A 57296-nucleotide genomic window follows, 5' to 3' on the forward strand; every position below is an offset into this window, starting at 1 on the left:
CTGAAGAACACCGTGAACACGATGGTGGACCAGCTGTCGTCGTTCTCGTCCGAGGTGACCCGGGTCGCCCGCGAGGTCGGCGTCGAGGGCCGGCTCGGCGGGCAGGCGCAGGTGCAGGGCGCGGCCGGCACGTGGAAGGACCTCACCGACTCGGTGAACACCGCCTTCCACAACCTCACCGGGCAGGTGCGGGACATCGCGCAGGTGACGACGGCGGTGGCCAACGGCGACCTGTCGCAGAAGGTCACGGTGGACGTGGCCGGCGAGATGCTGGAGCTGAAGAACACCGTCAACACGATGGTGTCGCAGCTGTCGTCCTTCGCCGACCAGGTGACCCGGATGGCCCGCGACGTGGGCACCGAGGGCCGGCTGGGCGGTCAGGCGCGGGTGGACGGGGTCTCCGGCCGCTGGCGCGAGCTGACCGACTCGGTGAACTTCATGGCCGGGAACCTCACCTCCCAGGTGCGGCAGATCGCGCAGGTGACGACGGCCGTGGCGCGCGGCGACCTGTCGCAGAAGATCGACGTGGACGCGCGCGGCGAGATCCTGGAGCTGAAGAACACCATCAACACGATGGTCGACCAGCTCTCCGCCTTCGCCGACCAGGTGACGCGGGTGGCCCGCGAGGTGGGCACCGACGGACGGCTCGGCGGGCAGGCGCAGGTGCCGGGCGTCGCCGGCGTGTGGCGGGACCTCACCGACTCGGTGAACGGCATGGCCGGGAACCTGACGGCCCAGGTGCGGAACATCGCGCAGGTCGCCACGGCGGTCGCGCGCGGCGACCTGTCGCAGAAGATCGACGTGGACGCCCGGGGCGAGATCCTGGAGCTGAAGAACACCCTCAACACCATGGTGGACCAGCTGTCGTCCTTCGCGGACCAGGTGACGCGGGTGGCCCGCGAGGTGGGCACCGAGGGCATCCTCGGCGGCCAGGCCGAGGTGCAGGGGGTCTCGGGCACCTGGAAGGACCTGACCCAGTCGGTGAACTTCATGGCGAACAACCTGACCTTCCAGGTCCGGAACATCGCCGAGGTCACCACCGCCGTCGCCCGCGGCGACCTGTCGAAAAAGATCACCGTCGACGCCAAGGGCGAGATCCTGGAGCTCGTCACCACCGTCAACACGATGGTGGACCAGCTGTCGAACTTCGCCGACGAGGTGACCCGGGTGGCCCGTGAGGTGGGCACCGAGGGCATCCTCGGCGGCCAGGCCCGGGTGCGCGGGGTCACCGGCATCTGGAAGGACCTGAGCGACAACGTCAACCTGATGGCCAACAACCTGACCAGTCAGGTGCGGAACATCGCCCGGGTCTCCTCGGCGGTCGCCAACGGCGACCTCACGAAGAAGGTGACGGTCGAGGCGCGCGGCGAGGTCGCCGAACTCGCCGAGACCGTGAACACGATGGTGACGACGCTGTCCTCGTTCGCCGACGAGGTGACCCGGGTGGCCCGCGAGGTGGGCACCGACGGCATCCTCGGCGGCCAGGCCCGGGTGCCCGGCGGCTCCGGCACCTGGAAGGACCTCACCGACTCGGTGAACAGCATGGCCGACAACCTCACCGGCCAGGTGCGGCAGATCGCCGCGGTCACCACCGCCATCGCCAAGGGCGACCTCACCAAGAAGATCGACATCGAGGCGCGGGGGGAGATCCAGGAGCTGAAGAACACCATCAACACGATGGTCGACCAGCTGTCGAACTTCGCCGAGGAGGTCACCCGGGTGGCCCGTGAGGTGGGCACCGACGGGCAGCTCGGCGGCCAGGCGCGGGTCCGGGACGTCGAGGGCACCTGGAGCGACCTCACCCTCTCCGTGAACGAGATGGCCGGGAACCTCACCCGGCAGGTGCGCGCCATCGCGGCCGTCGCCACCGCGGTCACCCGCGGCGACCTCAACGTCAAGATCGACGGTGTGGACGCGGCCGGCGAGATCCAGGCGCTCCAGGAGAACATCAACACGATGATCGCCAACCTGCGCGACACCACCCTCGCCAACGACGAGCAGGACTGGCTGAAGTCCAACCTGGCCCGCATCTCCGGCCTCATGCAGGGCCGCCGGGACCTCGACGACGTGGCCTCGCTCATCATGAGCGAGCTGACGCCGGTGGTCTCCGCCCAGCACGGTGCCTTCTTCGTGGCGACGCCGACCGGTTCCACCAACCACGACACCGAACTCGTCGGCGAGGGAAGCGGCTCGTACGAGCTGCGCATGCGCGGGAGTTACGGCTACTCGGCCGGGTCCATGCCGACCTCGTTCCGCCCCGGCGAGACGCTCATCGGGACGGCGGCGGAGGAGAAGCGGACCATCCAGGTCAACGTGCCGCCCGGCTACCTGAAGATCTCGTCCGGGCTCGGCGAGGCCTCGCCCGCGCACGTGATCGTGCTGCCGGTGCTCTTCGAGGGCAAGGTCCTCGGCGTGATCGAGCTGGCGTCCTTCCAGCCCTTCACCCAGATCCAGCGCGACTTCCTCAACCAGATCGCCGAACTCATCGCGACCACGGTCAACACCATCAGCGTCAACACCAAGACCGAGGTGCTGCTCAAGCAGTCGCAGGAGCTCACCGAGCAGCTCAGGGAGCGGTCGGCGGAGCTGGAGCACCGGCAGAAGGAGCTCCAGAACTCCAACGCCGAGCTGGAGGACAAGGCCGAGCTGCTTGCCCGCCAGAACCGCGACATCGAGGTCAAGAACACCGAGATCGAGGAGGCCCGGCAGGTCCTGGAGGAGCGCGCCGAACAGCTCGCCGTCTCCATGCGCTACAAGTCCGAGTTCCTCGCCAACATGTCGCACGAGCTGCGCACGCCGCTCAACTCGCTGCTCATCCTGGCCAAGTTGCTCGCGGACAACGCGGACACCAACCTCACCCCGAAGCAGGTCGAGTTCGCCGAGACCATCCACGGCGCCGGCTCCGACCTGCTCCAGCTCATCAACGACATCCTCGACCTGTCGAAGGTCGAGGCGGGCAAGATGGACGTCTCCCCGACCCGGATCGCCCTGGTGCAGCTCGTCGACTACGTGGAGGCGACCTTCCGGCCGCTCACCGCGGAGAAGGGCCTGGACTTCTCGGTCCGGGTCTCGCCCGAGCTGCCCGCCACGCTCCACACCGACGAGCAGCGGCTCCTCCAGGTGCTGCGCAACCTGCTGTCGAACGCGGTGAAGTTCACCGACTCCGGCGCGGTCGAGCTGGTGATCCGGCCGGCCGGCGCGGACGTGCCGCAGTCCATCAGGGAGCAGCTCCTGGAGGCCGGTTCGCTGCGCGACGCCGACGGCGACCTCATCGCCTTCTCGGTGACCGACACCGGCATCGGCATCGCGGCCAGCAAGATGCGGGTCATCTTCGAGGCGTTCAAGCAGGCCGACGGCACCACCAGCCGCAAGTACGGCGGTACGGGCCTCGGGCTCTCGATCAGCCGGGAGATCGCCCGGCTGCTCGGCGGCGAGATCTTCGCGGCGAGCGAGCCGGGCCGCGGCTCCACCTTCACCCTCTACCTGCCGCTGAACCCGACCGAGGTGCCGCCGCACGGGTACGGTCAGGGCGAGGCGGACGAGCCGGGACCGGAGGCCGAGGACGGCCCGTCCGGCCCCACCTTCCCGCACTTCCCGCCCGCGCCCGCGCGGAGCGAGGCCCGGTCGGGCGCCGGGGCGCTCTTCCGGCACCGGAGGAAGGCCGAGGCCGCGGCGGAGACGCCGGAGGGGGCGGGCACGGTCGAGGTCCGGGGCGCGGTCCCCGGGCAGCAGGGCCCCGAGGACGTCCTCGGGGAGGCCGCGGGCGCGCAGCCGGAGCGCGGTGCGCAGCCGCCGCGCACCTACTCCTTCGCCGGCGAGAAGGTCCTCATCGTCGACGACGACATCCGCAACGTCTTCGCCCTCACCAGCGTGCTGGAGCAGCACGGGCTCGCGGTGCTGTACGCGGAGAACGGGCGGGAGGGCATCGAGGTCCTGGAGCAGAACGACGACGTGACGGTCGTCCTGATGGACATCATGATGCCGGAGATGGACGGGTACGCGACGACGACCGCGATCCGGCGGATGCCGCAGTTCGCGGGGCTGCCGATCATCGCGCTCACCGCGAAGGCGATGAAGGGCGACCGGGAGAAGGCGATCGAGTCGGGGGCCTCCGACTACGTCACCAAGCCGGTCGACCCCGACTACCTGCTGACCGTCATGGAGCAGTGGATGCGGGGCGAGTGAGGCCCGGCCGCCGGGCGCCGGGCCCTCTCGGGACCGGCGCCCGGCGGCGTGCCTCCGGAAAGCGCGGCGTACTGTCGCCGTCGGCGTGTGAGGGCGCCGGATTCGGGGAACCTTCTCGACCCGCGCCCCGTTTCCGCACTGTGCACAGTGACATCACGGTGACAGGGTGTGGCGACAGGCGGGGTGCGGCTACGATGACCGGCACAAGGACGGACGGCGCCAGGAAGCCGTCCTCCGGGGCGGCGCCCGGTGCTTCTCCCGGTTCCGGCAGGAGTTCCGGAAGCCGGGTCGAGCCGTTGCCGGGACGAGGAGGACGGGGCATGGTGCAGAAGGCCAAGATCCTCCTGGTCGATGACCGGCCGGAGAATCTGCTGGCGCTGGAGGCCATTCTCTCCGCGCTCGATCAGACGCTGGTGCGGGCATCGTCCGGGGAGGAAGCGCTCAAGGCGCTGCTGACGGACGACTTCGCGGTCATCCTGCTCGACGTCCAGATGCCCGGAATGGACGGCTTCGAGACCGCCGCGCACATCAAGCGCCGCGAGCGGACCCGGGACATCCCGATCATCTTCCTCACCGCGATCAACCACGGCCCGCACCACACCTTCCGGGGGTACGCGGCCGGCGCGGTCGACTACATCTCGAAGCCGTTCGACCCGTGGGTGCTGCGCGCCAAGGTCTCGGTCTTCGTCGAGCTGTACATGAAGAACTGCAAGCTGCGCGAGCAGGCGGCGCTGCTGCGGCTCCAGTTGGAGGGCGGCGGCGAGGGCGGCCAGGGCAAGGAGGCCGCCGGGCTGCTCGCCGAGCTCTCCGCCCGGCTCGCGGCCGTCGAGGAGCAGGCCGAGGCGCTCTCCAAGCAGCTCGACGACGAGTCCGCCGACGCGGCGGCCGTCGCCACCGCCGCCCATCTGGAGCGCAAGCTCACCGGACTGCGGCGGGCCCTTGACGCGCTGGAGCCCGGCACCGGAGGCGTACCCCCGCTGCCCGCGCAGAGCTGAGCCGGCGTCACCCGGAGGCCGTTCCGGGGTGAGCGGTCGTCAGCTTCGGGGCGGGGCAAGGACGACACGTTCGGGTGAGGCGGACAGCCCGGCCGCTCACCGGTAACCTCGACACCATGGCTTCACGTACGTCCGGCAAGGGCTCCCAGGGCACCGCACCATCGCGCGCCGGACGGACCACGGGCGCGGCGAAGAAGACCACCGCCAAGTCCGCAGCCAAGTCCACCGCGAAGTCCCCGGGCAAGGCGCCCGCGAAGAAGGCGGCGGCCAAGAAGGCCGCGCCCGCCAGGCGCGCGCCCGCGAAGAAGACCGCGGCGAAGCGGCCGGCGCCCCGGCCCGCGCCGTCCCCGACCGGCGGCGTGTACAAGGTGGCGAAGGGTGCCGCGCACGGCGTCGGCGCGGTGTTCCGGGGGATAGGACGCGGCGCGAAGGGGCTCGACCCCGTCCACCGCAAGGACGGGCTCGCGCTGCTGCTGCTCGGCGGTGCGCTGGTCGTCGCCGCCGGGACCTGGTCCCACCTGGACAACCCGGTGGGCGACCTCGTCGAGATGCTGGTCACCGGCGCCTTCGGCCGGCTCGACCTGCTGGTCCCGCTGCTCCTCGGCGCCATCTCCTTCCGGCTCTTCTGCTACCCGGAGCGGCCCGAGGCCAACGGCCGGATCGTCATCGGGCTCTCCGCCCTCGTCATCGGCGTCCTCGGGCAGGTCCACATCGCCTGCGGTTCGCCCGGCCGGGACTCCGGCGCGGAGGCCATGCAGGACGCGGGCGGGCTGATCGGCTGGGCGTCCTCCCAGCCGCTGGTGTTCATGACGGGGGAGGCGCTCGCCGTCCCCCTGCTCGTGCTGCTCACCCTCTTCGGCCTGCTCGTCGTCACCGCCACCCCCGTCAACGCGATCCCGCAGCGGCTGCGCGCCCTCGGCGTCCGGCTCGGGCTGGTCGAGCCCGCGTACGAGGAGGCCGCCGAGGAGTACGCCGGGCACGACTACGACGCCTACGAGCCGTACGACGACGACCCGAGGCAGGCGCCGCCGCGCGCCGCCCGCCCGGCCAGGCGCCGCGGCGGGCCCGCCGACCCGTACGACGTGGACCGGGTCGAGGCGGAGGCCCTGGAGCGGCGCGGCCGCACCGTCCGGCCCCGCACGAGCGCCCCCGACCCCGATCTCGGCCTCGACCCGGTCGACGTGGCCGCCGCCGCGGCCGCCGCGCTCGACGGCGCGGTGCTCAACGGGATGCCGCCGTCGCCGCTGGTCGCCGACCTCACCCGGGACGTGACCGCCGAGCGGGACGCCGCCCTGGCCGAGGGGGCCGGGGCGGCGACGGACGAGGCCACCGGGCCCGTACCGCCGAAGCCGAAGACGCCGCCGAACGTGCCGACCGCGCGGGGCGGGCAGAAGCGCCCCGCGGGTGGACCCGTACCGGATCTGACCAAGCCGGCGCCGGAGCCGACGGACCTGCCGCCGCGGGCCGAGCAGCTCCAGCTCGCCGGCGACATCACGTACGCGCTGCCCTCGCTCGACCTCCTGGAGCGGGGCGGGCCGGGCAAGACCCGCAGCGCCGCGAACGACGCCGTCGTCGACGCGCTGTCGAACGTCTTCACCGAGTTCAAGGTGGACGCCGCCGTCACCGGCTTCACCCGGGGGCCGACGGTCACCCGGTACGAGGTCGAGCTCGGGCCCGCCGTGAAGGTCGAGAAGATCACCGCCCTGACGAAGAACATCGCCTACGCGGTGGCCTCGCCGGACGTGCGGATCATCTCGCCGATCCCCGGCAAGTCCGCGGTCGGCATCGAGATCCCCAACAGCGACCGCGAGATGGTGAACCTCGGGGACGTGCTGCGGCTCGCGGACGCGGCCGGGGACGAGCACCCGATGCTGGTCGCGCTCGGCAAGGACGTCGAGGGCGGCTACGTGATGGCCAACCTGGCGAAGATGCCGCACGTGCTGGTCGCAGGCGCCACCGGCTCCGGCAAGTCCTCCTGCATCAACTGCCTCATCACCTCGGTGATGATAAGGGCGACCCCGGAGGACGTCCGGATGGTGCTCGTCGACCCCAAGCGGGTCGAACTCACCGCCTACGAGGGCATCCCGCACCTGATCACCCCGATCATCACCAACCCCAAGCGGGCCGCCGAGGCCCTCCAGTGGGTGGTGCGCGAGATGGACCTGCGCTACGACGACCTGGCCGCCTTCGGCTTCCGGCACATCGACGACTTCAACCAGGCGATCCGCGACGGCAAGGTGCAGCTGCCGCCCGGCAGCGAGCGCGAGCTCAAGACGTACCCGTACCTGCTCGTCATCGTCGACGAGCTCGCCGACCTGATGATGGTCGCGCCCCGCGACGTCGAGGACGCCATCGTCCGCATCACCCAGTTGGCCCGCGCCGCCGGCATCCACCTGGTGCTCGCCACCCAGCGGCCCTCGGTGGACGTCGTCACCGGCCTGATCAAGGCGAACGTGCCGTCCCGGCTCGCCTTCGCCACCTCCTCGCTCGCCGACAGCCGGGTCATCCTCGACCAGCCCGGCGCCGAGAAGCTCATCGGCAAGGGCGACGGCCTCTTCCTGCCGATGGGCGCGAACAAGCCGACCCGCATGCAGGGGGCCTTCGTCACCGAGGCCGAGGTCGCGGCCGTCGTGCAGCACTGCAAGGACCAGATGACGCCGGTCTTCCGGGACGACGTCACCGTCGGCACCAAGCAGAAGAAGGAGATCGACGAGGAGATCGGCGACGACCTCGACCTGCTGTGCCAGGCGGCCGAGCTCGTCGTCTCGACCCAGTTCGGCTCGACGTCGATGCTCCAGCGGAAGCTGCGGGTGGGCTTCGCCAAGGCCGGCCGGCTGATGGACCTGATGGAGTCGCGGAACATCGTGGGCCCCAGCGAGGGCTCCAAGGCGCGGGACGTGCTCGTCAAGCCGGACGAGCTGGACGGGGTGCTCGCGGTGATCCGCGGCGAGTCGGAGGAGTGACGGGAGGGGACGCGCGGGCCGGCCGGAGCGGGGTGCGCGTTCGAGACCTGGCCGAGACTCACTCGTAAGGGAACAGAGGGCAACCGTTTCCCCTCGTCGTACGTCAAGTTGGACGGAGGGGAAGAGGATGTCCCCTCAGAGGCCGTCTTCCCGGAGGACTTCCCCCCGGAGGACGTCCGCCGTCGGGATGTACAACCTCATGGCGTACAAACCGCACCCGCCCGGTTGCCCCACCCTTTCGTACCACCCATAGACTGAACGTCCAGCAGGTGGCTACACGCTCGAAAGGCGCTCTCGTGTCCATCGGCAACTCCCCCGAAGACGACCGGACGTTCCCGTCAGACGACCGGGAACCGATCGGTCGCACCCTCCAGCAGGCCCGCATCGCCGCCGGCCTCAGCGTCGAAGAGGTCAGCGCCTCCACCCGTGTCCGGATCCCGATCGTGCACGGCATCGAGGAGGACGACTTCTCGCGCTGCGGCGGCGACGTCTACGCACGAGGTCACATCCGCACGCTCGCGCGCGCCGTCGGGCTCGATCCGGCGCCGCTGATCGAGCGGTACGACGCCGAGCACGGTGGCCGTCCCTCGCCCACCCCCGCCGCCCCGCTGTTCGAGGCGGAACGCATCCGCCCCGAGCCCCGGCGGCCCAACTGGACCGCGGCGATGGTCGCGGCGATCGTCGCCGTGGTCGGCTTCGTCGGCTTCACGATGTTCAACGGCACCGACGAGCCGAAGGGGACCACGGCCGCCGAGGGCGGCCCGGCCCCGGCCCCGGAGAAGGCGTCCTCCCCGGCCAAGCCGAAGCCCGTCAAGCCCGCCCCCAAACCGACCGAGAGCGCCATCGCGGCCGTCCCGGCCGACAAGGTCACCGTCAAGCTCACCGCCGACGGCAAGAGCTGGATCTCGGCCAAGGCCTCCGACGGCAAGATGCTCTTCGACGGCTTCCTCCAGGAAGGCGACACCAAGACCTTCCAGGACGACGAGAAGGTCGACCTCGTCCTCGGCAACGCCGGCGCGATCGAGCTCTACGTCAACGGCAAGAAGGTCTCCGGAAAGTTCGAGGACGGCCAGGTGGAGCGCCTCAGCTACACCAAGGGCGACCCCGAGGCCGGCTGACCGAGCGGGTGTGGTGTGACCTCCGTCGCGCAGGTGAACCCTGAGCGACGGGGTCACGTCCGGGACGAAGTAGTCTTGAGTCCATGCCCGAACGCCGTACCGTCGCCCTTGTCACTCTCGGCTGCGCCCGTAACGAGGTGGACTCGGAGGAGCTCGCAGGCCGCTTGGCAGCGGACGGCTGGGAGCTCGTCGAGAACGCCGAGGACGCAGACGTCGCCGTCGTCAACACCTGCGGCTTCGTCGAAGCCGCCAAGAAGGACTCCGTCGACGCCCTCCTCGAAGCCAATGATCTGAAGGATCACGGCAGGACCCAGGCCGTCGTCGCCGTCGGCTGCATGGCCGAGCGCTACGGCAAGGAGCTGGCCGACGCCCTCCCCGAGGCCGACGGAGTGCTCGGCTTCGACGACTACGCCGACATCTCCAACCGCCTCCAGACCATCCTCAGCGGTGGCAGCGTCGAGGCCCACACCCCGCGCGACCGGCGCAAGCTCCTCCCGCTCTCCCCGGTCGACCGCCAGCAGGCCGCCGCCGAGGTCGCCCTCCCGGGCCACGGAGCCGCCGAGGAGCCGCAGAACGTCCCGGGCGACCTGCCCGAGGGCCTCGCGCCCGCCTCGGGGCCCCGCGCCCCGCTCCGCCGCCGTCTCGACCGCAGCCCCGTCGCCTCCGTGAAGCTCGCCTCCGGCTGCGACCGCCGCTGCTCCTTCTGCGCCATCCCGTCCTTCCGCGGCAGCTTCGTCTCCCGCCGTCCCTCGGACGTGCTGAACGAGACGCGGTGGCTCGCCGAGCAGGGCGTCAAGGAGATCATGCTGGTCTCCGAGAACAACACCTCGTACGGCAAGGACCTCGGCGACATCCGCCTCCTGGAGGGCCTGCTGCCCGAGCTCGCGGCCGTCGACGGCATCGAGCGCGTCCGGGTCAGCTACCTCCAGCCGGCCGAGATGCGCCCCGGCCTCATCGACGTGCTGACCTCCACCGACAAGGTCGCGCCCTACTTCGACCTGTCGTTCCAGCACAGCGCCCCCGACGTGCTGCGCGCCATGCGCCGCTTCGGCGACACCGACCGCTTCCTCGACCTCCTCGCGACGATCCGCGAGAAGGCCCCGACGGCCGGTGCCCGGTCCAACTTCATCGTCGGCTTCCCCGGCGAGACCGAGGCCGACTTCGTCGAGCTGGAGCGTTTCATCACCCACGCCCGGCTCGACGCCATCGGAGTCTTCGGCTACTCCGACGAGGACGGCACCGAGGCCGCCACGTACGAGCACAAGCTCGACCAGGAGGTCGTCGACGCCCGTCTCGCCCACCTCTCCCGCCTCGCCGAGGAGCTCACCGCGCAGCGCGCGGAGGAGCGGATCGGGGAGATGCTGGAGGTACTGGTGGAGACCGAGGACGAGGAGGACGGCTGGATCGGCCGCGCCGCCCACCAGGCCCCGGAGACGGACGGGCAGGTGATCCTCACCGACGGTGGTGGCGCGGGCCTCGACCTGGCCCCGGGCCGTATGGTCAGGGCGAAGGTCGTGGCCGGCGAAGGCGTCGACCTCGTGGCGGAGTATGTCGAGGAGGTGGGCAGATGACCGGAGTCCCGGCATCCGCGACGGGCGGGACCGGCAGGCCGGCGCCCCGCGGCAAGCTGGGCTCGGCGGCCGTGAACCCCGTCAGCGTCTGGAACATCGCCAACATCCTCACCATGATCCGGCTGGTCCTCGTGCCGGGCTTCGTGGTGCTGCTCCTCCAGGACGGCGGGCACGACCCCGCCTGGCGGGCCTGGGCCTGGGCGGCGTTCGCCGTCGCCATGATCACGGACGTCTTCGACGGACATCTCGCCCGCACGTACAACCTGGTCACCGACTTCGGGAAGATCGCCGACCCGATCGCCGACAAGGCGATCATGGCCGCCGGACTCATTTGCCTGTCGGCCCTCGGCGATCTGCCGTGGTGGGTGACGGCGGTGATCCTGGCGCGCGAGCTGGGGATCACTCTGATGCGTTTCTGGGTGATCCGGCACGGGGTCATCCCGGCCAGCCGGGGCGGCAAGATGAAGACGCTCGCCCAGGGCACGGCCGTGGGCATGTACGTGCTCATGCTGACCGGCCCGCTGGCCACGCTGCGCTTCTGGGTGATGACGGTGGCGGTCGTGCTGACCGTCGTCACCGGTCTGGATTATGTGCGACAGGCGGTCGTGCTGAGGCGCAGGGGGCTGGCGGCCGAGCGGGCCGCGGCCCGCTCGGGGGCGACGGAGGCCTCGGCGCGATGAGCGCGGTGGCCGCCCGCGTCCTCGGTCTGCTCACGGAGCGCGGCCAGACGCTGGCCGCCGCCGAATCGCTCACCGGCGGCCTCGTGGCCGCCGAGCTCACCGGGACGCCCGGCGCGTCCCGCGCCTTCCGCGGCTCCGTCACCGCGTACGCGACCCCCCTCAAGAACGAGCTCCTGGGGGTGGACGCCGGCCTGCTGCGGGAGCGCGGGGCGGTGGATCCCGAGGTCGCGCTGCAGATGGCACGGGGTGTGCGCGAGCGGCTCGGGGCCGACTGGGGGATGGCGACGACCGGTGTCGCGGGGCCCGATCCGCAGGACGGGCAGCCCGTGGGGACCGTCTACGTGGCGGTCGCCGGACCCGCCACGACAGGCGCGGCGGCCGGGAAAGTGGTCTCGTTGAGATTGAACGGCGATCGCGCGGACATTCGTAGAGAGAGCGTGCGGAGCGTGCTGGAACTGCTCCACGCGGAACTCTCGGGAAATGCGCGGGCACAGGATACGGAACAGAACGGGGGGAATTGATGTTTGCAGCCCTGAGTGAACACGACATCGCTCCCCGCACGGCCGCGGCGCAAGGCGGTACGGTGGGGCGTGAAGGATGCGGCTACGCGGTCCGAGGAGGGAGCCACCGATGATTCTGCTCCGTCGCCTGTTGGGTGACGTGCTGCGTCGGCAGCGCCAGCGCCAGGGCCGTACTCTGCGCGAAGTCTCCTCGTCCGCCCGAGTCTCGCTCGGCTATCTCTCCGAGGTGGAGCGGGGGCAGAAGGAGGCTTCCTCCGAGCTGCTCTCCGCTATCTGCGACGCGCTGGACGTACGGATGTCCGAGCTCATGAGGGAAGTGAGCGACGAGCTGTCACTGGCCGAACTGGCCGCGTCGGCGGCTTCGAGCGAACCGGTGCCTGCGCCGGTCCGTCCGATGCTCAATTCGGTGTCGGTGACGTCGGTGGCCGGTGTGTCCACCGAGCGGGTGACCATCAAGGCGCCCGCGGAGGCCGTGGACGTCGTCGCCGCCTGATTCCCCGAACGGGTCGAAGCCCCGGTCGGTGCCCCTTGACGGAGCATCGGCCGGGGCTTCGACGTGATGTTCTTTCGCTTCGGAGCTTTTGTCGGCGCTTCAGGTCTTTTGTTTGAGATGCCGGATTCCGGACAGGCGTGCCATGGTGGGGGAGACGTTCGACTGGTTGGAGATTCCGCATGTCTGTCGTGAAGAGCCCGCTGTCCGAGACCGACCTCAAGACGGTCGGCGACGCCCTCCAGGGCGCCCTCGTCGATCTCGTCGACCTGGCCCTGGTCGCCAAGCAGGTGCACTGGAACGTCGTGGGGCCGCGGTTCCGCTCCGTCCACCTGCAGCTGGACGAAGTGGTGGACACCGCACGGCTGCACTCCGACACCGTGGCCGAGCGGGCCTCGGCGCTGGGGGTCAATCCCGACGGGCGGGCGGCGACGGTGGCCGCCGGCAGCGCCATCGGTGCCGTCCCGGAGGGCTGGATCAAGGACGCCGACGCCGTACGGATCCTGGTGACCTCGCTCGGCGCCGTCATCACCCGGATGCGGGAGCGGGTGGAGGCCACCGGCGAGCCCGACCCCGTCAGCCAGGACATCCTCATCGGCCTCACGGCCGACCTCGAGAAGCATTCGTGGATGTTCCAGGCCGAGAGCGCCTAGGCGGCCGACGTGGCGATACGTGACGCGGGGGCTGCTGTCCGGAGCGCTCCCGGGGCCGAGCGCGGGGGCGACCGCCGGATCGCGCGCGGGGTGTGCGCCGGGTCTGACACCGGTGCGCCCTCCCGCCGGGTGATCCTGCCGGTCTAGCGTCGAGCGCAGGAGGCGGCCATGGTACGGCGACGGGTTCCGCTGGTGACGCTCACGCTGATCGCGGTCGGACTGGTGGTCGGGGGGCTCTGGTGGTGGGCGGTGCTGCGCCTGCTGCTGGTTCCGGGGGACTCCGGACCGGTCGAGGGGGCGGTGGCCGCGGGCGGCTGGGGGCTGAGCCTGCTGCCGGTGCACGTGGCCGCCTCTTCACGGCCCGCGCGCCTCACCAGGGCATGGCGGCGTCGCCGTTCGGACGCGGGATCCGTCCCGTCGTGAACGAGGCGCGGCCGGTGAGGTCGTACGCCGAGAGGCCCATGCCGGGGCTGTACGACTGGAGATGACGGGCCGTCAATTGTGTGGGGTGTGCTGGTCCGAGGGAGTTCCCCGGGGGCCGTGCTGGCAGCCCGGGCACCAGTAGGTGACGCGGTCGCCGAGCTCCGCCTTGCGGACGGGGGCGCCGCAGCGCAGACAGGGGCGGCCCTCGCGGCCGTAGACGTGGAGCGGGGTGCGGGGCCGCCGGGTGGTCGTGGTGCGGCGGTCGGGACGGTCCTTGTTCGCCTCCAGGAGGCGGTGGGCGGTCGCCATCAGGCGGGGCGGGATCCCGGGGTCCAGCTCGCCGACCGGGAGCCACGGGGTGACGGCCGCGAGGAAGGCCAGCTCCGACTTGTAGACGTTCCCGATGCCGGCGAGATTGCGCTGGTCGAGCAGGGCCTCGCCGAGGGAGCGGGACGGATCGGCGAGAAGACGGCGCGCCGCCTCCTCCGGGTCCCAGTCCGGGCCGAGCAGGTCGGGGCCCAGATGGCCGACCGCCCGGGCCTCCTCGGCGGTACGGAGCAGTTCCAGGACCGGGAGGCGGTAGCCGTACGCGGTGTGCTCCTCGTTCCCCAGCACGGCGCGGATCTGGTGCTCGGGGCCGCCGCGCGGGCGCTCCCCGGTCGGGTACACCTTCCACGCGCCGTCCATCCGCAGGTGCGAGTGGAGGGTGAGCCCTCCCTCGATCCGGGTCAGGAGGTGCTTGCCGCGCGGGGTGACGTCCAGGACCGCGCGACCGGTGAGGTCGGCGGTCGCGAAGCGGGGCACCCGCAGGTCGGCGCGGGTCAGCACCCGGCCGGCGAGCGCGGTGTGCAGTCGGCGGGCGGCCTGCCAGACGGTGTCTCCTTCGGGCATGGGGCCATGATGCCGGTCGGGGCGACTTCGTGGGCGGGGGCGGTGGTGGGCGGCCTTCGGGCGGGTCAGGATCTGAGGCGGAGTCCTCGGGGGGTGGCCAGGAAGCCGGCCGCCTCCAGGGGGCGGGCCAGGGGGGAGGTCAGGGCCGTCGCGCCGTTGATCCGCTCGACCGTGACCGTGCCCAGGGCGCCCGCCCGGGCCGCCTCGGCCAGGGCGCCGGCCGCCGCCGCGAGGGCCGGAGCGTCCGGCTCCGTCGGCCAGGACAGCACCGTCTTGCCGCCGCGCTCCACGTACAGGATCAGCTCGCCGTCGACCAGGACCACCAGGGCGCCCGCCTTGCGGCCGGGCTTGTGGCCCGCGCCGGTCGGCGGCTCCGGCCACGGCAGGGCCGCCCCGTACGCGTTCGCCGGGTCGGCGGCGGCCAGCACCACCGCCCGCGGGCCCGCGGCCGCCTCGGCGCCCCGGTCCCGGGCGGTCGCCGCCGCCCGCAGCCGGTCCACGGCCCCGTCCATCGCGAACTGGGCCGCGCCCAGCCCCTCCACGACATAGCCGCGCCGGGCCTGGCCGCTGTCCTCGAAGGCGGACAGGATCCGGTAGACGGCGGAGAAGCCGCCCGCGACGCCCTCGGCGGCCACGGCGCCGCGGGTCACCACCCCGTGCCGGTCCAGCAGGGTGCGGGCCAGCGCGTGCGCCCGGTGGGTCGGCTCGGGCTCGGCGGGCGGCAGCAGCGCCCAGCGGCCCGAGGCCGTCGGCGGGCCGGAGCGGGAGGCGGGACGGGTGGCGCCCAGCGTGCCGTACCGCCCGCGCGGCACCGTGCGCCGGGCCCGGTGGGCGGTGGAGCCGGCGGTGCGGCCCGAGCCGAGGAAGGAGCGCAGCGGTGCCAGGGTGTCGTTGGTGAGCCGGCCCGACCAGGCCAGGTCCCAGAGGGCGTCGGCGAGCTGGGGGTCGGTGGCGTCCGGATGGGTGGTGATCCGGACCTGGTCGGCGATCTGCCGGAAGAAGAGGCCGTATCCGCCGGTCAGGGCCGTCAGGACCGACTCGTGGAGCGCGGTGAGCTCCAGCGGATGGGGCGGGGGCAGCAGCAGCGGGGCCGCGTCCGCGAGGTAGAGCGAGACCCAGCCGTCCTTGCCGGGCAGCGAGCCCGCCCCGGCCCAGACCACCTCGCCGGTGGTGGTCAGCTCGTCGAGCATCGCCGGGGAGTAGTCCCGGACCCGGGACGGCAGGACCAGCTTCTCCAGGGCCGACGCCGGCACGGGTGCGCCCTGGAGCTGCTCGATCGCGCGGGCCAGGCCGTCGATCCCGCGCAGGCCGCCGCCCAGGTGCTGCCACTGGGGGAGGAAGGTCGCCAGGGCCGCCGGGGGCACCGGTTCCAGCTCGTGCCGCAGCGCCGCCAGGGAGCGGCGTCGCAGCCGGCGCAGGACGGCGGCGTCGCACCACTCCTGGCCGATGCCCGAGGGGTGGAACTCGCCCTGGACGACCCTTCCGGACGCGGCGAGGCGCTGGAGGGCGCCGTCGGTGACGGCGGCGCCCAGGCCGAATCGGGCGGCGGCCTGGGAGGAGGTGAAGGGGCCGTGGGTGCGCGCGTACCGGGCGAGGAGGTCGCCGAGCGGGTCCTTGACCGGTTCGGTGAACGCCTCGGGGATGCCGACCGGCAGCGCCGTGCCGAGGGCGTCGCGGAGCCGGCCCGCGTCCTCGATCGCCGCCCAGTGCTCGGCGCCCGCGATCCGCACCGTGATCACGCGCCGGGAGCGGGCCAGCTCCCGCGCCCAGCCCCCCTCGGCGCCGCGCGCGGTGAGCTCGGCGTCGGTCAGCGGGCCGAGGATCCGCAGCAGGTCCGCCACGCCCTCGGCGTCCTTGATCCGCCGCTCCTCGGTCAGCCACTGGAGCTCCCGCTCCAGCTCGGCCAGCACCTCGGGGTCGAGCAGCTCGCGCAGCTCCGCCTGGCCGAGGAGCTCCGCGAGGAGCCGGGAGTCCAGGGAGAGGGCGGCCGCCCGGCGCTCGGCGAGCGGGGAGTCGCCCTCGTACAGGAACTGTGCCACGTAGCCGAAGAGCAGGGAGCGGGCGAAGGGGGACGGCTCGGGGGTGGTGACCTCGACGAGGCGGACGCGGCGGGCCTCGATGTCGCCCATCAGCTCGGTGAGACCGGGGACGTCGAAGACGTCCTGGAGGCATTCGCGGACGGCCTCCAGGACGATCGGGAAGGAGCCGAACTCGCTCGCCACCTGGAGCAGTTGGGCGGCCCGCTGGCGCTGCTGCCAGAGCGGGGTGCGCTTCCCCGGATTCCGCTTCGGCAGCAGCAGGGCGCGGGCGGCGCACTCGCGGAAGCGGGAGGCGAACAGGGCGGAGCCGCCCACCTGGTCGGTGACGATCTGCGCCACCTCGCCCTTGTCGAAGACGGTGTCCGCCGCGCCCACCGGCGCCCGGTCCGCGTCGTACACCGTGTCCTGGTGGCGGCCGGGGTCGACCGGTTCGTGGTCCAGCAGGTCGAGCCCCAGGTCGAGGCCCATCAGATCGGCGTCGGGCAGGCGCAGCACGATGCCGTCGTCGGCGTGCATCACCTGCGCGTCCATGCCGTACCGCTCGGCGAGGCGGGCGCCGAGCGCCAGTGCCCACGGCGCGTGCACCTGCGCCCCGAAGGGGGAGTGGACGACGACCCGCCAGTCGCCCAGCTCGTCGCGGAAGCGCTCCACCAGGATCGTGCGGTCGTCCGGCACGTGGCCGCAGGCCTCGCGCTGCTCCTTCAGATACGCCAGGACGTTCTCCGCCGCCCAGGAGTCCAGGCCCGCGGTGATCAGCCGCAGCCGGGCGTCCTCCTCGCCGAGCGCGCCCAGCTCGCGCAGGAACGAGCCGACCGCGCGGCCCAGTTCGAGCGGCCGGCCCAGCTGGTCGCCCTTCCAGAACGGCAGCCGCCCCGGCACGCCCGGCGCCGGCGACACCAGGACCCGGTCGCGGGTGATGTCCTCGATCCGCCAGGAGGTGGTGCCCAGCGTGAAGACGTCGCCGACCCGCGACTCGTACACCATCTCCTCGTCCAGCTCGCCGACCCGGCCGCCGCCCTTCTTCGGGTCCGACCCGGCGAGGAACACCCCGAACAGGCCCCGGTCCGGGATGGTGCCGCCGGAGGTGACCGCGAGCCGCTGGGCCCCCGGGCGGCCGGTGACCGTGCCCGCCACCCGGTCCCACACCACGCGCGGGCGCAGCTCGGCGAAGGCGTCCGAGGGATAGCGGCCGGCGAGCATGTCGAGCACGGCCGTGAAGGCCGATTCGGGGAGCGAGGCGAAGGGGGCGGCCCGGCGGACCACCGTCAGCAGGTCGTCCACCTGCCAGGTGTCGAGGGCGACCATCGCGACCAGTTGCTGGGCGAGCACGTCCAGCGGGTTGGCCGGGATCCGCAGCGCCTCGATGGAGCCCGAGCGCATCCGCTCGGTGACGACGGCCGCCTGCACCAGGTCGCCGCGGTACTTGGGGAACACCACGCCCGTGGAGACCGCGCCGACCTGGTGGCCCGCGCGGCCGACGCGCTGGAGCCCGGAGGCCACCGAGGGCGGCGACTCGACCTGGACGACGAGGTCGACCGCGCCCATGTCGATGCCGAGCTCCAGGCTGGAGGTGGCGACCACGGCGGGCAGCCGGCCCGCCTTCAGGTCCTCCTCGACCTGGGCGCGCTGCTCCTTGGAGACCGAGCCGTGATGGGCGCGGGCGAGCAGTGGAGGCGCGCCCTTCGCGGCGCCCGACTGGGCCATGACCTCGGCGGGCGGGGCACCTTCGGGGGCGGGCTCGCCGGTGGCCCGCTCGTAGGCGATCTCGTTGAGGCGGTTGCAGAGGCGCTCGGCGAGGCGCCGGGAGTTGGCGAAGACGATCGTGGAGCGGTGGGACTGGACGAGGTCGGCGATCCGCTCCTCGACGTGCGGCCAGATCGACGGCCTGTCGCCGCCGTCCTTGCCCTCGGAGGCGGGGGATCCGCCCAGCTCGCCCATGTCTTCCACGGGCACGACGACGGAGAGGTCGAACTCCTTGCCCGACGGGGGCTGGACGATCTCCACCTGGCGGTTGGGGGAGAGGAAGCGGGCGACCTCGTCGACCGGACGGACCGTGGCCGACAGGCCGATCCGGCGTGCGGGGCGGGGCAGCAGCTCGTCGAGCCGCTCCAGGGTGAGGGCCAGATGCGCGCCGCGCTTGGTGCCGGCGACCGCGTGGACCTCGTCCAGGATGACCGTCTCCACCCCCGACAGCGCCTCCCGGGTGGCCGAGGTCAGCATGAGGAAGAGGGACTCGGGGGTGGTGATCAGGATGTCCGGCGGCCTGGTGGCGAGCGCGCGGCGCTCGGCCGCCGGGGTGTCGCCGGACCGGATGCCGACCCGCACGTCCGGCTCGGACAGCCCGAGGCGTACGGCCTCCTGGCGGATGCCGGTGAGGGGCGAGCGGAGATTGCGCTCCACGTCGACGGCGAGCGCCTTCAGCGGGGAGACGTACAGCACCCGGCAGCGCTTCTTCGGTTCGGCCGGGACCGGCACGGACGCCAGCCGGTCCAGGGAGGCGAGGAAGGCGGCCAGCGTCTTGCCCGAGCCGGTCGGGGCCACGACGAGCACGTCCGAGCCCGCTCCGATGGCCCGCCAGGCGCCCTCCTGGGCGGCCGTGGGCGCGGTGAACGCCCCGGTGAACCACCCTCGGGTGGCCGGGGAGAAGTCTTCGAGCGCGGACGTGACCATGCCCCCCATCGTGCACCCGGCCACCGACAACCGCCGTGACCTGTGGAAAACCCGGCCCGGTCCGCGCCCGCCCTCACCCTGACGGGCGGCTTCCCCCCGGTCGTCGCCCCGGCCGGCGCGAGCGCAGAATGGACGCATGGCGAGGGGCGAGCGGGCACGGTACTGGCAGTACGCCGAGCTGCCGGGGGTCGATCTGCTGCACGCCCACTACATCCAGAAGACCTTCTCCCGCCACACCCACGAGACCTTTGTCTACGCCGCGATCACCGAGGGCGTCGAGTCGTTCCACTCGGGGAGCGAGCTCGTCCACGCCGGTCCCGGGCAGATAGCCCTGGTGAACCCCGACACCCCGCACACCGGGTACGCGGGCGTCCCCGAGGGCTGGACCTACCGCACGATCTACCCGGACGCGGAGCTCATCGGCTCCATCGCCGCCGACGCCCTCGGCGTCCGCGCCCCGGTCGGCTTCACCCGGCCCGTCGTCGACGACCCCTACGCCGCCCAGCTCGTGATCGGCGTCCACCGGGCCGCCGAGGAGGGCAACGCCCTCGCCGCCGACAGCCTGCTCCGCCTGGTCACCGCCCGGATGCTGCGCAGCCACGGCGGCCGACTGCGCCCCTCGGCGCCCCCCGGCGCGGGGGCCAGGGACGCGGCGCGGGCGCGCGAGGTCCTGGAGGAGCGGATGGCCGAGCCGCCCACCCTGGAGCGGCTCGCCGCCGACCTCGGCACCAGCCCCTTCGCGCTGCTGCGGGCCTTCCGCGCCGAGTACGGCATGCCGCCGCACACCTGGCTCACGGACGCGCGCGTCCGGCGCGCCCGGCGGCTCCTCGACGCCGGAACGCCGCCGGCCGAGGCGGCCGTCGCCGTCGGCTTCACGGACCAGCCCCACCTCAACCGCCACTTCACCCGCAGCGTCGGCGTCCCGCCCGGCGCCTACCAGCGCTCCCGGGGCGTGGACCTCCGCCGTGGCGGGCGCAAGAACGTACAAGACGGGTCGGGAACGGGCTCGTAACGTCTCCGACGTGGCAGAACAGACAGCACACCCCGCCACGGGGAACATACGTGACCGATCATCCGCCGGGACGGCCGGTGGCGCGGGCAAGCCGGACTCCGCCGTCGTCAGGGACGCGCTCGGCGTCGGCGTCGCCGTCGGCCTCTCCGGCTTCGCCTTCGGAGTGACCTCGGCGGGCGCCGGGCTCACCCTGCTCCAGACCTGCGCGCTCAGCCTGCTCGTCTTCACGGGCGCCTCCCAGTTCGCCCTCGTCGGCGCCCTCGCCGGCGGTGGGAACCCCTTCACGGCCGCCGCCGGGGCCTTCTTCCTCGGCACCCGCAACGCCTTCTACGGGCTGCGCCTCTCCCAGCTCCTCGCCCTGCCGAGGTCCGCGAAGCCGTTCGTCGCGCAGTGGGTCATCGACGAGACCACCGCCGTCGCCCTCGCCCAGCCGGACCGCAGGTCCGCCCGGATCGGCTTCACCGTCACCGGGCTCACCCTCTACGTCCTGTGGAACCTCACCACCCTGCTCGGCGCGCTCGGCGCCGAGGCCATCGGCGACACCGCCGCCTGGGGGCTGGACGCCGCCGGGCCCGCGGTCTTCCTCGCGCTGCTCGCCCCGATGCTGAGGACCGCGACCGAGCGGGCCACCGCCGGCGTCGCCGCCGTCCTCGGCCTGGGCCTGCTGCCCGTGCTCCCGGCCGGCGTCCCCGTCCTGGTCTCGGCGCTCGCCGCCCCCGCCGTCCTCTGGCTCCAGGGCCGGCGGACGCGGAACGAGGAGGCCGCCCGATGAACGGCACCCACGTCTGGATCGCGATCGGCCTGACCGTCGCCGGCTGCTACCTGGTCAAGCTGATCGGCCTGCTCGTCCCGGCGCAGACCCTGGAGCGGCCGCTCGTCCAGCGGCTCGCCGCCCTGCTGCCCGTCGCCCTGCTCGCGGCGCTCACCGCCCAGCAGACCTTCGCCACGGGCACGGACCTGGTCCTGGACGCCCGGGTCGCCGGCGTCGCCGCCGCGGCGCTCGCGCTCGTCCTGCGCGCCCCCTTCCTGGTCGTCGTGGGCGCCGCCGTCCTCGTGACGGCTGGGGTCCGGGCCCTGGGCGGCTGAGGCCGGAAGCCGTACGGAACCCGGCCGGGCGGTCCCACGCGCGCGTGGGACCCGGGATCAGTCCTCCAGCGGACGCCCGTAGGCGCGCAGGGTGCGCAGGGCGTCGATCGTGACGATCGGCCGCCACTCCAGGGCCGAGCCAGGTGCCCAGGCCCGCCACCGGATCGGCCAGCCGCCGTCCTCGTCCTGCTCCGCCGCGAGGAAGTCCAGCGAGCGGGACAGCTCCTCGTCGGTGAACCAGCCGCGGGCGAGCGAGTCCGGCACGCGCGCGTAGTCGTGCGGATAGTGGTGCTCGCCGGGCGCGTACCCGTCGGCCACGGGGAAGTCCTCCGGACGCTCCGGGTCGAGGACGGCGAGCCGCTGCTCGCGCACGAGGCGTCCGAGCCGGTCGGCCGCCGCTTCGGCCCGCGGCCGGTCCGGTGCCGAGTCGAGGAAGGCCACCGCCGCCTGCACCTCGTACGGATGCGACTTCTCCAGCGCTTCCACCGCCGCCCAGCAGAACTCGGTGGCCCGGAACAGCCAGGCGTGCCAGACCTGGTTGCGGTGGAGCGTGCCCACCACCGGGCCCGTCGACAGCAGCTCGCCCGGGGGGTCGTCGACGACCGGGACGAACGGCGCCGAGGGGTAGCCGCGCTGGGAGGGATGGATCGCCGGCAGCGCCCCCTCGTGCGTGGAGACCGCCGTCAGGTAACGGCAGATCCGCTCCACCCGCAGTCCGCCGCAGCGCCCGATGGAGTCCAGGACCCGCAGGGCGTGCGCGGTGTGCAGCGGCTGGCTGACCGGGCCGCGCAGGTCCGGTTCGAGCCCGTGGCCGTAACCGCCGTCCTCGTCGAGGTACGCGGTCAGGGCCGCCTCCACCTGGTCCGCGCCGCCGCGCAGGAAGTGGTAGGCGAATCGGCGCTGTTCGAGCACCCGGGCCGTCAGCCAGACGAACCGCTCGGCGCGTGCCAGCGGCGACCCGGGGGACGCCGTGGAAGAGGGCGGGGAGGAGAGGGGTTTTTCGGCCATGCTCAGACCGTAGGGCGGAACCGTGCGGTGGCAAGCCCCGTCGGGCGGGCTGCACTCTTGGGAGCGGGATACTGGAGTCATGCGGTTGACGATTTTCTGGGAACGGATGGCCGACCACTTCGGCGCCGGGTACGCCGACTCCTTCGCGCGCGACCACGTCCTGTCCGAACTGGGCGGCCGGACCGTCCACGAGGCGCTGGACGCCGGCTGGGAGGCCAAGGACGTGTGGCGGGTGGTCTGCGGCGCCATGGACGTCCCCGCCGAGAAGCGCTGAGGGCGTCCCGCGGCGATCCGGTCCGACCCCGGGCGGATTGTCCGCCGGGTGCGCGAGACTTGCGGAGTGGCCCCGACTGACGAGACCGAGATGACCGCCCGGAAGACACCCGCGACGCCCGCCGCACCCGTGAGCCCCGAGACCTCGGTGCCCCCGGCCGCCGCCCCGGACGGGCCGCCCGACGCGAGCGCGTCGCCCGGCGGACCCGCGGCCGGCTCGGGAGGGCAGCCGCCCGCCGACGCCACCGCCGTGGCAGCCGGCGCGCGCATGCCCCGCTGGCTGCCCCGGGCGATGGTCCTGGCGCTCGCCCTCTACGCCTGCTTCCAGCTGGGCGACTGGGCCTTCCACCAACTCGTCGGCCTGCTCGTCAACATCCTGCTCGCCTTCTTCCTCGCGCTCGCCATCGAGCCGGCCGTCGGCCGCATGGCGGCCCGCGGGATGCGCAGGGGACTCGCCACCTTCCTCGTCTTCTTCGGCGTCCTCGCCGTCGGCATCGGCTTCGTCGTCCTCCTCGGCTCGATGCTCGCCGGCCAGATCGTCGACATGGTCGAGAACTTCCCCAAGTACCTCGACTCGCTCATCAACTGGATCAACGAGACCTTCCACACCGAGCTCTCCCGGGTCGAGGTCCAGGACAGCGTGCTCAAGTCGGACTGGCTGCAGAAGTACGTGCAGAACAGCGCCACCGGCGTCCTCGACGTCTCGGCCACCGTCCTCGGCGGGCTCTTCCGGCTGCTGACGATCTTCCTCTTCGCCTTCTACTTCGCCGCCGACGGGCCCCGGTTCCGCCGCGCGCTCTGCTCCGTCCTGCCGCCCGCCCGACAGGCCGAGGTGCTGCGCGCCTGGGAGATCGCGGTCGACAAGACCGGCGGCTACCTTTACTCGCGCGGCCTGATGGCCCTCATCTCGGGCGTCGCGCACTTCGTGCTCTTCGAGATCCTCGACGTGCCCTACGCCCCCGCCCTCGCGGTCTGGGTCGGCCTGGTCTCCCAGTTCATCCCCACCATCGGCACCTATCTGGCCGGTGCCCTGCCGATGCTCATCGCCTTCACCGTGAACCCCTGGTACGCACTGTGGGTGCTCGGCTTCGTCGTGGTCTACCAGCAGTTCGAGAACTACGTCCTCCAGCCCAAGCTCACCTCCAAGACGGTCGACATCCACCCGGCGGTGGCCTTCGGTTCGGTGGTCGCGGGCACCGCGCTGCTCGGCGCCGTCGGCGCGCTGATCGCCATCCCGGCCGTGGCCACCCTCCAGGCCTTCCTCGGGGCGTACGTGAAGCGGTACGACGTCACGGACGACCCGCGGGTGCACGGCCACCGGCGGTACGGCGAGGCCGTCGTGGCCCGGCTCCAGAAGGCCCTCCAGCACAAGAAGGAGAAGCAGGGCACCGAGGACGTCTGACGGGCCGCGGCGGCGGGTTCACAGGTACGAGGGGCCGGTGACGCGGCCCCGGAAGGCGTACCAGACCCATGCCTGGACCGCGGCGAGCAGCGGTGTCACCACGGCCAGCGCCGGCACGAGCAGGGCCAGCGTCCCCGGCGCCGCGGCCCGCTCGGCCAGCGGCAGCGCCGCACCCGCCCAGAGCGTCAGCCCGCCCAGTGGGACGGCGGTGAGGGCGACCGGGTGCCAGGGTCTCCCGGCCCGCCCGACCAGCCGCCGGGCCCGCTGGTACGGGGCGCCGGTGAGCCGCAGCGAGGCGAAGCCGAGGCCGTGCGCGGCGAACAGGGCGGCGACCGCCGGGGCGGCCACGAGGGCGACGGGTCCACCGGCGGGCTCGTACGGTCTGCCGGTGAGGAGGGCCACGAGCAGCAGGCCCCAGGACAGGGCGACCGTCCAGCTGCCGGCCGTCACGGCGGCGTCGCAGGCCGCGCGCCAGCGGGGGCCCGGGCCACGACCGCGCGACCACAGGGCGGCGTCCCGCACGATCCACCCGGCCAGAAGGGCCACGAGAACCGGCGCCTGGCCGCTCAGCAGCTCGCCCTCCAGCGCGGGGAAGCAGCCGACGAGGACGCCGACGGTGGCGACCAGCCACACCTCGTTCCCCAGGAAGAAGGGGGCGAAGGAGGCGAGGACGAGTCTGCGCTCGGCGTCGCCGCGGCCGAGCCAGGGCAGCAGCATGCCGCTGCCGATGTCCGTGCCGGCGAGCACGGCCCAGCCGACGGCGCAGCAGGCGAGCAGGGTGACGGCGAGGGTTTCCACAGTGCTCCTCGGGCCGGGGACAGGGGTGGACGGACGGTCTAGTACGGGGGCAGGGGCGGGGCCTGCAGGGCCTCCTCCCGCGTTCGTTCGTCCCGGCCGAGGCCCGTGTCGACCGGGCCCCGGCGGGCGTGCCGGGCGAGCAGCCAGGCGTTGAGGACGGCCAGCAGCAGGAAGAGCGCGGCGAACACGGTCAGCGAGAGCCGCATCGTGCCGGGGGAGAGCGCCGAGACGGCGTCCTCCGTCCTCAGCAGCCCGTACACCACCCAGGGCTGGCGGCCCGACTCGCGGAAGACCCAGCCGCCGGTCATGGCGAGGTACGGCAGCGGCACGGAGGCCATCAGGACCAGGTGCCAGAGCCGGAACCGCAGGACGGCCTTCCTGAACGCGGCCAGGATCACGCCGGCGAAGCAGAGGTACATCATCAGGCCGAAGGCGATCAGCATCACGAGGCCGCCGCCCCGGGTCCAGCCCTCGGAAGGTATGTAGTCGCCCGGGCCGAAGCGGGTGGCCAACTCGGCCTGTACCCGGGCGATCTCGGCCGCCTGCCCCCGGAAGACCGCCGCCTTCATCGGCTGGAAGGAGGCGAGGGCGGCGAACTGGAGGCCGCCGCTGACCGCCGCCGCCATCAGGGCCGGCGCCGCGACGAACACCCCGGTCCGCAGGCTCCGGCGGAAGAAGTCCGCCTCCGCGGTCCGCCGGAACAGGTGGTACGCGCTGACGCCCGCCATGAAGAAGCCCGCGGTGAGCAGCGCTCCCGCCAGGACGTGGACGAGCGGGAGCAGCGCGGCCGGGTTGGTGAGGACCGCGGCCGGGTCGGTCAGGACCAGCTCGCCGCCCTCGGAGCCGTACCCCACCGGGTGGTTGAGGAAGCCGTTGGAGACGAGGATCCAGTACGCGGAGAGGTAGGCGGTCAGGACGACGACCCAGATCGTCGCCAGGTGGGCCCAGCGGCCGAGCCGGTGCCAGCCGAAGATCCACAGGCCGAGGAAGGTGGACTCGACGAAGAACGCGACGAGCGTCTCCACGGCCAGGGAGGCGCCGAGTATGTTGCCGGCCTCGTGGGTGAGGCCGCTCCACGCCATGCCGAACTGGAACTCCATGACGAGACCGGTGACGATCCCGACCGCGTAGTTGATCACGTAGGGCTGGCCCCAGAAGCGGACCTGGCGGGCGTCCTCCGGGCGCCGGGTGAGCGTGGCGCGGGTCTGGAGGACGGCCACGATCGTTCCGAGGCCCAGGGTGAGGGCGACGAAGAGGAAGTGGCCCGCGGCGGTGAGGCCGAACTGCAGCCGCGCGAGATCGAGTACGTCCTGATGCACTCCCCAAGGGTGCTCCGCGGGCCTCCCGCGGCACATCTGACCTGGGGTGACAGTCGTGGGCCCGTGGCGTACACCTTCGGATGCGCGGTACCGGCCCGCGCGTACCACGAAAGTTGATCCGGGTGGCACCGGACCCTTAGGGGGCGACCCCGGGAACGTCCGGCCTCACGGGGCGTCAGGCCAGCCAGCCGGGGGTGATCATCCCTGATTCGTAGGCCAGGACGACGAGTTGCGCCCGGTCCCTGACGCCCAGCTTGGTCATGATCCGGCTGACGTGGGTCTTGGCGGTGGCGGGGGAGAGGACGAGCCGGCCCGCGATCTCGTCGTTGGAGAGACCGGCCCCGACCAGGCCGAGGACCTCCCGTTCGCGGTCGGTGAGGGCGTCCAGACGGGGTGCCGGATCGGGGCGGCGGCCCGACGGGTCGGCGCGGCCGGCGAACTCGGAGATCAGCCGGCGGGTCACCGTGGGGGCGATGAGGGCGTCGCCGCGGGCCACGACCCGTACCGCGTGCAGCAGTTCCATCGGCTCGGTGTCCTTGACGAGGAAACCGGAGGCGCCGCCGCGCAGCGCCCCGTACACGTGCTCGTCCTCGTCGAAGGTGGTCAGGATGACGACCTTCACGCCGTCGAGACGGGGGTCGGCGGTGATCCGGCGGGTGGCCTCCAGACCGTCGAGCACGGGCATCCGGATGTCCATGAGGACCACGTCCGGACGGAGCTCGGCGGCGAGGGCCACGGCCGCCGCGCCGTCCCCCGCCTCTCCGGCGACCTCGATGTCGTCCTCGTCGGAGAGGATCGACCGGAATCCTGCGCGGACGAGGGTCTGGTCGTCGGCGAGCACGACGCGGATCATGCGGGCGTCCCTTCCTGCGGGGTGAGGGTCGTGGGGAGGCGGGCCTCGACGACGAAGCCGCCGCCGTCGGCCGGTCCGGCGGTGAGCGTGCCGCCGAGGGCGCGGGCCCGCTCGGCCATGCCGCGGATACCGGTCCCGCCGTTCACGGTCCCGGCGCTTCCGGTCTCACGGCTCCCGGTTCCGGCGCTCCTGGTATCTCCGTTCCAGGAGCCACCGCCTCCGGAGCCACCACTCCCGGAACCACCGCCTCCGGAGCCGCCCCTCCCGGAGTCGCCGCTCCCGGTCACGGTGCCCGCGGCCGTCGGACCGGATGTCCCGCCGCCGTCGGCGATCCGGAGCCGCACCGTGCCCGTCGCCGCCTCCCAGGCCAGGGAGACGGTGACGCCCGTGGTGGCGGAGTGACGGGTCACGTTCGTCAGCGACTCCTGCACGATGCGGTACGCGGCGAGGTCCACCGGCGGCGGCAGCGGTACGGGCGTGCCGGTGACCCGGGTGCGTACGTCGAGCCCGGCGGCGCGGGCCCGGGCGAGGAGGTCGCCCAGGAGGGCCAGGCCGGAGGCGGGCGGGGCGGTCGGCGCGGCCTCGTCGGCGCCGCGCAGCACCCCGAGGGTGGCGCGGAGCTCCCGCAGGGCGTCCTTGCTGGTGGTGCGGACCGCGGTCAGGGCCTCGGTGGCGGTGACGAGCGCGGCCTCGGGGTCGGGGCGCTTGGCGAGCCGGTGGAGGGCGGCACCGGACTGCACGTTGATGAGGGAGACGGTGTGGCCGAGGACGTCGTGGAGCTCGCGGGCGATCCGCAGCCGCTCCTCGGTGGCGCTCTGCCGGGCGCGGGCCTCCTGCTCGCGCTCGGCGGCGAGGGCCCGCTGCTCCACCTCGTGGAGATAGGCGGTACGGGTGCGCTGGGCCCGGCCGACCGCGACCAGGCTGATCAGCCAGCCGGCGAGCATCGCGAGCGCGGTCCCGTCGATCTGTCGATGGCCGGGCGCCTGGCGGGCCTCGCCGAGGCCGACCGCGAGGAGCGTGACGGCGGCGAGCGCCACGGCGGCGGCGAAGCGGCCCTCGGCGGCCGTGGTGTACAGCGCGAGGGCGAAGGCGATCAGGAGCGGCCCGTCCTGCGCGGAGTGCGGATAGTAGGCCACGCACGCGAGGAGGGTGGCGACGGCGACGGCCACGGGCCACCGGCGCCGGAGGGCGAGGGCGCCGCAGCCGACGAGCACGAGCGCCCAGCCGAACGCGGCGCGCGGGGCGGACTCGTGCGCGTGCCACCCCGAGATCAGCGTCCAGACCGTCACCAGGAGGAGCACGAGGCCGGCGAGGAGGGCGTCGGCGGTCCGGGGCGGGAGGCGCATGGGTCGAAGGATAGGCGGGACGGGGGAGGCGGGCCGCCCGGCCGTCCTATACTAAAAAAATTGAATAGGTCATGAGTCGGGTACGGCGGGGAAGAGGGTGGCGGACGGATGGGTGCGCACGGATATCTGCGGTACGTGGCCCTCGGTGACAGTCAGACCGAGGGCGTGGGCGACGGGGACGACCTCACCGGGCTGCGCGGCTGGGCCGACCGCCTCGCCGAACACCTCGCCCGGACCGGCCCCGGAGTCCGGTACGCCAACCTCGCCGTACGGGGACGCCTGGCCGGCGAGGTGTGGACCGGACAGCTTCCGGCCGCCCTCGCGCTCCGGCCCGATCTCGCCACCGTCGTCGCCGGGGTGAACGATCTGCTGCGGCCCGGCTTCGACGCGGACGAGACCGCCGGCCACCTGGAGGCCGTCTTCGCCGCCCTGACCGCCCAGGGCGCCCGCGTGGCCACCCTCACCTTCCCCGACGTCGGCCGCGTCGCCCCGCTGGCCCGGCCGCTCGCGCCGCGCGTCCACGCCCTCAACGACCGGATCAGGCGGGCCGCCCGGCGGCACGGCGTGACCGTCGCCGAGACCGCCCACCACGAGGTGGTCACCGACCCCCGGCTGTGGAGCGCCGACCGGCTGCACGCCTCTCCCCTCGGGCACGCCCGCATCGCGGCCGCCGTCGCCGACGCGCTCGCCCTGCCGGGCAGCGACGACACCTGGACCCGGCCGCTGCCGCCGCTCCCGGTCCCCACGCGCCTGGCCACCGCCGCCGGCGAGCTCGCCTGGGCCGGATCCTTCCTCGGGCCCTGGATCGCGCGCAGGGTGCGCGGCCGGTCCTCCGGGGACGGCCGGATCGCCAAGCGCCCCGGACTCCTGCCCGTCGAGCGGCGCGGGGAGTAGCCCGACGGCCCTGCCCAGGCGTGCGCGGCCGGTCGGCACGTGAAGCCCGGTCGGCACGTGAGGCCCGGTCCCGTCCTCTGCCGGCCAGTCGGCGCGTGAGGTCCGGCCCCGTCCTCTGCCGGGCGGTCAACGCGTGAGGTCCGGTTCAGCCGTCTGAAGGTCGTTTCCGGCGAACCGCCGGAAGTCGTCCGATGAGCCTCCTACCGTACGGACTGACCGTGCCGACGCGGTCCCACGAGGAGGAAGCCCGTGTCTTCGCCCTGCGACCCCCGCTACGCCCCCGCCGGTGACGTGAACGGGGCGCTCATGGTGATCGACTCCCGGCTCAAGGCCGTCCACGACGGCAGGACCGGGAACGACCCCGAGCAGCAGAAGCTGCTCGACCAGCTCACGGCGTCCCTGGACCTGGAGGGCGTCAACGACCTCCTGGACGGCGCGTGCACGCTCGTCTTCATCTTCATGAAGTGGCTGCGGGAGGTGCACGAGGAGCACGACCGGGACGTCGTCGAGTACGTGGTCCCCAGCCTCGTCGCCACGCTGCGCATGATGCCCCGGAGCGTGCGTCCCGAGGCGATCCCCACCATGGCCGGCCTGGCGATCGCGGCCGGCACCGGCCTGAGCCCAGCCTCTGGCGGCGGCAGTACGGGGAGTGGACCAAGGAGGAGATGACCGCCCTGGAGGCCACCGCCCTCCTGCTGGCCGAGCACATCAACCGGATCGCCGGCGACCGCGACTACGCCACCCGGATGATCGGCGAGACCCTCTCGCGCGCCGACCGCGAGGCGCGGTCGGGCTTCGGCGGGGAGTGGGACGAGGCGGGCGAGTAGGTGCGGGAGAGGGCCGCGGCGGGCGCGCCGGGAGTTGTCCACAGGGAGGGCGTGGCGCGCTTGACATGAAAATCGAACATCTATTCTCATGAAGGTTCCGGCCCTTGGAATCGCGGGCATCTCGGCGAGTTGTCCACAGGTCGGAGAGACGTGAGGGCCCGTTGTCAGTGGCAGGGGTTAGCGTCTTTCACATGAAGCGATCGACTCAGACACCCCGGGTGGAACCCATGGCAGGAACCGACCGCGAGAAGGCGCTCGACGCCGCGCTCGCACAGATTGAACGCCAATTCGGCAAGGGCGCCGTGATGCGCATGGGCGACCGTACCCAGGAGCCGATCGAGGTGATCTCCACCGGTTCGACCGCCCTCGACGTCGCCCTCGGCGTCGGCGGTCTGCCGCGTGGCCGTGTCGTGGAGATCTACGGCCCGGAGTCCTCCGGTAAGACGACCCTGACCCTGCACGCCGTGGCCAACGCGCAGAAGGCCGGCGGACAGGTCGCCTTCGTCGACGCCGAGCACGCCCTCGACCCCGAGTACGCCCGCAAGCTGGGCGTCGACATCGACAACCTCATCCTGTCCCAGCCGGACAACGGCGAGCAGGCCCTCGAGATCGTCGACATGCTGGTCCGCTCCGGCGCCCTCGACCTCATCGTCATCGACTCAGTCGCGGCGCTCGTCCCGCGCGCGGAGATCGAGGGCGAGATGGGCGACTCCCACGTCGGTCTCCAGGCCCGACTGATGAGCCAGGCCCTCCGGAAGATCACCAGCGCCCTCAACCAGTCCAAGACCACCGCGATCTTCATCAACCAGCTCCGCGAGAAGATCGGTGTGATGTTCGGCTCGCCCGAGACCACGACCGGTGGCCGCGCGCTCAAGTTCTACGCCTCGGTGCGCATCGACATCCGCCGCATCGAGACCCTCAAGGACGGTACGGAGGCGGTCGGCAACCGCACCCGCTGCAAGGTCGTGAAGAACAAGGTCGCGCCCCCGTTCAAGCAGGCCGAGTTCGACATCCTCTACGGCCAGGGCATCAGCCGCGAGGGCGGTCTGATCGACATGGGCGTGGAGCACGGCTTCGTCCGCAAGGCCGGCGCCTGGTACACGTACGAGGGCGACCAGCTCGGCCAGGGCAAGGAGAACGCCCGCAACTTCCTGAAGGACAACCCCGACCTCGCCAACGAGATCGAGAAGAAGATCAAGGAGAAGCTGGGCGTCGGCGTCCGCCCCGACGCCGCGAAGACCGACCCGGCCGCCGTCGACGCGGCGGACGCGGCGGACCCGACCGCCGCGGACGACGCCAAGGCGGCCCCGGCCACCGCGGCCAAGACGGCCAAGACGGCCAAGGCCACCGCGGCCAAGAGCTGAACCGGTGACCGGCCGCACCGAATGGCCGGGTGACAGCCCCGACTCGTCGAGGGCCGAGAAGGAGCTGTCACCCCAGGATCCGGCTGAGCGGGCGCGGGCTATCTGTCTGCGCCTGCTCACCGGAACCCCCCGCACGCGCAGACAGCTGGCCGATGCCCTGCGCAAGCGGGAGATCCCCGACGACGTCGCCGAGGAGGTCCTCGCCCGCTTCGAGGACGTCGGCCTCATCGACGACGCCGCCTTCGCGGATGCCTGGGTGGAGTCCCGCCACCACGGGCGGGGCCTCGCCCGCCGCGCCCTCGCCCGCGAGCTGCGCACCAAGGGCATCGACCCCGGCCTCGTGCAGGAGGCCGTGGGGCAGCTGGACTCCGAGCAGGAGGAAGCCACCGCGCGCGAGCTGGTGGCGCGCAAGCTCCGCGCCACCCGCGGTCTCGACCGCGACCGCCGGCTCAGACGCCTCGCCGGCATGCTCGCCCGCAAGGGCTATCCGGAGGGCATGGCCCTGCGGGTGGTCCGCCAGGCCCTGGAGGCGGAGGGCGAGGCCACCGACGGCCTGGAGGAGGGCTACTAGAGCCCTCCGGGGGACCAGGCCGCCCGTGGCGCGGTGCTCACGACCGGCCGGATCCGGGCGAGTCCGGCGTGTGCGGCGCGGAGCCCGGTGCGGAGGGGGCGGACCCGGTGCCGGGTCCGATTCCGAGCCCGTTGCCGAGGGGCGCCGGTTCCGGTGCCGAGCCCGGCTCCGGAACCGCTGCCGCGAGGGCCCCGGACCCGGTGCCGAGGGGGGTGCCGGGGCGTGGGTCGAAGGGCGTCGGCCGGAGCTATGAGGTGGTCGCCGGGTGACTGTCGGGGGGCAGTTCTCCCGGCGGGAGGACCGGGAGGCCGGCCGCCTTCCAGGCCTGGAAGCCGCCGATCAGGTCGGTCGCCCGGTGGAGGCCCAGGCGGCGGAGGGATTCCGCCGCCAGCGAGGAGGCGTAGCCCTCGTTGCAGAAGACCACCACCCGCAGGTCGTGACCGGTGGCGCGCGGGGAGCGGTGGCTGCCCAGGGGGTCGAGCCGCCACTCCAGTTCGTTCCTCTCCACGACCAGCGCGCCCGGGACCAGGCCGTCCCGTTCCCGCAGGGCCGCGTAGCGGGTGTCGACCAGGAGCGCTTCGCCCGAGGCGTACTCCTCGTACGCGGTGCGGGCGTCGACCCGGTCGAGACCGGCCCGCACCCGTTCCAGGAGCTCGTCGATGCCGACGCGGTCGCCGCTCACTGCCAGTCCTCCGGGCGCTCGACCTGCTCCAGGCGGAGCACCGGGCCGGTCCGGCTGAAGCGCCGGATCAGCGGGAGCGGCGGGTAGTAGGCGTGCACCGAGATCGCGTGGGCGTCGGGGGAGGGGTTCAGCACCTCGTGCAGGTGGTCGCGGCCGAAGGCGCGGCCGTCGCCGGCGCCGAGCCGGCGGGAGCGGTCGAGGTCCTCGGCCAGCTCCAGGGTCTTCCAGCCGCCCGCCGGGAGCCGGACCGCGAGCGAGTGCTCGGTCAGGCTGCCGCGGGCGGTGGCGAAGGCGCCGACGGACTCGGCGTGGTCGTGCCAGCCGGTGCCGGTGCCGGGCGGCCAGCCGATGAGCCAGGCCTCGCTGCCGCCGGGGCCGTCCAGGCGCACCCAGGTGCGGCCTTCCGGATCGAGCGGCAGGGAGTCGACGAGGGCCTGGTCGGCGGCGGTGCGGAGGACGAAGTCGAGCAGTTCGGCCGCGGTCGGGCGACCGGCGGACGGGGGAGCGGCGGAGGGGGAAGAAGTGACAGAAGACGCGGGCACGGGTGACCGTCCTGGAATCGCTGGAGTGCGCGCCGTGAAGGAGAACGACGGGTTCGCCGGGGAAGCCGAACCGAGGACGCCCGCGGGACGGAGGTCCGGGGCGGAGCGGGTCGGGTGGGCGCGCGGGGAAAGGGAGGCGAGTTCAGAAGGACGGGCGACACACGCAGCCCGCATAGCGGATCAGGTCCATGTGGACCCTCCGCCACAGGCGTACATCGGTGTCGGTCACGCTCCGGAGTACACCACGAGCGCCCGCGTGAATCAATGGACTTCCACCGTCCGGTCGTGAGCCGGCGACGCTTCGGCCGGGGCCGGCACCCCGATGGAGAGTGCTTCCTCGGCCGTCGCGGGAAGGATCGGCGGCTCGTCCTCGGCGGAGTCGGCGGGCTCCTCGGGGGCGGTGCCGCGGGCGGCCTCGGCCGCCGCGCGGAGCTCCTCGGGGTGCACGCCCGCGAAGGCGGCGACCAGGTGCCCGTCGGGGCGGACCAGCAGGACGGCATGGGCGGGTGCCCCGGGGTAGGCGTCGGTGACCAGGACCTCCGCCGCCACCGGGAGGGCCTCGGCGGCCTCCTCCAGACGGGGCATCAGGCCGGCCGTGCGCCAGTGCCGGCGCTCCCACACCCCGGAGCCGGGGGCGACGAGGAGGACCAGGAAGCGGCCCTGCCCCAGCCGGTCCCGGAGCCGTACCGTCGTGTCGTCGGGGGCGGTCACCCGGACGTCCTCGACGGGCGCGCCGAGCGGGGTGCCGACCGGGACCATGCCCTCGCTGAAGGGCGCGGCGAGCGGCGAGTGCGGATAGGCGGGGGAGGCTCCCAGCGGGCCCCGGCCCAGGTGCCCGTCGGTCAGCAGGGCTTCGTGGCCCCGCATCGCGCCCGGCAGGTAGCTGCGCAGTCCGCCGCCGCCGCGCAGCGCCGGCAGGGCCCGGTCGGCGGCGCGCAGCCGGGCCGCGATCGCCGTGCGGCGTTCGCTCTGGTAGCTGTCGAGCAGGGCGTCGGGGGCGGCCCGGTGCCAGATGAGGGCGAGTTTCCAGGCGAGGTTGTCGACGTCCCGGAGGCCCTCGTCGAGGCTCTGGGTGCCGATCGCGCCCAGCAGGTGGGCTGCTTCTCCGGCCAGCAGCACCCGGTCGACGCGCCAGCGGCGGGCCAGCCGGTGATGCAGGGTGTGGACGCCGGTGTCGAGGAGCTCGTACGGAGGGGTGGTGCCCTCGCACCAGCCGGCCAGGGTCTCGCGGATCCGGGCCACCAGGGCGTCCGGCGTGACGAGTTCGCCGCGCGGCGGCAGCAGCCAGTCGATCCGCCACACCCCGTCGGGCAGCGGGCGGGCGGTGATCTCGTCGCCGGAGCCGCGCCACGGGGGCTGACGGTGCAGCAGGGACTCGCCGGGCCAGGGGAGTTCGGTGCGCAGCGCGGCGACCGCGTGCCGCTCGACCGCGGTGCGGCCGGGGAAGCGGACGCCGAGCAGCTTGCGGACCGTGGAGCGGGCGCCGTCGCAGCCGACGAGGTGGCTGCCCCGCCACCAGGTGCCCTCCGGGCCGCGGGTGTGGGCGGTGACCCCGGTGCGGTCCTGCTCGACGGTGTCCAGACGGGCGTCGGTGACGAGCCGGACGAGCGGTTCGCGGGCGATGGCCTCACGCAGCCCGCGGGCGAGCGCGTGCTGGGTGATGTGCAGGGGGGCGGCCGGAGCGGCGGGGGAGTCGGGGTCCTCGGACCACTCCTCGGTGCCGCCGAGTCCCAGGTCGAAGGCGACCTCGCGGGTCGGCCGGCGGCGCTGCATCCCGCGCCACCCGACCCAGCGCAGCCCCTCGTCGCGGACGGTGGCGCAGCCCAGCCGCTCGACCAGGGCGGCCATGTCGGCGCGCAGCACGACGGTCCGCGCCGGGCGCGGCTCCTCCTGGCCGGAGGTCTCGTCGAGGACGACGCTGGGCACGCCCTGCGCGGCGAGCGCGAGGGAGAGCGCGAGGCCGACCGGCCCCGCGCCCACGATGATCACCGGGTCCACGGCGCGGCTCCAAAAGGCCGGAAAGTCATGGGGGCAGCACAGCAGAGTGTGGCACGAGCCCGGTGCTTGATCACAGACCGTATGCAACCCAGTCAGGGTGTTTTGCGTCAAGTGACGCGGTGGGCGTGGTGCGGCTGTTGTCAGGTCGGGGCCGTTTCCGGGCGCCCGGGCCGCCCCACGTACCGCTTCCGGCCCCACCATGACCTCCGGCCCCGCCGGTTCCACCGGAAGCGGATGCTCCGGGGGAGCCGGACGGGGCCGGAAGCGGACGGGCGCGGAGTTGGGGGGAAACCGGGCCGGTCGGGGTGGTGGTCGTACGGGATCCGTCGGCGGGGATCAGGCGCCGGTGCCGCCCGCGCCCGCTTCGACGGCCGGCGTGAGCGGGGCCGCGTCCTTCACCGCGGCGGCCTTGCGGCCCTGCCGGAGCCGCTTCTCCAGGCGGGCGGCGAGGTAGGTGAGGAGGGCGTTGAGCGCGATGTAGATCAGGGCGATGACGGTGAACGCGGCGATCGTGTTGGCGCCGTAGTTGGCGGTGATCTGCCGGTTCTGGCTGAGCAGTTCGCCGAAGCCGAGCAGCGCGCCGCCGAGCGCGGTGTCCTTCACGATGACGACGAGCTGGCTGACCAGGGCGGGGAGCATGACCGTCACGGCCTGCGGCAGCAGCACGTACAGCATGGTCTGGCCCTTGCGCATGCCGAGCGCGACGGCCGCGTCGCCCTGGCCCCGGGGGAGCGAGAGGACGCCGGCGCGGACGACCTCGGCGATGACGGAGGCGTTGTAGAGCACCAGGCCGGTGACGACCGCGTACAGGGGGCGGAAGTCGGAGCTGACGGGCGTGTAGGCGGCGTACACGGCGCTGGAGAACATCATCAGCAGCAGCACCGGGATGGCGCGGAAGAACTCCACGACCGCGCCGACCGGGACGCGCACCCAGCGGTGGTCGGAGAGCCGGCCGATGCCCAGGGCCGCACCGAGCGGCAGCGCGATCAGGATGGAGAGCGCGGCGGCCTTCAGCGTCTCGACCAGGCCGGGGAGCAGGTACGTCGTCCACACCTGGGAGTCGGTGACGAACGGGCTCCACTTCTCCGCCGCCAGCTGGTCCTTCTCCGCCATGGCGGAGAGCACCCAGAAGGCCACCAGGCCCAGGACGACGAGGAAGACGATCGTGTAGAGGACGTTGCGCCGCTTGGCCTTGGGGCCGGGGACGTCGTAGAGGACGGAGCTCATCGCTTCACCGCCAGTCGCTTGGCCGCCCAGCCCAGGACCAGGCCGGTGGGGAGGGTGAGGAGGATGAAGCCGAAGGCGAAGATCCCGAAGACCGCGAAGAGGGCGTCGGCCTCGTTCTCGATCATCTCCTTCATCAGGAACGCGGCCTCGGCGGCGCTGATCGCGGCCGCCACCGTGGTGTTCTTGGTGAGGGCGATGAGCACGTTCGCGAGCGGGGTGATCGCCGCGCGGAACGCCTGGGGGAGGATCACCTGGGTCAGGACCTGGGTGAAGTTCATGCCCAGCGCGCGGGCGGCCTCGGCCTGGCCCGCCGGGACCGTGTTGATGCCGGAGCGCAGGGCCTCGCAGACGAAGGTGCCGGTGTACGCGCTGAGGCCGAGGATCGCGAGGCGGAAGCCGACCTCCTCGAAGTCCTTGCCGCCGAGCGTCACCGCGAGGGTCTGGTCGAGGACGAAGGAGCAGGCCAGGATGACGACCGTCAGCGGCGTGTTGCGGACGAGGTTCACGTACGTGGTGCCGAAGGCGCGCATCAGCGGGACCGGGCTGACCCGCATGGCGACCAGGGCGGTGCCCCAGACCAGCGAGCCGATCGCCGAGTAGAGGGCGAGCTGCGCCGTCACCCAGAAGGCGCCGAGCAGGTCGTACTGCCCGGAATCAAGAAAGTCGAACACGATGCTCCGCGCTCTCCCCTGGTGGTCGGTCGGTGGGACGGCCGGTGCGTCGGCAGCGGCCGGTGGCGCCGTGACGGCCGCCCGGGCGGGGCGGCCGTCACGGCAGCGCGCGAGGTCAGCCCGCGATCTTCGGGGCGGGCTCGTTCTTGTAGCCGGAGGGGCCGAAGTGCTGCTTCACGAGCTTGTCCCAGGTGCCGTCGGACACCATCTTCTCCAGGGCCTTGTTGATCTTGCCCTTGAGCTCGGAGTCGCCCTTCTTGAGGCCGATGCCGTAGTTCTCGTCGCTCATCGAGAGGCCCGCGAGCTTGAACTTGCCCTGGTGCTCCTTCTGCGAGGCGTAGCCCGCGAGGATGGAGGCGTCTGTGGTGAGGGCGTCGACGCGCTTGTTCTCCAGGCCGGTCAGGCACTCGGAGTAGCCGCCGAGCTGCTGGAGGTCGGCCTGCGGGGCCAGCTTCTCCTTGACGTTCTGCGCGGAGGTCGAGCCGGTGACCGAGCAGAGCTTCTTGGAGTTGAGGTCCTCGACCTTGGTGATCGAAGTGTCGTCGGCGCGGACCAGCAGGTCCTGGTGGGTCAGGAAGTACGGGCCGGCGAAGTCGACCTCCTTCAGGCGCTTCTCGTTGATCGAGTAGCTCGCGACGATGAACTTCACGTCGCCGTTCTTGATGAGGTTCTCGCGCTCGGCGGAGGGCGCCTGCTTCCAGTTGATCTTGCCCTCGTCGTAGCCCAGCTCCTTGGCGACGTACCGGGCGACGTCGACGTCGAAGCCCGCGTACGAGCCGTCCGGGGTCTTCAGGCCGAGACCCGGCTGGTCGAACTTGATGCCGATGGTGATCTTGTCGCCGTTGCTGCCCGAGTCCGAGCCGGTGCCGCAGGCGGTGGCGGTCAGGGCGAGGACGACGGCGGCCGCGGCGGCGGCGGAGACGGTACGAAGCTTCATGGGTGAACGTCCCTTGGGTAGCGGTGAGTTTGCGAAGACTAAGTCGTCGACTCGCTCAGTGGTGCAGGATTTTGGAGAGGAAGTCCTTCGCCCGGTCGCTGCGCGGGTTGTTGAAGAACTCCTCGGGGGTGGCCTGTTCGACGATCCTGCCGTCGGCCATGAAGACGACCCGGTCGGCCGCGGAGCGGGCGAAGCCCATCTCGTGCGTCACGACCACCATCGTCATGCCCTCCCGGGCCAGCTGCTGCATGACCTCAAGCACCTCGTTGATCATCTCCGGGTCCAGGGCCGAGGTCGGCTCGTCGAAGAGCATCACCTTCGGACCCATGGCGAGCGCGCGGGCGATCGCCACGCGTTGCTGCTGGCCGCCGGAGAGCTGCGCCGGGTACTTGTCGGCCTGCGCGGCCACTCCCACCCGCTCCAGCAGGGTGCGGGCCTTGGCCTCCGCCTCGGCCTTCGCGGTGCCGCGGACCTTGATCTGGCCCAGCATCACGTTCTCGAGCACCGTCTTGTGCGCGAAGAGATTGAAGGACTGGAAGACCATGCCGACGTCCGACCGCAGCCGGGCCAGCTCCCTGCCCTCCGCGGGCAGCGGCTTGCCGTCGATCGTGATCGTGCCCGCGTCGATGGTCTCCAGGCGGTTGATCGTCCGGCACAGCGTCGACTTGCCGGAACCCGACGGCCCGATGACGACGACGACTTCACCGCGGCCGATCGTGAGGTCGATGTCCTGCAGCACGTGCAGCGCGCCGAAGTGCTTGTTCACGCCGGACAGGACGACCAGGTCGTCCTGGGCCCGGGGGGCGTCCTCGTGGTTCTTGGACACTGCCACTCCGCTCATCGGCCTCTTGCTCCGTCCTCCTCGGTTGGGAGGACACTAGAGACCCGTCCGGATGACCGTCATCACATCTGAGCGGAAATTGAGGATAACGATAGGGCGACAGTCGGACACTCTGGGTGAAGACGGTCCAGGGGGGCGTACCGGGTGGATAACGGAAGCAGGGCCTCCACAGGGGGACACTTGACTGTGACGTCGGTGATCGGCGTTCATGGGGCGTTCACGTCCCGAACGCGGCACACCCCGGCGAACGAGAGGAGAAGACCATGCGACTGCTGCTCGTCGAGGACGACGACCACGTCGCCGCGGCCCTCTCCGCGATCCTCGCCAAGCACGGCTTCGCCGTCACCCACGCCCGCAACGGCGAGGAGGCGCTCCAGGCCGTCCTCCCCACCGCGCAGGGCGAGCGCCCCTCGTACGGCGTGATCCTGCTCGACCTCGGCCTCCCCGACCAGGACGGCTACCAGGTCTGCGCGCGCATCCGGAAGCTCACCACCACCCCGGTGATCATGGTGACCGCCCGCGCCGACGTGCGCTCCCGGATCCACGGCCTCAACCTCGGCGCCGACGACTACGTCGTCAAGCCCTACGACCCCGGCGAACTGCTCGCCCGCATCCACGCCGTCTCCCGGCGCACCTCCGGTCCCGCCGGCGAGGACACCTCCTCCGGCGGTACGGGCTCCGCCGCCGACGCCACCGTGCTCCGCCTCGGGTCCGTCGCCGTCGAGCTGCCCACCCGGCGCGTCAGCGTCGACGGCGAACCCGTCGCCCTCACCCGCAAGGAGTTCGACCTGCTCGCCCTCCTCGCCCAGCGGCCCGGCGTCGTCTTCCGCCGCGAGCAGATCATCTCCGAGGTATGGCAGACCAGTTGGGAGGGGACCGGTCGCACTCTGGAGGTGCACGTCGCCTCGCTCCGCTCCAAGCTGCGGATGCCCGCCCTGATCGAGACCGTGCGGGGCGTCGGCTACCGCCTGGTCGCCCCGGCCGCGTAACGCCCGGCCGCCCCGCCCGTGCGCACCCGACTCCTCCCCCTGCTCATCGTCCTGATGGCGGGGGTCCTGCTCGCCCTCGGCTTCCCGCTCGCCGCCAGCCTCGCCGCCGCCCAGCAGCAGCGGGTCGTCGTCGACCGGCTCGACGACGCCGCCCGCTTCGCCGCCCTCGCCCAGTTCGTCGGCGACCTCGCCACCGGCAGGGACGAGCGCCGCACCACCCTCAGCGGCGAGCTCGCCAGCTACCACGACGTGTACGGCATCCGGGCCGGCATCTTCTACCGCGACAACCGCGCCATGGCCGCCGCCCCCGAGGACTGGGTCGTCCCCTACGACGGCGAGGGCCGCCGCGCCTTCAACGAGGCCCTGCTCGGCCGCCGCAGCCACGACCCGCCGCAGGTCTGGCCCTGGCAGCCGCACGCCCGCCTCACCATCGCCTCCCCGGTCGTCCGCGACGGGGACGTCATCGCCGTCGTCGTCACCGACTCGCCCACCGGCGAGCTCCGCGCCCGCATCCTCCGCGGCTGGCTGGTGATCTTCGCCGGCGAGGCCGCCGCGATGCTGCTCGCCGTCGGCGCCGCCGTACGCCTCACCGGCTGGGTCCTGCGCCCGGTCCGGGTCCTGGACGGCGTCACCCACGACATCGCCACCGGCCGGATGAACTCCCGGGTCGCCGAGGCCGGCGGCCCGCCCGAACTGCGCCGCCTGGCCCGCTCGTTCAACGAGATGGCCGACCACGTCGAGGAATCCCTCGAACAGCAGCGGGCGTTCGTCGCCGACGCCTCCCACCAGCTGCGCAACCCGCTCGCCGCGCTGCTGCTCCGCATCGAGCTGCTCGCCCTCGAACTGCCCGAGGGGAACGAGGAGATCGCCTCCGTGCGCACCGAGGGCAAGCGGCTCGCACAGGTCCTCGACGACCTCCTCGACCTGGCCCTCGCCGAGCACGCCGACGCCGATCTGCGGCTCACCGACGTCGGCGCGCTCACCGCCGAGCGGATCGTCTCCTGGCGGCCGGTCGCCGACGACAAGGGCGTCGTCCTGGTGGGGGAGTGCGGGGCGGCGACCGGCTGGGCGGACCCGGTGGCCCTGTCCAGCGCGCTCGACGCCGTCGTCGACAACGCGCTGAAGTTCACGCCCGCCGGGGAGCGGGTCACCGTACGGGTCCTGCCGGGGAAGGACGTCGTCGAGGTCGTCGTCGCCGACCTCGGCCCCGGCCTCACCGAGGAGGAGCTGACCCGGGTCGGCGACCGCTTCTGGCGTTCCGGACGCCACCAGAACGTCAAGGGCTCGGGCCTCGGCCTCTCCATCGCCCGCGTCCTGCTGTCCGCCACCGGCGGCGACATCGCCTTCGCCCCGAACGAGCCGCACGGCCTGAAGGTGACGGTCACGGTGCCGCGCCACGAGCCGACGGACCGGTGAGGGGCGATGCCCGGACCGTGAGGGAGGGGGCGGCGGGGCCGGCCGCGGCGCGGTCGGCGGAGGCGGAGCCCGTACGCGTCAGGGCTTGACCGAGCGGTAGTAGCGGCGGGCGCCGTCGTGGAGGGTGAGGGGCTCGGTGTAGACCGCCGTCCGCAGGTCCACCAGCTGGGCCGGGTGCACCTTGCTGCCGATGGCGTCCCGGCTGTCGATCACCGACCGGGTGAACCCCTCCACCAGGTCCGGATCGGCCTCCACCGTCGTCACCATCAGGTTCGCCACGGCCAGCGTCTCCACCTCCTGGCCGTTCTGCGCGGCCGCGTACGCGTCGGCCGGGATGACCGCCGAGCGGTAGTGCCGGGTCGAATCGCCGACGTCCCGCAGCGCCTTTACCAGCGGCGCGTCCATCGGGATCAGCCGGATCGGGGTCCGCTCCGACAGCGTCTGCACGGGCTGGGTCGGCAGCCCCCCGGACCAGAAGAAGGCGTCGATCCCGCCCTTCTCCAGCATCTCGGGCATCGAGTCGATGCCGACCGGCACCGCGGTCACGTCCAGGGACGTGGTGAGCCCGGCCGCCGCCAGCACCCGGTCCGCTATCAGCCGCACGCCGGAGCCGTCCTGCCCGACGCCCACCCGCAGTCCGCGCAGGTCGGAGACGCGTTGGGCGGTCGAGCCCTGGCGCACGACCAGCTGGACGTAGTCGTCGTAGAGCCGGGCGCAGCCGCGCAGCCGCTCGAATCCGGGCCGTCGGTCGCGGATGTACTGGGCGACGGCGTCGGCGGTCGCGACCGTGAAGTCGGCCTCGCCGGAGGCGACCCGCGCCAGGTTCTGCTGGGAGCCCTCGCTGTCCGTGAGCGTGACCGAGACCTCCGGGAGGTCCTTCGCCATGGCCTGCTTGAGCAGCGCGCCGTACTGCTGGTACACGCCGGTCGGGACGCCGGTGCTGAAGGTGATCGAACCGCTGGGCGCCGAGGCGCCGAACGGTGCCACCCACCACAGCAGCACCCCGCACACCACGGCCAGCGCGGCCGCGAGCGCGAGGACGCGGCGGCGGGCGGCGCGGGTGAGGGAGGCGAACATGCCATCGATCCTGCCAGGTGGCCGAGGCCCCTGGCCAGGGCGGCGGGGCGCGCGTGGCTGTGACGTCCGCTGCGCGGGGCGCACGCGCTGCGCCGAAGCGGTGAGCGGTTCCCGGCGGCGGGCTCCCGCCGTGTGTCCTGTCGTGGAGCCGGGGTCCCTGCGGCTAGCGTCGGGAGGCGCCCGGTGATCTTGAGGGCAGTCCCCTCTGCCCGCCCCTGGCCCCCTGCCGGGCGCTCGACCCACCTCTGTCCCGAGGGAGTTTTCGCATGCTCATGACACTGATGTCCGTTCTCGTCGTTCCCGCCGTCCGGTGGCCGCTGGACTGAGCGCGCCGCGCGGGCGAGGGTGGGGCGGTGCGCATTTCTCGGTAGCCGGGAAGCCGGGAAGCCGGGAAGCCGGGAAGCCGGGAAGCCGGGAAGCCCGGGGCCTGGGACCCTGAGCCTCCGAGGCCGCTGGGGCTCCGAGGGCCTCTGGGGCTCCGAGGCCCCGGAGCCCCGGAGTCCCGAGGTACGCGCTCCGCCCAGCCCGTACGACCGAGGAGCCGTCGATGCAGTCCGTCCCGCCCGTCACCCCACCCCGCGTCGCCGTCCTCGCCGACGACCTGACCAGCGCGGGGGACGGGGCGGCGCCGTTCCGCCGGGGCGGCCACCCGGCCCGCGTCCTGCTGTCCGGCAGCCCGCTCGCCGGGCACGGGCGGGAGGGCGGGGTGCTCGCCGTCGACCTCGGCGGCCGGCTCCTGGACGAGGCCGGAGCCGAGGCCCGCACCCGGGAGGCGGCCCGCGCCCTGTCCGGGGCGGGGCTGCTGCTCAAGACCGTCGACTCGACCCTCCGGGGCCATGTGGCCGCGGAGATCCGCGCCGCGCGCGAGGGCTCGGGGCGGCGCGCCGTGGTCGTCGCGCCCGCCTTCCCGGCCGAGGGGCGGACCACCCGCGACGGCGTGCAGTACGTGCGCGAAGTCCGCGTGGACGAAAGCGAGTTCGCCCGCGACCCCGCCCATCCCGTCCGTACGGCCGACCTCGCCCGTCTCCTCCCGGAAGCCGTCCGGGTCGACGCCGCCCGACCGGAGCTCCTCACCGAACGCGTCCCCTCCGGAGGCCTGTTCGTCTGCTCCGCCGCCACCGACGCCGACCGCGACCGGATCGTCGCCGCCGTCCCCGACCACGGGGCCGTCCTGTGGGTCGGCTCCCCGGGCCTCGCCGCCGCCCTCGCCCGTCACCACGCACTGCCCGGCGGAGGTGCGGACACGGGGGAACTCCCGCCCGCCGCACGCCCTCTGGTCGTCGTCGGCAGCGCCAACCCCGCCACCCGCCGGCAGCTCGCGCTGCTGGCCGGCCGGCCGGGAGCGGTGGCGGCCGTCGCGGCCGCGCCGCTGGAGACGGCCACCGACGCCCTCGTACGGATCATCCACACGCCGCACGAACGACGGGCGGACCCGGCGGAGTTGCCCCGGGAGCTCGCCGCGTCCGTGGCCGCGCTCGCCGCCCGCGCGCCCTTCGACGGGCTCGTGCTCACCGGCGGGGAGACCGCCGAGGCGGTGCTGCGCGCCCTCGGTGCCCACGGCATCGACCTCCACGACGAACCCGAGCCCGGCATCGCCCGCGGCACCCTGGCCGGTCCGGCCGGCGTGCCCCGCGTCCCCGTCGTCGTCAAGGCGGGCGGATTCGGCGACGACCGGACCCTGCTGCGCCTCCACGCCCTGCTGACCGGCGCCGGCCCGGCCTGACCGGTCACGCCTCCAGGTAACGCAGGACCGCGAGGATCCGGGGGCTGTGGCCCTCGGTCCCGCGCAGCTCCAGCTTGTCGAAGACCGCGTTGAGGTGCTTCTCCACCGCGCTCAGCGACAGGTGCAGCCGGCGGGCGATCGCCGTGTTCGTGCACCCCTCCGCGAGCACCTGGAGGACCTCCCGCTCGCGCGGGGTGAGCCGGGCCAGCGGATCGGCGTGCGCGCTGCGCACCACCAGCTGCCGTACGACCTCCGGGTCGATCGCCGCCCCGCCCGCGCGGACCCGCTCCAGCGCGTCGAGGAACTCCTCGACCTGCGCCACCCGGTCCTTCAGCAGATAGCCGACGCGCTCGGCGCCGGCGGCGAGCAGCCGGGCCGCGTAGCTGCGCTCGACGTGCTGCGAGAGGACCAGGACGCCCGTCCCGGGCAGCCGCTCGCGGATCGCGACGGCCGCCCGCAGTCCCTCGTCGGTGTGGGTCGGCGGCATCCGGATGTCCACGACGACCACGTCGGGCCGGAGCGCCTCCGTCTCGGCGACCAGCGTCACCGCGTCGCCGAACGCCCCGACGACCTCGTGCCCCTCCTCCGCGAGCAGCCGGGCCAGGCCCTCCCGCAGCAGGGCCGAGTCCTCGGCCAGGATCACACGCACGGCAGCTCCGCGACGATGGTGGTGGGTCCCCCGAGGGGGCTGTCGATCCGCAGGACGCCGTCGAGCGCGGCGACCCGCCCGCGCAGCCCGGTCAGGCCGCCGCCCGCCGGATCCGCGCCGCCCCGGCCGTCGTCCTCGACCCGCACGGTCAGCGGGCCGCCGGGCGCCCCCGCGACCCGCACCGAGACGGCCGAGGCGGCGGAGTGCTTGGCCGCGTTGGTGACGGCCTCGGAGACGACGAAATACGCCGCCGTCTCCACCGGCCGGGGAAGCGGGCCCGTCACCTCGTACGTGATCCGCAGCGGCAGCGCGCACCGCTGGGCGACGCCGCCGAGCGCCTCCTCCAGGCCGAGGCTGTCCAGCGCCGACGGGTACACCCGCCAGGCCACCTCGCGGAGTTCGGCCAGCACCTCCTGGGCCTCCCGGTGCGCCTGGCCGAGCAGCCCGGCCGCCCGCTCCGGATCGCGCCCGCCGCTCCTGCGGGCCCGTCCGATCAGCATGGCGAGCGCCACGAGCCGCTGCTGCACCCCGTCGTGGAGGTCCCGCTCGATCCGCCGCCGCTCCGCGTCCACGGCCCCCACGACGGCCGCCCGGCTCAGCGACAGCTCCTCGATCCGGCGGCGCAGCAGCTCCCGCTCCGACGGGCCGAAGAACTCCCGGGCCAGCCGGGCGTCCAGCGCGGTCAGCGCGAACAGCCCCTGGAGGCCCAGGAACAGCAGGACGCCCCCGAGGACCAGCTGCGTCAGCAGCTCCGCCGCCCCGATCGTCCCGCGCGCCACACCACCGGCCAGCAGCACCGCGAGCACCAGGCCGAACCCGAGCAGCGCGAGGACCACCGCGCACACGAGCCCCGTCGCGGACCGCACGGCCAGATACCGCGGGGCGTCGCCCTCCCCCTCGTGCGCCTCCGGGAACCGGTCGCCGAAGAAACGCTCCCGCCGCCTCCGCTCGACGCCCACGAGCCGTCGGGCCCCCGAGCCGAGCACCCCCAGCGCGTACGCCCGCGTCCACGGCCACAGCAGAAAGGCACCGAGCGCGCCCCCGGCCACCAGGAGGTACAGCAGCCCGAGCGGCGCCGTCAGGCACCCGGCCGTCACGCCCACGGCCCGCCGCCACCCGAACCGGCCCCCGCCGCCGCCCTGTTCCGCCTCCACGCGCCCAGCCTAGGGGCGGCGGTGTCGCGGCTCCGCGCCGCGTTTGCGGAGCCGGACCACGAGCCAGGTCGCGGCGGCGCCGAGGACCAGGACGAGGACGGCCTTGGAGACCACGCCCACGTACGCCTCGACCAGCTCCCAGCGGTCGCCGAGGGCGTAGCCGGCGAGGACCAGGACGCTGTTCCAGACGAGGCTGCCGACGGTGGTCAGCAGGAGGAAGAGGGGGACCGGCATCCGCTCCACCCCGGCCGGGACCGAGATGAGGCTGCGGAAGATCGGCACCATCCGGCCGAGGAGGACCGCCTTCGTGCCGTGCCGCCGGAACCACGCCTCGGTCCGCTCCAGGTCCGAGACCTTCACCAGCGGCAGCCGCGCCCACAGCGCGTGCATCCGCTCCCGGCCGAACAGCGCGCCGATCCCGTAGAGGGCGAGCGCGCCCACCACCGAGCCCAGCGTCGTCCAGAACAGCGCGGAGGCGAGGCTCAGCACGCCCTGCCCGGCGGCGAAGCCGGTCAACGGGAGGATCACCTCGCTCGGCAGCGGCGGGAAGAGGTTCTCCAGGGCGATGGCGACCCCCGCGCCCGGCCCGCCGAGGGTCTCGACGAGACCGGCGGCCCAGCCGGCGATGCCGCCGGCCGGACCGCCGGCACCGGCGGGCTCCTTGGCGAGAGCGGTCGCGAGAACGGTCGTGAGCGGTGTCATGAGCCCTCCATGGCCAGGGGGACGATTCCCCGAGAAGCCCCCGGCCGACCCGCCGGGGACCCTCCCCACGCTAGAAAGCCCAGCTCGAAGCCGGTATGCGCGTTACCGCCCGACGCCCCTGCGGAAAACCGCAGGGGCGATCGGCCCGGTCCCGGCCCGGCCCGGCCTGGTCCTGACACGGTCCCGGTCCCGACCCCGGCCCGGTCCCGGCTCAGGCCCGCAGGTCCGCCGCCGTCGGCACCACGACCGCGAAGACGTCCGTGAGGCCGGTCAGCGCGGCCCGCTTCAGCTCGGCGGCGGGCACGACCGTCCCGTCCGGCGCGGCGAGGGCGCGGGTGGCGGTCGCCTCGGCGACCACGGTCGGCCGGTAGCCGAGGTTGAAGGCGGCCTGGGCCGTGTAGTTGACGCACATGTGCGTCATGAACCCGGCGAGCACCAGCTCCTTCCCCTCGCCCGCCGCGAAGCCGAGGCCCGTCAGGACCTTCTCCAGGTCGGTGGCGTGGAAGGAGTTCGGGAAGTTCTTCACCACGACCGGCTCGCCCTCGACCGGGGCCACCTCGTCGCAGATCGCGCCGACCGGCGCCGTGAGGTCGTACGGGGAGCCCTCGCCGCTGTCGTGCTGGATGTGGACGACCGGAGCGCCGGCCGCGCGGGCCCGGGCCAGGAGCCGCGCCGCCTCGGCGACGGCCTCCTCGGCGCCTTCGAGGGCCATGACGCCGGAGCGGTAGGTGTTCTGGACGTCGATGAGGACGAGCGCCGCCTCGGAGAGCCGGGCCGGCTCGTCGCTCAGGCCGGAGAGGGCGCGGAGGGGAGTGGACGGAGTGCTGCTCATTTCTGAACCTTTCAGAGGAAAAGGGATGGTGTGCGGGCGTGACGAAGCCGCCCGTGGCGGGTGGGAAGAGACGGCAGGGGGCCGACGGGGAGGAAGGGGCGGGAGGGGCCGTCAGCCGGTCCCGGTGCGGAAACGCCGCCGGTACGCCGCCGGCGTCGTCGCGAGCTGCCGGCGGAAGGCCCGGTGCAGGGTCTCCACCGAACCGAGCCCCGCCCGCGCCGCCACCTCGGCGAGCGGCGCGTCCGAGGTCTCCAGGTGGCGCCGGGCCACCTCGATCCGGGCCGCCTCCACGTAGGCGGCGGGGCTCGTCCCCGTCTCCTGCGCGAAGACCCGGGCGAAGTGCCGCTCGCTCAGGCACATCCGGCCGGCGAGCCGTTCCGCGGACAGGTCCTCGTCGAGGTGGTCCGCGATCCAGAGCCGCAGCTCGTCGATGTCCCGCCGGCCGGCCGCCGGACGGCTCAGCGGCACCGAGAACTGGCTCTGGCCGCCCTGCCGCTTCAGGTACATGACGAGCTGCCGGGCCACCGCGAGCGCCGTCTCCTCGCCCAGGTCCTCCGCCACCAGGGCGAGGGACAGGTCGAGGCAGGCGCTGATCCCGGCCCCGGTCCACAGCCGCCCCCGGTCCGTCCGTACGAAGATCGGATCGGGGTCGACGGTGACCTCCGGGTGGTCGGCGGCCAGCTGCGCCGCCGTCGACCAGTGGGTCGTCGCGGACCTCCCGTCGAGCAGGCCGGCCGCGGCGAGCACGTGCGCGCCGACGCAGACCGACGCCACCCGCCGGGCGTGCGGCGCGGTCTCCCGCACCCAGCGCACCACCTCCGGGTCGAGCCGGGCGACGACCCCGCCGTCCTCGCCCGGGTCCACCGCCCCCGGCACCAGCAGGGTGTCGACGTCCGCGCCGACCTCGTCGAAGCCGAGGTCCGCGAGCAGCCGCACCCCCGCCGAGGTCCGCACCTCCCCGGCGCCGCCGGGCGCGGCGAGCCGCACCCGGTAGCGCTCGCCGCCCGTCTCCCGGTTGGCCAGCGAGAAGACCTCGGCGGGCCCGGTGACGTCGAGGAGGTCCACATCGGGAAAGACCGCGACGACGACCCGGTGCGCGGGGCGCGCCGCACGGGCCGCGGGGGAAGTGGTCTCGGACATGGCTCCACCTTCGCCCGCCCGGCCCATGACGGCAATGACGATTCCCTGTCACATCCGGACACCGGGGCCGGGCTCCGGCGTCCGGCCCGGACCCCGCGGCGGACCGCCTACTCTTGAAGACTCCACACCCTGGAAAACACGACCAGCAGCAGCGACCGGAGTCTCACAGTGGGCATCGAAGGACCGAAGACCTACGACATTCGCACCTACGGGTGTCAGATGAACGTCCACGACTCCGAACGGCTCTCCGGACTGCTGGAGGAGGCGGGCTACGTCCGCGCGCCCAAGGACGCCGACGGCGCCGACGTCGTCGTCTTCAACACCTGCGCGGTCCGCGAGAACGCCGACAACAAGCTGTACGGCAACCTCGGCCACCTGGCCCCGATGAAGACCGCCCGCCCCGGCATGCAGATCGCCGTCGGCGGCTGCCTGGCGCAGAAGGACCGCGACACCATCGTGAAGCGGGCCCCGTGGGTCGACGTGGTCTTCGGCACCCACAACATCGGCAAGCTGCCGGTCCTCCTGGAGCGCGCCCGCGTGCAGCAGGAGGCCCAGGTCGAGATCGCCGAGTCCCTGGAGGCCTTCCCCTCCACCCTGCCGACCCGCCGCGAGTCGGCGTACGCGGCCTGGGTCTCGATCTCGGTCGGCTGCAACAACACCTGCACCTTCTGCATCGTCCCCGCCCTGCGCGGCAAGGAGGAGGACCGCCGGCCCGGCGACATCCTCGCCGAGATCGAGGCGCTCGTCGCCGAGGGCGTCTCCGAGATCACCCTGCTCGGCCAGAACGTGAACGCGTACGGCTCCGACCTCGGCGACCGCGAGGCCTTCAGCAAGCTGCTGCGCGCCTGCGGCGCCATCGAGGGCCTGGAGCGGGTCCGCTTCACCTCCCCGCACCCGCGCGACTTCACCGACGACGTCATCGCCGCCATGGCCGAGACGCCGAACGTGATGCCGCAGCTGCACATGCCGCTCCAGTCCGGCTCGGACACCGTCCTCAGGGCCATGCGCCGCTCCTACCGCCAGGAGCGCTTCCTCGGGATCATCGAGAAGGTCCGCGCCGCGATCCCGCACGCCGCCATCTCCACCGACATCATCGTCGGCTTCCCCGGCGAGACCGAGGAGGACTTCGAGCAGACCATGCACGTGGTCCGCGAGGCCCGCTTCGCGAACGCCTTCACCTTCCAGTACTCCAAGCGCCCCGGCACCCCGGCCGCCGAGATGGAGGGGCAGATCCCCAAGGAGGTCGTGCAGGCCCGCTACGAGCGCCTGGTCGCCCTCCAGGAGGAGATCTCCTGGGACGAGAACAAGAAGCAGGTCGGCCGCACGCTGGAGGTCATGGTCGCCGAGGGCGAGGGCCGCAAGGACGGCACCACCCACCGCCTCTCCGGCCGCGCCCCCGACAACCGGCTCGTCCACTTCACCAAGCCCGACGAGGACGTCCGCCCCGGCGACGTGGTGACCGTAGAGATCACCTACGCCGCCCCGCACCACCTCCTCGCCGAAGGCCCCACCACCGCCGTCCGCCGCACCCGCGCGGGCGACGCCTGGGAGAAGCGCACCGCCGCGGCCGCCGCCAAGCCGGCCGGCGTCCTGCTCGGCCTCCCCGGGATCGGCGCCCCGGCCCCGCTCCCGGCCGCCGACGCCCCGGCCTGCGGCGTCGGCCACTGACGACCGCGGCCGAGGGGCCGCCGACCGGCCCGTGCCCGGGCCGGTGAGGGTTCGCGGCCGTGCCCGGGCCGCCCGCCGACGCCCCGGCCTGCGGGCGTCGGCCACTGACCCGCGCTCCTGCAGGGGCGGGGCAGTAGGCTGCGGATCATGCTTGTCGCCGCCGCCGTGTGCCCCTGCCCGCCGCTGCTCGTGCCCGAGGTCGCGAGCGGTGCCGCCCCCGAGCTGGACGCCGCGCGGGCGCACTGCGCGGACGCCCTCGGGGTGCTCGCCGCCGCCCGGCCCGACCGCCTGTACGTGGTCGGGGCGGCGTCCGGGGCCGCGTCGGGCGCCTTCCCGGCCGGCTCCGCCGGTTCCTTCGCCGGATTCGGCGCCGACCTCGCCGTGCGCCTCGGCGAGGGCCCCGGGGGCGACCGCGCGCTGCCGGCCTCGCTCGCCGTGGGCGCCTGGCTGCTCTCCCGTACCGGCGCGTCCGGCGCGGCCGTGGAGGGGCTCGGGGTCGCCGAGGAGGCCACCGCCGAGGAGTGCGCGGCCACCGGACGGCGGCTCGCCGCCTCGGCCGGGCGGGTCGCCCTGCTCGTCCTCGGTGACGGCAGCGCCTGCCGCACCGTGAAGGCCCCCGGTTACTTCGACGAGCGCGCCGCCGGTTTCGACGCCGAGGCCGCCCGGGTCCTGGGCTCCGCCGACGTACCCGGCGTCCTCGCGCTCGACGCCGGGCTCGCCCGGGAGCTGAAGGCCGCCGGGCGAGCCCCCTGGCAGGTCCTCGCGGGCGCCGCCGAGGGCGCGGGCCTGACCGGCCGCCTGCTCCACGAGGACGCGCCGTACGGCGTCGAGTACCTGGTCGCCGTCTGGTCCTGAGCCCGCGTCCGTCGTGCGGCCGAACGAACGCCTAGGCGGCCGGCGGCGGGGACGGGGGCGTGCCGTCAGGGCCGGGCCTGCCGTCGGTGCCGGGCCTGCCGTCGTCCTTGTGCCCCATCCGGTCGATGGCGTCCTTGGCCTTGCCCGTACCGGACTGGATCTTGTCGCTGTACTTGCCCTTGGTCTTCTCGTCGACGATCCTCGCCGCCTTCTCCAGGCCCTGGTCGATCTTGTCCCCGTGCTGCTGCGCGAGGTCCGAGACCTTGCCCTTGGCCGGGCCCAGCTTGGCCTTCAGTGAATCCAGGAAGCCCATGGGGCACCTCTCCGTCTCCGTGTCGTGCCTATGTGCGGGCGGCTTCCCCGGTCTCGCCGGCCGCGTCCGAACCGGCGTCCGCGGCGGTGCCGGCCGACTGCTGCCGGGGGATCTCCACGACCTCCGCGACGGTCTCCGTCGCCCCGGGGGCCTCGGCGGAGGACTTCGCCGGGGCGGTCGGTCCCGGGACGGCCACCCGCGTCACCGTCCCTTCCGCCCCGGGCCCGGGTTCCGCCTCGGACCCGGACTCCGATCCGGTTTCGGTGAGCTCCGTCGAGGCCTGCTCACCCGGCTCCTCCCTCGACTGCTTCTTCCGGCGAAACCTTGAGAAAACGCCCATATTCACTCCTCAGCCTACTCGTCAGGGGCTGCCGTGCGCGGGAACCACGGCCGGGAACGGCCGAGAACACGGCCGGAACCACGCACGGGCAACGAAGCCCCCGCCCCCGTGTCACGTCGCTCGTTCGGGGACGCCCCCGGAGGTTTGCGAGACTGGGACGGTGAGAAGCGCAGCTCCCGCCCCGCGGGTCATCGCCGTCGTCGGCCCCACGGCAGCCGGAAAGTCCGATCTGGGTGTGTTCCTGGCCCAGCAGCTCGGCGGCGAGGTCGTCAACGCCGACTCGATGCAGCTCTACCGCGGGATGGACATCGGCACCGCCAAACTGACGCCGGAGGAGCGCGGCGGCGTCCCGCACCACCTCCTCGACATCTGGGACGTCACCGAGGCCGCCAGCGTCGCCGAGTACCAGCGCCTCGCCCGCGCCGAGATCGACCGGCTGCTCGCCGAGGGCCGCACCCCCGTGCTCGTCGGCGGATCCGGCCTGTACGTACGCGGCGCCGTGGACGCCCTGGAGTTCCCCGGCACCGACCCCGCGATCCGGGCCCGCCTGGAGGCGGAGCTGGAGGAGCGCGGCTCCGGCCTCCTGCACGCCCGCCTGGCCGCCGCCGACCCCGAGGCGGCCCGCGCGATCCTCCCCGGCAACGGCCGCCGCATCGTCCGCGCCCTGGAGGTCATCGAGATCACCGGCAAGCCCTTCACGGCGAACCTCCCGAGCCACGAGTCCGTCTACGACACCGTCCAGATCGGCGTCGACGTCGCCCGCCCCGAACTCGACGAGCGCATCGCCACCCGCGTGGACCGCATGTGGGAGGCCGGGCTGGTCGACGAGGTCCGCGCCCTGGAGGCGCTCGGACTGCGCGAGGGCCGCACGGCCTCCCGCGCTCTCGGCTACCAACAGGTGCTCGCGGCGCTCGCGGGGGAGTGCACCGAGGACGAGGCGCGCGCCGAGACCGTGCGCGCCACCAAGCGCTTCGCCCGCCGCCAGGACTCGTGGTTCCGCCGCGACCCGCGCGTCCACTGGCTCAGCGGGGCCGCCGATCACCGCGGGGAACTCCCCGGGGAGGCGCTGTCGTTGGTCGAACGAGCGGTTACAGCCTGATCACGTGATGGCATCGGGACGCCCTGGCCGTCATTTCCGCGGTCGGGAGCGTGCCATCATCGAGCATCGATCGACCAAGGTGGAGTCCGAGTGGGGAGGGCGCGTGGCGATGGAGGCCGGCCCTCGCGACAGAGAACAGCACGAGGCGGTCCCCGGGAGCGCCCCGGGGCTGACCCCCGACGGTCCCGACGACGCCGAGGGCTCCGCGGTCGAGATCGCCGACGAGGTCGAGGTCGAGCTGCGCCCGCGGCGACTGCTGAGGTTCTGGCAGCTCGCCCCGATCGTGGGGCTCGCCGCCGTCGGCTCGCTGATGTTCGCCTTCCCGCTCGCCTTCGGCTCCGGGGACGCCGGCGCGGTCGTCGCCATGCTGGGGCTCCTCATCAGCTTCTGCGCCGCGGGCTGGGGCGTCATGGCAGCCCGCAGGGTCGGCCACACCTGGCCGGGGCTGCCGCAGCGCGGCTCCGGCGAGCGGCCGGACTGGCGGGTCCTCGCCCTGTACGTGACGTCCATCGCGGCCCTCGTCGCCCTCGCCGTCTGGCGCGTCGCCCGCCTCCGCTGAGCCGTGCGAGCCCGTCGCCCGGCCGCCCCGTGGACGACCGGAACGGGCGTCCGGGCGGCACCGTACAGTTGATCCCGTGACCAGCACGCAGACCACCCCGCTCCGTTACCTCAAGGGCCACGGCACCGAGAACGACTTCGTGATCGTCCCCGACGCGGAGAACGAGATCGACCTGCCCCCCGCGCTCGTCGCCCGGCTCTGCGACCGCCGCGCCGGCCTCGGCGGCGACGGCGTGCTGCACGTCGTCCGCAGCGCCGCCCACCCCGACGCCCGCGCCATGGCCGACGAGGCCGAGTGGTTCATGGACTACCGCAACGCCGACGGCACGGTCGCCGAGATGTGCGGCAACGGCGTCCGGGTCTTCGCCCGCTACCTGGAGCACGCCGGCCACGTCACCGCCGGCGAGGTCGCCGTCGCCACCCGGGGCGGCGTCAAGCGCGTCCACCTCGACAAGGACGGCTCCGTCACCGTCTCCATGGGCCGCGCCGTCCTCCCCGAGGAGGGCGTCACGGTCGCCGTCGACGGCCGCAGCTGGTCCGCGCGGAACGTGAACATGGGCAATCCGCACGCGGTCGCCTTCGTCGAGGACCTCGCGCACGCGGGCACGCTCTACGACGAGCCGCCGTACGAGCCCGCGTCGGTCTACCCGGACGGGGTCAACATCGAGTTCGTGGTGGACCGGGGCCCCCGCCACGTCGCCATGCGGGTGCACGAGCGCGGCGCCTCCGAGACCCGCTCCTGCGGCACCGGCGCCTGCGCCGTGGCCGTCGCCACCGCCCGCCGCGACGGGACCGACCCGGCCGTGACCGGCGCCCCCGTCACGTACACCGTGGACGTCCTCGGCGGCACCCTGGTCATCACCGAGCACCCCGACGGCGGCATCGAGATGACCGGTCCTGCCGTCATCGTCGCCGAGGGCACCCTGGAGCCCTCCTGGCTCGCCGCCGGCTGAGCCGCCGGCCCCGTCCTGCCGGCACCGCCCCGGCGGCCCGTCCCGGCGGTCCAATCGAAACTGTCAACGACTCTCGTGTCGCTCGAATGGGTGATCCGTTTCACGCTGGGCGAGAGCGGGACTGCACCGCGTGGTGGGGTCGGTAGCATCAAGCACCGGCCCCCCGGGCTCTCCTCGCCCGTCCACCGCCGGTCGACGCCGCCGGAGGTGCCCCATGAGCGCAGAGGCCACGAACCCCGTGAGCGCGGCCGAGACGGCCGCCACCGACCCCCGCGTCCGCAGGCGCGCACGCGCCCGGCTCGACCTGCGCAGGATCGGCCGCGCGGCCCTGCTCGGCGCCACCGCGGGCCCCGCCCCGCGCGACCGGCTGCCGGACGCCATCAGCCACGTCGCCGAGGCGCACCGCGCCCACCACCCCGAGGCCGACCTCACGGTGCTGCGCCGGGCGTACGTGCTCGCCGAGTCCTCGCACCGCGGCCAGTTCCGCAAGAGCGGCGAGCCGTACATCACCCACCCGCTCGCCGTCACCCTCATCCTCGCCGAGCTGGGCGCCGAGACCACCACCCTGACCGCCTCCCTCCTCCACGACACCGTCGAGGACACCGAGGTGACGCTCGATCAGGTCCGCAGGGAGTTCGGCGACGAGGTCGCGTACCTCGTCGACGGCGTCACCAAGGTGGAGAAGATCGACTACGGCGCCGCCGCCGAACCCGAGACCTTCCGCAAGATGCTCGTCGCCACCGGCGACGACGTCCGCGTCATGTCCATCAAACTCGCCGACCGGCTGCACAACATGCGCACCCTCGGCGTGATGCGGCCCGAGAAACAGGCCCGCATCGCCAAGGTCACCCGCGACGTCCTCATCCCGCTCGCCGAACGGCTCGGCGTGCAGGCCCTCAAGACCGAACTGGAGGACCTGGTCTTCGCCATCCTCCACCCCGAGGAGTACGAGGCCACCCGCGCGCTCATCGCCGAGGCCACCGGCTCCGGATCGCCGGACGCGCTCGCCGCCGTCGCCGAACAGGTCGGCACCGTCCTGCGCGAGGCGGACATCGCCGCCGAAGTCCTGGTCCGGCCCCGCCACTTCGTCTCCGTCCACCGCGTCCGGCTCAAGCGCGGCGAGCTGCGCGGCTGCGACTTCGGACGGCTCCTCGTCCTCGTCGCCGAGGACGCCGACTGCTACGCCGTCCTCGGCGAGCTGCACACCTGCTTCACCCCGCTGATCTCGGAGTTCAAGGACTTCATCGCGGCCCCCAAGTTCAACCTGTACCAGTCGCTGCACACCGCGATCGCCGCCCCCGACGGGGCCGTCGCGGAGGTCCTGATCCGCACCCACCGCATGCACAAGGTCGCCGAGGCGGGCGTCGTGGCCCTCGGCAGCCCCCTCGGGGCGGCCCCGGAGGGCGTCGACCCGTCCGAGACCGCCGAGGACGGAGAGCGCACCGACCCCACCCGCCCCGGCTGGCTCGCCCGCCTCCTCGACTGGCAGGAGTCCGCGCCCGACCCCGACACCTTCTGGAGCTCGCTGCGCGCCGACCTCGCCGAGGACCACGAGATCACCGTCTTCCGCGCCGACGGCGGAACCCTCGGCCTGCCCGCCGGCTCCACCTGCGTCGACGCCGCCTACGCCCAGCACGGCGCGGCCGCCCACACCTGCCTCGGCGCCCGCGTCAACGGCCGCCTCGCGCCCCTGGGCACCGTCCTCTCCGACGGCGACACCGTGCAGCTGCTCCTCGCACAGGACGCCGGCTCCGGGCCCTCCCCGGAGTGGCTGGACCACGCCCGTACCCCGGCCGCGCGGATCGCGATCACCGCCTGGCTCCAGGCGCACCCGGAGGCCGCCGCCCCGCCCGCCGCGGCCCCCCGCCCGCCGCTCAGCGTCGCCGCCGACCGCCGCTCCGGCGCCGAGCTCCACGCCGACCTCGACGACGCCCCCGCCACCCCGGTCCGGCCGGCCGGCTGCTGCACCCCCGTGCCCCCCGACGACATCACCGGCTTCCGGGTCAGGGGCGGCGCCGTCACCGCGCACCGCACGGGCTGTCCGGCCGTGGACGTCATGCGCCGCCTCGGCCGCGCCGCCGTCCCCGTGCGCTGGGGCGACGCCGCCCACTGCCGGGTCACGCTGGTAGCCGAATCGTTCGGCCGCCCCGGCCTGCTCGCCGACCTCACCGAGGCCATCGCCACCGCCGGCGCCGAGGTGGTCTCCGCCACCGTCGAGCCGCCGAGCGAGCAGCGGGTCCGCCACACCTACACCCTGCAGCTGGCCGACGCCGCCGCGCTCCCCGCCCTCATGCGCGCCATGCGCGAGGTCCCCGGCGTGTACGACGTGGCCCGGACCCACCGCCTCTGATCCTCCCGCCCGCGGGTGACACCTTCGGGTGGCGGCCGAGCGCGTCGGCCCGGGGAGCGGGCCCGGGCCCTGGTAGCCCTGGCCCATGGCGCACACTTCCCCGCCCCGCCCGCCTGCCCCCACCACCGGCGCCCCCGGCGCCGACGCCCCCGCGACCGGGGCCCCGCCCGCCCCCCGGCGACCGCGCCGGAGTCCCTGGCTGCGGACCGCCGGGCTCGTCGCCGCCGGCGCCGGACTGGTCGCCGCGACCGTGCCCGCCCCCACCCCGCTCGGCATCGGCGACCCGCTCTTCCCCCACCTCGGGAACCCGGGGTACGACGTCCTCGCCTACGAGATCGACCTCACCTACTCCGGTGTGAACACCGAGCCGCTGGCCGCCGTCACCCGCGTCGACGCCCTCGCCACCGCCGACCTCGACCGGCTCCACCTCGACTTCACGCACGGCACGGTCTCCGGCGTCACCGTCGACGGCGTACCGGCCGGTTTCGCGACCGGCGGCGAGGACCTGGTCGTCACCCCCGTCGTGCCGATCGACGCCGGCGAGGCCGTCACCGTGACCGTCCGCCACACCAGCGACCCCCGCGGCCCCGCCGCGAGCGGCGGCTGGGTGCGCACCTCCGACGGCCTC

Annotated in this window: 51 protein-coding genes and 1 pseudogene (1 of these 52 running past the window's edge); 29 read left to right on the plus strand and 23 right to left on the minus strand. The window is 73.6% G+C overall.

Annotated features, from left to right (window positions below; genetic code table 11):
* The 10 genes from IE245_RS29005 to IE245_RS29050 form a co-directional block, all read left to right on the plus strand.
* On the plus strand, positions 1 to 4185 hold a 4185-nt coding region (locus IE245_RS29005; protein WP_189952876.1), incomplete at its 5' end, for a HAMP domain-containing protein.
* A 320-nt stretch (positions 4186 to 4505) separates the two neighbouring features.
* Positions 4506 to 5180, plus strand: coding sequence for a response regulator (locus IE245_RS29010; protein WP_169094221.1), 675 nt, complete (start codon positions 4506 to 4508; stop codon positions 5178 to 5180).
* 116 nt (positions 5181 to 5296) lie between these two features.
* A complete protein-coding gene (locus tag IE245_RS29015; RefSeq protein WP_189952878.1) occupies positions 5297 to 8143 on the plus strand; it encodes a DNA translocase FtsK in 2847 nt (948 codons plus the stop codon).
* A gap of 296 nt (positions 8144 to 8439) precedes the next feature.
* Positions 8440 to 9261, plus strand: coding sequence for a helix-turn-helix domain-containing protein (locus IE245_RS29020; RefSeq protein WP_189952880.1), 822 nt, complete (start codon positions 8440 to 8442; stop codon positions 9259 to 9261).
* 83 nt (positions 9262 to 9344) lie between these two features.
* Positions 9345 to 10832: a 30S ribosomal protein S12 methylthiotransferase RimO gene (rimO, locus tag IE245_RS29025; protein WP_189952882.1), complete on the plus strand. Its 1488-nt coding sequence runs from the start codon at positions 9345 to 9347 to the stop codon at positions 10830 to 10832.
* Positions 10829 to 11512, plus strand: coding sequence for a CDP-diacylglycerol--glycerol-3-phosphate 3-phosphatidyltransferase (gene pgsA, locus IE245_RS29030; protein ID WP_189952884.1), 684 nt, complete (start codon positions 10829 to 10831; stop codon positions 11510 to 11512). Before rimO ends, pgsA begins: the two co-directional genes overlap by 4 nt.
* Positions 11509 to 12033 (plus strand): CinA family protein, encoded by a 525-nt coding sequence (locus IE245_RS29035; protein ID WP_189952886.1) that lies wholly within the window; start codon positions 11509 to 11511, stop codon positions 12031 to 12033. Before pgsA ends, IE245_RS29035 begins: the two co-directional genes overlap by 4 nt.
* Positions 12034 to 12142: 109 nt before the next feature.
* On the plus strand, positions 12143 to 12526 hold the full coding sequence (locus IE245_RS29040) for a helix-turn-helix domain-containing protein (RefSeq protein WP_189952888.1): 384 nt from the start codon (positions 12143 to 12145) through the stop codon (positions 12524 to 12526).
* A 179-nt stretch (positions 12527 to 12705) separates the two neighbouring features.
* Positions 12706 to 13176: a Dps family protein gene (locus IE245_RS29045; protein WP_189952890.1), complete on the plus strand. Its 471-nt coding sequence runs from the start codon at positions 12706 to 12708 to the stop codon at positions 13174 to 13176.
* Positions 13177 to 13344: 168 nt separating this feature from the next.
* Positions 13345 to 13599 carry a hypothetical protein gene (locus tag IE245_RS29050; protein ID WP_189952892.1) on the plus strand — a complete coding sequence of 85 codons (255 nt, stop codon included), beginning with the start codon at positions 13345 to 13347 and terminating at the stop codon, positions 13597 to 13599.
* Between the two features lie 72 nt (positions 13600 to 13671).
* Here the strand turns inward: IE245_RS29050 and IE245_RS29055 are convergent, their stop codons facing one another.
* Positions 13672 to 14490, minus strand: coding sequence for an Fpg/Nei family DNA glycosylase (locus IE245_RS29055; RefSeq protein WP_189952894.1), 819 nt, complete (start codon positions 14488 to 14490; stop codon positions 13672 to 13674).
* Positions 14491 to 14555: 65 nt separating this feature from the next.
* The gene (locus IE245_RS29060; RefSeq protein ID WP_189952896.1) at positions 14556 to 19199 is read right to left on the minus strand and encodes an Lhr family ATP-dependent helicase; all 4644 of its coding nucleotides are present in this window, start codon (positions 19197 to 19199) and stop codon (positions 14556 to 14558) included.
* Positions 19200 to 19335: 136 nt separating this feature from the next.
* On the opposite strand from IE245_RS29060, the gene IE245_RS29065 reads away from it, so the two are divergent.
* From IE245_RS29065 to IE245_RS29075, 3 genes are read left to right on the plus strand one after another with little or no spacing between them, the layout of a single operon-like run.
* On the plus strand, positions 19336 to 20211 hold the full coding sequence (locus IE245_RS29065; RefSeq protein ID WP_189952898.1) for an AraC family transcriptional regulator: 876 nt from the start codon (positions 19336 to 19338) through the stop codon (positions 20209 to 20211).
* Between the two features lie 10 nt (positions 20212 to 20221).
* Positions 20222 to 20983 carry an AzlC family ABC transporter permease gene (locus IE245_RS29070; RefSeq protein ID WP_373305422.1) on the plus strand — a complete coding sequence of 254 codons (762 nt, stop codon included), beginning with the start codon at positions 20222 to 20224 and terminating at the stop codon, positions 20981 to 20983.
* The gene (locus IE245_RS29075; protein WP_189952900.1) at positions 20980 to 21297 is read left to right on the plus strand and encodes an AzlD domain-containing protein; all 318 of its coding nucleotides are present in this window, start codon (positions 20980 to 20982) and stop codon (positions 21295 to 21297) included. The genes IE245_RS29070 and IE245_RS29075 overlap by 4 nt, the downstream gene beginning before the upstream one ends.
* Before the next feature lie 57 nt (positions 21298 to 21354).
* Here IE245_RS29075 and IE245_RS29080 read toward each other — a convergent pair whose 3' ends face one another.
* Positions 21355 to 22305, minus strand: coding sequence for a hypothetical protein (locus IE245_RS29080; protein ID WP_189952902.1), 951 nt, complete (start codon positions 22303 to 22305; stop codon positions 21355 to 21357).
* A 79-nt stretch (positions 22306 to 22384) separates the two neighbouring features.
* Between IE245_RS29080 and IE245_RS29085 the strand changes: the two genes are divergently transcribed.
* Both IE245_RS29085 and IE245_RS29090 read left to right on the plus strand, forming a co-directional pair.
* On the plus strand, positions 22385 to 22579 hold the full coding sequence (locus IE245_RS29085; protein ID WP_189952904.1) for a DUF3046 domain-containing protein: 195 nt from the start codon (positions 22385 to 22387) through the stop codon (positions 22577 to 22579).
* Positions 22580 to 22846: 267 nt separating this feature from the next.
* A complete protein-coding gene (locus tag IE245_RS29090; RefSeq protein ID WP_189953031.1) occupies positions 22847 to 23980 on the plus strand; it encodes an AI-2E family transporter in 1134 nt (377 codons plus the stop codon).
* A gap of 18 nt (positions 23981 to 23998) precedes the next feature.
* Here the strand turns inward: IE245_RS29090 and IE245_RS29095 are convergent, their stop codons facing one another.
* From IE245_RS29095 to IE245_RS29110, 4 genes are all read right to left on the minus strand, one after another.
* On the minus strand, positions 23999 to 24778 hold the full coding sequence (locus IE245_RS29095) for a cytochrome d ubiquinol oxidase subunit II (RefSeq protein ID WP_189952906.1): 780 nt from the start codon (positions 24776 to 24778) through the stop codon (positions 23999 to 24001).
* Positions 24779 to 24816: 38 nt separating this feature from the next.
* On the minus strand, positions 24817 to 26097 hold the full coding sequence (locus IE245_RS29100) for a cytochrome ubiquinol oxidase subunit I (RefSeq protein WP_189952908.1): 1281 nt from the start codon (positions 26095 to 26097) through the stop codon (positions 24817 to 24819).
* 175 nt (positions 26098 to 26272) lie between these two features.
* Positions 26273 to 26950, minus strand: a complete 678-nt coding sequence (locus IE245_RS29105; protein WP_189952909.1) for a response regulator transcription factor — start codon at positions 26948 to 26950, stop codon at positions 26273 to 26275.
* Positions 26947 to 28296 (minus strand): sensor histidine kinase, encoded by a 1350-nt coding sequence (locus tag IE245_RS29110; RefSeq protein ID WP_189952911.1) that lies wholly within the window; start codon positions 28294 to 28296, stop codon positions 26947 to 26949. Before IE245_RS29110 ends, IE245_RS29105 begins: the two co-directional genes overlap by 4 nt.
* A 108-nt stretch (positions 28297 to 28404) precedes the next feature.
* On the opposite strand from IE245_RS29110, the gene IE245_RS29115 reads away from it, so the two are divergent.
* The 4 genes and pseudogenes from IE245_RS29115 to recX all read left to right on the plus strand — a co-directional run bounded on the left by IE245_RS29115 (position 28405) and on the right by recX (position 31952).
* Positions 28405 to 29190 carry an SGNH/GDSL hydrolase family protein gene (locus IE245_RS29115; protein WP_189952913.1) on the plus strand — a complete coding sequence of 262 codons (786 nt, stop codon included), beginning with the start codon at positions 28405 to 28407 and terminating at the stop codon, positions 29188 to 29190.
* A 249-nt stretch (positions 29191 to 29439) separates the two neighbouring features.
* Positions 29440 to 30017 (plus strand): annotated as a pseudogene (locus IE245_RS29120) (hypothetical protein).
* 227 nt (positions 30018 to 30244) lie between these two features.
* Positions 30245 to 31381, plus strand: a complete 1137-nt coding sequence (gene recA / locus IE245_RS29125) for a recombinase RecA (RefSeq protein ID WP_189953033.1) — start codon at positions 30245 to 30247, stop codon at positions 31379 to 31381.
* A 4-nt stretch (positions 31382 to 31385) separates the two neighbouring features.
* Entirely contained in the window at positions 31386 to 31952 is a 567-nt protein-coding gene (recX, locus tag IE245_RS29130; protein WP_189952915.1) for a recombination regulator RecX, read from the plus strand.
* A 247-nt stretch (positions 31953 to 32199) separates the two neighbouring features.
* Here the strand turns inward: recX and IE245_RS29135 are convergent, their stop codons facing one another.
* The 8 genes from IE245_RS29135 to IE245_RS29165 all read right to left on the minus strand — a co-directional run bounded on the left by IE245_RS29135 (position 32200) and on the right by IE245_RS29165 (position 38850).
* Complete coding sequence (locus IE245_RS29135) at positions 32200 to 32634, minus strand: rhodanese-like domain-containing protein (RefSeq protein WP_189952917.1); 435 nt, start codon at positions 32632 to 32634, stop codon at positions 32200 to 32202.
* Positions 32631 to 33194 carry a cupin domain-containing protein gene (locus IE245_RS29140; protein WP_373305424.1) on the minus strand — a complete coding sequence of 188 codons (564 nt, stop codon included), beginning with the start codon at positions 33192 to 33194 and terminating at the stop codon, positions 32631 to 32633. Before IE245_RS29140 ends, IE245_RS29135 begins: the two co-directional genes overlap by 4 nt.
* Positions 33195 to 33318: 124 nt before the next feature.
* Positions 33319 to 33366 carry a hypothetical protein gene (locus tag IE245_RS38160; protein WP_373305425.1) on the minus strand — a complete coding sequence of 16 codons (48 nt, stop codon included), beginning with the start codon at positions 33364 to 33366 and terminating at the stop codon, positions 33319 to 33321.
* 71 nt (positions 33367 to 33437) lie between these two features.
* Positions 33438 to 35174, minus strand: coding sequence for an FAD-dependent monooxygenase (locus IE245_RS29145; protein WP_189952922.1), 1737 nt, complete (start codon positions 35172 to 35174; stop codon positions 33438 to 33440).
* A 336-nt stretch (positions 35175 to 35510) separates the two neighbouring features.
* Complete coding sequence (locus tag IE245_RS29150; RefSeq protein WP_189952924.1) at positions 35511 to 36401, minus strand: amino acid ABC transporter permease; 891 nt, start codon at positions 36399 to 36401, stop codon at positions 35511 to 35513.
* The gene (locus IE245_RS29155) at positions 36398 to 37072 is read right to left on the minus strand and encodes an amino acid ABC transporter permease (RefSeq protein WP_189952926.1); all 675 of its coding nucleotides are present in this window, start codon (positions 37070 to 37072) and stop codon (positions 36398 to 36400) included. Before IE245_RS29155 ends, IE245_RS29150 begins: the two co-directional genes overlap by 4 nt.
* Positions 37073 to 37187: 115 nt before the next feature.
* The gene (locus IE245_RS29160; RefSeq protein ID WP_189952929.1) at positions 37188 to 38009 is read right to left on the minus strand and encodes a glutamate ABC transporter substrate-binding protein; all 822 of its coding nucleotides are present in this window, start codon (positions 38007 to 38009) and stop codon (positions 37188 to 37190) included.
* Positions 38010 to 38064: 55 nt separating this feature from the next.
* Positions 38065 to 38850 (minus strand): amino acid ABC transporter ATP-binding protein, encoded by a 786-nt coding sequence (locus IE245_RS29165; protein WP_189952931.1) that lies wholly within the window; start codon positions 38848 to 38850, stop codon positions 38065 to 38067.
* A gap of 263 nt (positions 38851 to 39113) precedes the next feature.
* Here IE245_RS29165 and IE245_RS29170 point away from each other — a divergent pair, with 263 nt between their 5' ends.
* Both IE245_RS29170 and IE245_RS29175 read left to right on the plus strand, forming a co-directional pair.
* Positions 39114 to 39839, plus strand: coding sequence for a response regulator transcription factor (locus IE245_RS29170; RefSeq protein WP_189952933.1), 726 nt, complete (start codon positions 39114 to 39116; stop codon positions 39837 to 39839).
* An 18-nt stretch (positions 39840 to 39857) separates the two neighbouring features.
* Complete coding sequence (locus IE245_RS29175; protein ID WP_189952935.1) at positions 39858 to 41255, plus strand: sensor histidine kinase; 1398 nt, start codon at positions 39858 to 39860, stop codon at positions 41253 to 41255.
* Between the two features lie 78 nt (positions 41256 to 41333).
* Here the strand turns inward: IE245_RS29175 and IE245_RS29180 are convergent, their stop codons facing one another.
* Positions 41334 to 42332, minus strand: coding sequence for a TAXI family TRAP transporter solute-binding subunit (locus IE245_RS29180; protein ID WP_189952937.1), 999 nt, complete (start codon positions 42330 to 42332; stop codon positions 41334 to 41336).
* Between the two features lie 547 nt (positions 42333 to 42879).
* Between IE245_RS29180 and IE245_RS29185 the strand changes: the two genes are divergently transcribed.
* Entirely contained in the window at positions 42880 to 44055 is a 1176-nt protein-coding gene (locus IE245_RS29185; protein ID WP_189952939.1) for a four-carbon acid sugar kinase family protein, read from the plus strand.
* A 4-nt stretch (positions 44056 to 44059) separates the two neighbouring features.
* Here the strand turns inward: IE245_RS29185 and IE245_RS29190 are convergent, their stop codons facing one another.
* The 5 genes from IE245_RS29190 to IE245_RS29210 form a co-directional block, all read right to left on the minus strand.
* Positions 44060 to 44704, minus strand: coding sequence for a response regulator transcription factor (locus IE245_RS29190; RefSeq protein WP_189952941.1), 645 nt, complete (start codon positions 44702 to 44704; stop codon positions 44060 to 44062).
* The gene (locus IE245_RS29195) at positions 44695 to 45858 is read right to left on the minus strand and encodes a sensor histidine kinase (protein WP_189952943.1); all 1164 of its coding nucleotides are present in this window, start codon (positions 45856 to 45858) and stop codon (positions 44695 to 44697) included. The genes IE245_RS29190 and IE245_RS29195 overlap by 10 nt, the downstream gene beginning before the upstream one ends.
* A gap of 9 nt (positions 45859 to 45867) precedes the next feature.
* Entirely contained in the window at positions 45868 to 46560 is a 693-nt protein-coding gene (locus tag IE245_RS29200; protein WP_189952945.1) for a DedA family protein, read from the minus strand.
* Between the two features lie 211 nt (positions 46561 to 46771).
* Positions 46772 to 47392: an isochorismatase family protein gene (locus IE245_RS29205; protein ID WP_189952947.1), complete on the minus strand. Its 621-nt coding sequence runs from the start codon at positions 47390 to 47392 to the stop codon at positions 46772 to 46774.
* A 111-nt stretch (positions 47393 to 47503) separates the two neighbouring features.
* Entirely contained in the window at positions 47504 to 48532 is a 1029-nt protein-coding gene (locus IE245_RS29210; protein WP_189952949.1) for a GlxA family transcriptional regulator, read from the minus strand.
* A gap of 174 nt (positions 48533 to 48706) precedes the next feature.
* Between IE245_RS29210 and miaB the strand changes: the two genes are divergently transcribed.
* Positions 48707 to 50200 (plus strand): tRNA (N6-isopentenyl adenosine(37)-C2)-methylthiotransferase MiaB, encoded by a 1494-nt coding sequence (gene miaB / locus IE245_RS29215; RefSeq protein WP_189953035.1) that lies wholly within the window; start codon positions 48707 to 48709, stop codon positions 50198 to 50200.
* A 147-nt stretch (positions 50201 to 50347) separates the two neighbouring features.
* Positions 50348 to 51055, plus strand: coding sequence for a class III extradiol dioxygenase subunit B-like domain-containing protein (locus tag IE245_RS29220; protein ID WP_189952951.1), 708 nt, complete (start codon positions 50348 to 50350; stop codon positions 51053 to 51055).
* Between the two features lie 31 nt (positions 51056 to 51086).
* Here IE245_RS29220 and IE245_RS29225 read toward each other — a convergent pair whose 3' ends face one another.
* Together IE245_RS29225 and IE245_RS29230 are read right to left on the minus strand one after the other, a co-directional pair.
* Positions 51087 to 51368: an antitoxin gene (locus IE245_RS29225; RefSeq protein WP_189952953.1), complete on the minus strand. Its 282-nt coding sequence runs from the start codon at positions 51366 to 51368 to the stop codon at positions 51087 to 51089.
* A gap of 28 nt (positions 51369 to 51396) precedes the next feature.
* A complete protein-coding gene (locus IE245_RS29230; RefSeq protein WP_189952955.1) occupies positions 51397 to 51564 on the minus strand; it encodes a hypothetical protein in 168 nt (55 codons plus the stop codon).
* 304 nt (positions 51565 to 51868) lie between these two features.
* Between IE245_RS29230 and miaA the strand changes: the two genes are divergently transcribed.
* From miaA to IE245_RS29255, 5 genes are all read left to right on the plus strand, one after another.
* Positions 51869 to 52807 carry a tRNA (adenosine(37)-N6)-dimethylallyltransferase MiaA gene (gene miaA / locus IE245_RS29235; RefSeq protein ID WP_189952957.1) on the plus strand — a complete coding sequence of 313 codons (939 nt, stop codon included), beginning with the start codon at positions 51869 to 51871 and terminating at the stop codon, positions 52805 to 52807.
* 109 nt (positions 52808 to 52916) lie between these two features.
* Complete coding sequence (locus IE245_RS29240; protein ID WP_189953037.1) at positions 52917 to 53366, plus strand: hypothetical protein; 450 nt, start codon at positions 52917 to 52919, stop codon at positions 53364 to 53366.
* 76 nt (positions 53367 to 53442) lie between these two features.
* A complete protein-coding gene (dapF, locus tag IE245_RS29245) occupies positions 53443 to 54318 on the plus strand; it encodes a diaminopimelate epimerase (protein ID WP_189952959.1) in 876 nt (291 codons plus the stop codon).
* Between the two features lie 214 nt (positions 54319 to 54532).
* The gene (locus tag IE245_RS29250) at positions 54533 to 56668 is read left to right on the plus strand and encodes a RelA/SpoT family protein (protein ID WP_189952960.1); all 2136 of its coding nucleotides are present in this window, start codon (positions 54533 to 54535) and stop codon (positions 56666 to 56668) included.
* Between the two features lie 85 nt (positions 56669 to 56753).
* Positions 56754 to 57296, plus strand: the 5' end (the start) of a protein-coding gene (locus IE245_RS29255; protein ID WP_189952962.1) for a M1 family metallopeptidase. Its footprint extends 1008 nt past the window's final position; only the first 543 of its 1551 coding nucleotides appear in the window; it begins with the start codon at positions 56754 to 56756; its stop codon lies off the right edge, out of view.

The organism is Streptomyces roseolus, assembly GCF_014649855.1.
Lineage (GTDB): Bacteria > Actinomycetota > Actinomycetes > Streptomycetales > Streptomycetaceae > Streptomyces > Streptomyces roseolus.

Coding starts and splice junctions, on each gene's coding strand:
- IE245_RS29110 (WP_189952911.1), bottom strand. CDS start 28,296: ATGCGCCTCCCGCCCCGGACCGCCGACGCCCTCCTCGCCGGCCTCGTG.
- IE245_RS29080 (WP_189952902.1), bottom strand. CDS start 22,305: ATGGCCGAAAAACCCCTCTCCTCCCCGCCCTCTTCCACGGCGTCCCCC.
- IE245_RS29115 (WP_189952913.1), top strand. CDS start 28,405: ATGGGTGCGCACGGATATCTGCGGTACGTGGCCCTCGGTGACAGTCAG.
- IE245_RS29205 (WP_189952947.1), bottom strand. CDS start 47,392: ATGAGCAGCACTCCGTCCACTCCCCTCCGCGCCCTCTCCGGCCTGAGC.
- recA (WP_189953033.1), top strand. CDS start 30,245: ATGGCAGGAACCGACCGCGAGAAGGCGCTCGACGCCGCGCTCGCACAG.
- IE245_RS29045 (WP_189952890.1), top strand. CDS start 12,706: ATGTCTGTCGTGAAGAGCCCGCTGTCCGAGACCGACCTCAAGACGGTC.
- IE245_RS29185 (WP_189952939.1), top strand. CDS start 42,880: ATGCAGTCCGTCCCGCCCGTCACCCCACCCCGCGTCGCCGTCCTCGCC.
- IE245_RS29200 (WP_189952945.1), bottom strand. CDS start 46,560: ATGACACCGCTCACGACCGTTCTCGCGACCGCTCTCGCCAAGGAGCCC.
- IE245_RS29035 (WP_189952886.1), top strand. CDS start 11,509: ATGAGCGCGGTGGCCGCCCGCGTCCTCGGTCTGCTCACGGAGCGCGGC.
- IE245_RS29015 (WP_189952878.1), top strand. CDS start 5,297: ATGGCTTCACGTACGTCCGGCAAGGGCTCCCAGGGCACCGCACCATCG.
- IE245_RS29210 (WP_189952949.1), bottom strand. CDS start 48,532: ATGTCCGAGACCACTTCCCCCGCGGCCCGTGCGGCGCGCCCCGCGCAC.
- IE245_RS29040 (WP_189952888.1), top strand. CDS start 12,143: ATGATTCTGCTCCGTCGCCTGTTGGGTGACGTGCTGCGTCGGCAGCGC.
- IE245_RS29065 (WP_189952898.1), top strand. CDS start 19,336: ATGGCGAGGGGCGAGCGGGCACGGTACTGGCAGTACGCCGAGCTGCCG.
- IE245_RS29170 (WP_189952933.1), top strand. CDS start 39,114: ATGCGACTGCTGCTCGTCGAGGACGACGACCACGTCGCCGCGGCCCTC.
- IE245_RS29240 (WP_189953037.1), top strand. CDS start 52,917: ATGGAGGCCGGCCCTCGCGACAGAGAACAGCACGAGGCGGTCCCCGGG.
- pgsA (WP_189952884.1), top strand. CDS start 10,829: ATGACCGGAGTCCCGGCATCCGCGACGGGCGGGACCGGCAGGCCGGCG.
- IE245_RS29060 (WP_189952896.1), bottom strand. CDS start 19,199: ATGGTCACGTCCGCGCTCGAAGACTTCTCCCCGGCCACCCGAGGGTGG.
- IE245_RS29220 (WP_189952951.1), top strand. CDS start 50,348: ATGCTTGTCGCCGCCGCCGTGTGCCCCTGCCCGCCGCTGCTCGTGCCC.
- IE245_RS29105 (WP_189952909.1), bottom strand. CDS start 26,950: ATGATCCGCGTCGTGCTCGCCGACGACCAGACCCTCGTCCGCGCAGGA.
- IE245_RS29225 (WP_189952953.1), bottom strand. CDS start 51,368: ATGGGCTTCCTGGATTCACTGAAGGCCAAGCTGGGCCCGGCCAAGGGC.
- IE245_RS29165 (WP_189952931.1), bottom strand. CDS start 38,850: ATGAGCGGAGTGGCAGTGTCCAAGAACCACGAGGACGCCCCCCGGGCC.
- IE245_RS29050 (WP_189952892.1), top strand. CDS start 13,345: ATGGTACGGCGACGGGTTCCGCTGGTGACGCTCACGCTGATCGCGGTC.
- IE245_RS29010 (WP_169094221.1), top strand. CDS start 4,506: ATGGTGCAGAAGGCCAAGATCCTCCTGGTCGATGACCGGCCGGAGAAT.
- IE245_RS29160 (WP_189952929.1), bottom strand. CDS start 38,009: ATGAAGCTTCGTACCGTCTCCGCCGCCGCCGCGGCCGCCGTCGTCCTC.
- IE245_RS29180 (WP_189952937.1), bottom strand. CDS start 42,332: ATGTTCGCCTCCCTCACCCGCGCCGCCCGCCGCCGCGTCCTCGCGCTC.
- IE245_RS29085 (WP_189952904.1), top strand. CDS start 22,385: ATGCGGTTGACGATTTTCTGGGAACGGATGGCCGACCACTTCGGCGCC.
- IE245_RS29055 (WP_189952894.1), bottom strand. CDS start 14,490: ATGCCCGAAGGAGACACCGTCTGGCAGGCCGCCCGCCGACTGCACACC.
- IE245_RS29250 (WP_189952960.1), top strand. CDS start 54,533: ATGAGCGCAGAGGCCACGAACCCCGTGAGCGCGGCCGAGACGGCCGCC.
- IE245_RS29075 (WP_189952900.1), top strand. CDS start 20,980: ATGAACGGCACCCACGTCTGGATCGCGATCGGCCTGACCGTCGCCGGC.
- IE245_RS29150 (WP_189952924.1), bottom strand. CDS start 36,401: ATGAGCTCCGTCCTCTACGACGTCCCCGGCCCCAAGGCCAAGCGGCGC.
- IE245_RS29090 (WP_189953031.1), top strand. CDS start 22,847: ATGCCCCGCTGGCTGCCCCGGGCGATGGTCCTGGCGCTCGCCCTCTAC.
- rimO (WP_189952882.1), top strand. CDS start 9,345: ATGCCCGAACGCCGTACCGTCGCCCTTGTCACTCTCGGCTGCGCCCGT.